Here is a 55,122-nt window from a genome sequence, read left to right as displayed (position 1 = left end):
GTGCCCTCGCCGAGGAACTCGCCGCCGCCCGTGCCGAGTGGGACCGGGAACGCAGCAGCGCGCACACCGCCCTCGAGCAGGAGATCCAGGCCGCCCGTGCCCAGCTCCGCGTCGACATCGAGCAGACGGCAGCTGAGAACGCCCGGCGTGTGCAGGAGACCGAGGACCGTGTCGCGCGCGAGACCGCCGAGCACCTCGCGCGCATCGAGCGGGAGCGCGACGCCGCCGCTGCCGAGGCCGAGCGGGCCGCCCGCGAGCACGTCGACGAGCTCGCCGCCCGCCGCGAGCGCGAGCACGCCGAGGTCGACACCGAGATCGCGGACCGCCGTGCCGCCGAGCTCGACGACCTGCTGGCCGAGCGCACCGCGCTGCGGCAGGAGATCGACACCGCACGCGCCGGTCTCACGCAGGAGCGTGACGAGGTCCGCGCCGAGATCGCCCGCGAACGCGACGACGCCCGTGCGGCCCTCGAGACCGAACTCGCCGCACGACGCGACGACGCCGAGCAGGAGTACCTCGACCGTCACCGCGCCACGGTCACCGAGACCCAGAAGTACCTCGACGAGGCGAACCTCCAGCTCGCCGAGGCGACCCGTCGGGCCGCGACGGCCCGTGAGACCGCCGACCGTCTGGAGCGCGACGCCGCCGACGTCGCCCGTGAGCAGGAGGAGTCCGCGCAGGAGCGCGCCGCCGACCTGGTCCGCGAGGCTCAGGAGCGGGCGCACCGCCTCGTCGCGGACGCCGAGGAGCGCACGGCGGTCCTCCTCGCCGAGGCCGAGGACCGACTCGGGGCGATCCGCACCGAGCGCGAAGCCGTCGCCGGGTACCTGGAGAACCTCCGCGGTGTGCTGAGCCACGCGGCCGGGGTCATCGACGAGCAGCCGAGCGTCGGGACCGACCGGGCGGATGCCGACGAGCCGGACGCCACCGTCCGCTGACGGCGGGTGCCGGTGGCCGTAGGCCGTAGGCCGTGGCCGTAGGCCGTGGCCGTAGGCCGTGGGCCGTGGCCGTAGGCCGTGGGCCGTGGGCTGGTGCCGAACTACGGTCGCTGGTCGCCGGCGGGGCGGTCCGCGGTGTCGTCCCAGTGCGTGGGCAGCGGGGCGCTGCCGGGGACGACCAGGTCGGCGATCGCGTCGAGCACGATCCGGACGTACTTCTCCCCGACCCAGAGGTGCTTGGCGCCGGCGACCGGTACCACCCGCACCGTCGGGGCCACGGCGAACCGTCGCGCTGCCTCGGCCGGCTGCAGGAAGTCGTCGTGCTCGGGGACCAGAGCGACCACGGGCACGTCGACGGACGCCCACCGCGCGAGTTCGTCGTCCGACGTCCGGTGCAGCGGCGGTGACAGGAGCACGACGCCGGCGACGTGCCCCGCCTCGACGTGTTCGAGGGCGTGCTTGAGCACGACCTCCGTGCCGAAGGACCAGCCCACCAACCACGGGGTCGGCAGACCCCGCTCGACGACGTCCCGGACCGCTGCCCGGAGGTCGAACCCCTCGGACACACCGTCGCCGAACGTCCCCTCGGACGTGCCTCGAGGCGACGTCACCGAACGGAAGTTGAAGCGCAGGACGGCGATGTCCGCGAGCTCCGGCAGGCGCGCCGCGGCCTTCTTCAGGACGTGGGAGTCCATGAACCCCTGCGCCGTCGGGAGCGGGTGCAGCGCGACGACGGTCCCCCGCGCCGGACGGTCGAGCGGCTCGGCAAGCTCCCCGACGAGCGTCAGGTGGTCGTCGGTGACGAGCTCGATGTCCGTTCGGCGTGCCGGCAGGACCGTCCCCGACCGGATCTCAGCGCCCGGGTCGGACTGCGGGCTCATGCGATGCTCCAGCAGTGGTGGTGCCAGTGGCGTCGTGCGGCCAGGTCGGCCGCATCACCGAGGACACCGTCGGCGCGCCACACGACGACGTGCGCGGTGCCCGGGTCGATCGTCAGCCCGCAGCCCGGGCAGAGGTACTCCTTCTGTGCGGACGCAGCGGAGATCGGTTGGACCGACCACTCGCGGCCACGCCGGTGCTCGGTCCGGCGCCAGCCGTTGAGCATGCGATCGAATCCGGAGTCCTCCGGCTCGACGTCATGACCGCGACCGCGCGGGTTCCGCGGCCGGTTGCTCCGCGGCACCCTGACCGCCGATCAATACCAGTTGTACGAGACGCTGTGCGCCCAGGCACCGCACGGCGTGCCGTAGACGCCGGTGATGTAGTTCAGGCCCCAGGTGATCTGCGTGGCCGGGTTGGTCTGCCAGTCGGCACCGACGGAGGCCATCTTGCTGCCCGGCAGTGACTGCGGGATGCCGTACGCACCGCTCGGGTTGTACGCGTTCACCCGCCAGCCGGACTCCTTGTTCCACAGGGAGACGAGGCAGCTGAACTGGTCGTTGCCCCAACCACGGGCGGCGACCATCTGCTGGCCGATGGCCTGTGCGCTGCCGGGGTCGGGCGTGGCGACCGGGGCGACCGGAGTGCTCGCGACGGGCGTCGCGGCCGCGGTGGATGCCGCTGCGGCGTCGGTCGTCGCGGCGTCGGTGGCCTCGGCGTCCGGAGTCGCCGTGGCGGTCGGCGTCGGGGTGGGCTTCGGCGCGGGCTTGGTGACGTCGAAGCCGTCACGGGCGGCGTCGAAGTCCCCGTAGGTGCCGTGTGCGGAGAACTGCTGCGGCACCGAGATGGGCGCCGGTGCGAGCACGGGTGCCGCCGACGCGGCGTCCGTCTGCATGGGGTTGAAGAGCGAACCCCCGACGAAGGCCGACACCGCGAAGAACGAGAGCGCCGGGATCGTCGAGCGCTGCCGCACGAACCCGGTGAAGGAGCGAGGCGCCGTGGGCTTGAGCGGGCTGACGGCGCGGGGCCGTGCCCGGCGGACGACGCGCGTCGACGCCGGCGTGACCGCCGCGTGGACTGCGTCGGCGTCCGAGACGCGGTTCGCGGCCACCGAGACCGGGGCGACGACGGGAGCGGCCGGCGCTGCCGTCGAGCGGACGACCGGGGTCGCCGCCGTGCGGGTTCGGTTCTGTGCCGCTCGTCGCTCACTGACGATCGCGTGATCGTGCAGTTCGCGGGTTGCGCGGTCGGATCGGTTGTCTGCCGTGTGCCTGCCCATGAGTCTGACCAGGATAACGGAACGATCACGGAAAGCGAAGCACCTGGCGCAGGTGAGTCGATCCGGTCGGTCGGGAGGCGCTGGCCGGGTCCTCAGCGGACGGCGAGCATGACCTCGATGACGGCGTCCAGGAGCGCGTCGACCTGGGCTTCCCGGTAGCCGCCGTGCTTCGGGCGGAACACCACGGCGCGCACCTCGGTGAGGCTGAGGGGCTTGCCGTCCTTGAAGTAGCCGTGCAGACGGCGGGAGAACGCGTCGACGTCCTTCGGGTGGTACCCCGTCGTCAGGAAGCTGACCCGGTCGAACCGCTGTCGGTCCGGGCGCCCGAGACGTTCGACGACGTCCGAGGCCTTGCCCCGCGCCTCCGCGTACCAGGCCTTCTGGCCCACCTCGGCGATCTCGCGTTCGCGCTCCCGCGCGGCGAAGGCGTCCTCGAGCCGCTCGAGTGCGGCGTCCACGTGCTGCGTGGAGTACCCGCCCTTCTTCATCGAGAAAGCGGTCGCGCGGATCTTCGCGGCCTCGATCCCCGGAGCACTGTCGTTCGCGGTGTACGCGCGACGAGCGTCCTCGAGGAAGCGCTCGACCTCGTCGGTGTCGTAGCCGAGGACCGAGCGGGGGGCAGTCGGGAACGTCGATGGCACGGCGCCATTGTGCCAGTCCTCGACCAGTGCAGGACCTGGACGCGCGGGGACCAGCCGCTCGGACCGGCGCGGAGGGGTGTCAGTGGTTGATGACGAGGTACATCAGGTAGGCGATCGCCGCCGACGGCAGGATGCTGTCGATCCGGTCGAGCAGTCCCCCGTGTCCGGGCAGGAACGAGGAGATGTCCTTGATGCCCAGGTCGCGTTTGATCATCGACTCGGTGAGGTCGCCCAGCGTGGCCGAGCCGGAGATGAGCACTCCGAGGATGATGCCGGTCCACCAGGGCAGGCCGAGCATCAGCCACGTGACGAGGATGCCGACGATGATGCTCGCGCCGACCGAGCCGCCGAAGCCCTCCCAGGTCTTCTTCGGACTGATCCGGGGTGCCATCGGGTGCTTGCCGAGGTTGATGCCGGTGGCGTACGCCCCGGTGTCGACCGCGACCACCACGAGGATGAACCCGACGACCCAGAGCTGCCCGCGGTCCTGCGCGGACAGCAGCACGACACAGGCGCCGAGCAGGGTGACGTAGGCCTGGACGAACAGCCCGTTCGTCAGGTCTCGCGCGACGCTGGACGCCGGCGGCTTCGTCCGGGACACCGCGACCTCGACGAGCCGCCAGAGCGAGATGAACACCACACCGCCGAGCAGCGTGAAGAGGGCCCAGACCTGCCCGCCGAGGAACGCCGCGGGCACCGTGGCCACCGCGACCGCCACGCTCGGGATCCGGGGGACGTCCCGACCTGCGAACCGCATGGCGCTCGCGAGCTCGTACACGCCGAGTCCGAGCAGGAACGCGGCCACCACCATGAACGACGGCGTGTAGAAGAGCAGCGAGCCGAGCATGACCACCGCGAAGGCCAGGGCGATCGCGATGGCTGCCGGCAGGTTGCGACCCGTCCGTGCGGTCAGTGCCTCGTTCCGGGCACCGAACTCCGCGCGGCGTTGACGGATCTGCGCCTCGAAGTCGTTCCGGGCCGCCCTCGCCCGCGCATCGAAGTCCTGTCGGAACCCCGACATGCGGCGGTCATCAGATGTGGGGCGGTCGTCGCCCTGGTCGGGACGGCGCATCAGACCTCGAGGAGTTCGGCTTCCTTCTTCTTCAGCGCGTCGTCGATCTGGTCGACGTGCTTCTTGGTGAGCGCGTCGAGCTCCTTGTCGCTGCGGGCGATGTCGTCGTCCGACACCTCGCCCTTCAGCGCGTCGAGGTCGTCCTTCGCCTTGCGACGGATGTTGCGGAGCACGACCTTGTGGTCTTCGCCCTTGCTCTTGACGATCTTCACGAACTCCTTGCGGCGCTCGGCCGAGAGCTCCGGGATCGTCACACGGACGATCTCACCGTCGTTGGTCGGGCTGGCACCGAGGTTCGGGAAGGTCGCGATGGCCCGCTCGATCTCCTTGAGCGCCGTCTTGTCGTACGGCGTCACGATCAGGGTGCGGGCTTCCGGCGTCTGGAGGGACGCGAGCTGCGCGAGCGGGGTCGGCGAACCGTAGTACTCGACCGGGATCTTCTGGAAGAGGGCGGCGTTGATGCGGCCGGTGCGCACGGTGCCGAAGTCGTCCTTCGCCACGTCGACGGCCTTCGCCATCTTCTCGGTCGCATCGGTCATGACGTCACTGATCACGGTGGTTCTCCTTCGGTACGGGTCGAGTCTAGTCAGTCGGCGACGGTGCGCCGGTCAGTTGCTGACGACGGTGCCGATGCGCTCGCCCTGGATCGCGGCACGGACGTTGCCCTCGCCCTCCATGCCGAAGACGTGCATCGGCATGCCGTTGTCCATGCAGAGCGAGAACGCGGTCGCGTCGACGACCTTCAGGCCCTTGAGCAGCGCGTCCTGGTAGGTCACGTGGTGCAGCTTCTCGGCGGTCGGGTCCTTCTTCGGGTCTGCGGAGTACACCCCGTCGACGCCGTTCTTGGCGACCAGGACCTCGTCGGCACCGATCTCGAGTGCACGCTGCGCCGCGACGGTGTCGGTCGAGAAGTACGGCAGGCCGGCGCCGGCGCCGAAGATGACGACGCGGCCCTTCTCCAGGTGACGCTCGGCGCGACGCGGGATGTAGGGCTCTGCGACCTGGGTCATGCTGATGGCGGACTGCACGCGGGTGGCCGCGCCGGCCTGCTCGAGGAAGTCCTGCAGGGCGAGCGCGTTCATCACGGTGCCGAGCATGCCCATGTAGTCGGCGCGTCCGCGGTCCATGCCGCGCTGCGAGAGCTCGGCGCCGCGGAAGAAGTTGCCACCGCCGACGACGATCGCGACCTCGACCTCCTGGGCCGCGACGGCGATCTGCTTGGCGATGGTGCTGATGACGTCCGGGTTGACTCCCAGGGAACCGGCGCCGAACGCCTCTCCCGAGAGCTTCAGCAGGACTCGTCGGCGGCCGGTCTTCTCGTCGGTCATGTCGGGGCACCCTTCGTCGTGGTCTCGTGGAAATGTACTCGGTGCGCGGGGGCACACGACAACGGGGCCAGGAACCGGTTGGTTCCTGGCCCCGTCACGGGTTCGTTACGCGCCGACCTTGACGCGGGCGAAGCCCTGGATCGTGATGCCGGCGTTCTCGGCGGCCTTCGCGACGGAGATCTTGTTGTCCTTCGCGTAGTCCTGGTCGAGGAGTGAGATGCCCTTGATGAAGGCGTTCACGCGACCCTCGACGATCTTCGGGAGGGCGGCCTCGGGCTTGCCCTCTTCGCGCGTGATCGCCTCGACGGTCGCACGCTCCTTCTCGATGGCCTCGGTCGGGACCTCGTCGCGCGTGAGGTACGACGGGTTCGCGAACGCGACGTGCTGTGCGATCGAACGGGCCTCGGCGGCGTTGTCACCCTCGTAGGCGACGACGACGGCGATCTGCGGCGGCAGGTCCTGGCTCGTCTTGTGCAGGTAGATCTCGAAGGCCGAGCCCTCGAGACGGCGGACCGTGCGGACCTCGAGCTTCTCGCCGAGCGCAGCAGCGTTCTCGTTGACGAGCTCGAGCACCGTCTTGCCGTCGACCGGCGCGGCGTTCGCGGAGGCGACGTCGGTGGCTCCGGCAGCGGCGACCGCACCGAGCACCTTGTCGGCGAGGGTCGTGAACTTCTCGTTCTTGGCGACGAAGTCGGTCTCGCTCGCGAGCTCGACGACGGTCGCGGCACCGTTGTCGGCGGAGGCGACGACGACACCCTCGGAGGTCGCACGGTCGTCGCGCTTGGCGACGGCCTTCGCGCCCTTGATGCGGAGCAGTTCGACGGCCTTGTCGTAGTCGCCGTCAGCCTCGACGAGCGCGTTCTTCGCGTCCATCATGCCGGCCCCGAGGTCCTCGCGGAGCTTCTTCACGTCCTGTGCGGTGAAGTTTGCCATTGACAGGCGTCCTTTCTGGACTGTGCGTGTGTGGAGAGTGGGGAGCGAGGCAGGGGCGCCGGACCGGTGTCGGTCCGGCGCCCCTGGTGATCACTCGGCGGGAGTCGTCTCCGCGGCCTTCTCGGCCTCGGCGGTCGGCTCGGCGTTCTTGTCGGCGTCGGCGATCGGCTCGCCGATCTCCTTCGCGGCGACCTGCGCGTCAGCGTCGTTCTCCTGGACGGTCGCGCCCTCCGGAGCGGCGTCGGCGGCCGGCGTTGCGCTGTCGCCACCGAGGAGCTCCTGCTCCCACTCGGCGAGCGGCTCAGCAGCTGCGTCGTCGTCGCCACCGTTGTGACGGGCCTTCAGACCCTCGGCAGCCGCGTCGGCGACGATGCGGGTGAGGAGACCGACGGAGCGGATCGCGTCGTCGTTGCCCGGGATCGGGTACGTGATCTCGTCCGGGTCGCAGTTGGTGTCGAGGATGCCGATGATCGGGATCCCGAGCTTCTGCGCCTCGTCGACGGCGAGGTGCTCCTTCTTGGTGTCGACGATCCAGAGCGCGCTCGGGGTCCGCGTGAGGTTGCGGATACCACCGAGGGTCTTGTGGAGCTTGTCGAGCTCGCGCTTCTTGATGAGGAGCTCCTTCTTGGTGAAGCCCTTCGTCGTGTCGTCGAAGTCGATCTCCTCGAGCTCCTTCATGCGCGCGAGGCGCTTGGAGACCGTCTGGAAGTTCGTGAGCAGACCGCCGAGCCAACGCTGGTTGACGTACGGCTGGCCGACGCGGGTCGCCTGCTCGGCGATGGAGCCCTGCGCCTGCTTCTTGGTGCCCACGAAGAGGATCGTGCCACCGTGCGAGACCGTCTCCTTGACGAAGTCGTACGCGCGGTCGATGAAGGCCAGCGACTGCTGCAGGTCGATGATGTGGATGCCCGAGCGCTCGGCGAGGATGAAGCGCTTCACCTTCGGGTTCCACCGACGGGTCTGGTGTCCGAAGTGGACGCCGCTGTCGAGCAGCTGGCGGATGGTGACGACGGCCATGTGCCGTCCTCCTTCTGTCTTCTCGGCGCACGGCATGACCGTGCACCTGGTGCGGTTGTGTCGACCACGGCCGGAGGACGTGGTCCCTGGTGTCCTGACGCACGACCGCCCACTCGTGAGAGCGGGACCGATGACCGTGTGTGTTGCGTGGACACGCGAAGTCAGCGCGCTCGGCGCGCTGCTGGAGAAATGCTAACAGACGGGAGGCACGGTGCGGGTCGGACCCGCACCGTGCCTCCCGTCCGTGGTGGCGTCTACGCCTTGGCGTCGACCCTGTCGCCTTCGGCGGAGATGCCCATCTCCTCGAGCGAGCGGCCCTTGGTCTCCGGGATCTTCGCGATGACGAAGAAGAGCGAGAGCAACGCGAACAGCGCGTAGATGCCGTAGGTGACCGTCAAGTTGAAGCCGGACAGCACCGGGAACGAGATCGTGACGATGAAGTTCGCGATCCAGTTGGCGGCCGAACCGACGCCGAGTGCGGTGGCGCGGATGCGGTTCGGGAACATCTCGCCGAGCAGCACCCACATGAGCGGACCCCACGTCGCGCCGAAGGACACCACGAACAGGTTCGCGAAGACCAGCGCGATGACACCCCAGGCGCCGGGGAGCTTCGGTTCACCGTTGACGATCGACGCCTGCGAGAACGCGATCGCGACCATCGTCAGCGAGATGAACATGCCCGCGGAACCGGCGATCAGCAGCGGCTTCCGACCGACCTTGTCGACCAGGAAGATCGCGATGAAGGTCACCGCGACGTTGACCACCGAGGTGATCGTCGAGATGAGGAACGACTGCTCCTCCTTGAACCCGACGGCCTGCCAGAGCGTCGTCGAGTAGTAGAAGATCACGTTGATGCCGACGAACTGCTGCAGCACGGCGAGGATGATGCCGACCCAGACGATCGGCTGGAGCCCGAAGCGGTTGCCGCGGATCGAGCCCTTCTTCTCCTTGGCTTCCTTCTCGATGCCGTCCTGGATCTCCTCCAGGCTCGTGTTCACGGTGTCCCTGGGGACGATCTTGCCCATGACCTCGCGGGCGTCGTCGCTCCGGCCCTTCGTCAGCAGGTAGCGCGGCGACTCGGGCAGCGTGATCGCGAGCACGCCGTAGACGATCGACGGCACGACGCCCACCAGGAACATCCAGCGCCATGCCGGCAGGCCGAAGACCTCGGCCGACGCGCTGCCCGCCGTCACCGCGAAGAACTGGTCGGAGAGCAGGGCGGCGAAGATACCGAGCGTGATCGCGAGCTGCTGGAACGACGCGAGGCGCCCGCGGATGGCCTTCGGGGAGACCTCGGAGATGTACGCCGGTGCGATGACCGAGGCGGTACCGATGCCGAGACCACCGACGAGACGCCACAGCACGAAGTCCCACGTGGCGAACGCGAAGCCGCTGCCGATCGACGAGACGAAGAAGAGGACGGCGGCCCAGAACATGATCTTCGTGCGCCCGAACCGGTCGGCGAGGCGACCGGCGAAGTAGGCGCCGAAGGCACAGCCGATCAGGGCCGAGGCGACCGCGAAGCCGCTGGCGGCGTCGGAGAGGTCGAACTCACCCTTGATCGCGTCGACCGCACCGTTGATCACGGATGAGTCGAAGCCGAAGAGGAAGCCACCGACCGCCGCCGCGATGGCGAACAGTGTGACCTTCCCCTTGAACGCACGGTCGTCGCCGTGTCCGGTGGTCGTGTTCGACACGATGCTCCTGGATTCCCGCCGCCGTGCCGGGTGGTGCACGGTGCCCCGGCGGTCGGCTGGATCGCCGTCCGAGCGGCGTTGCGGTGTCCGGAGCGGCCCCGACAGTACCCCTTCCTCAGCTGCTCAGCACATCAGGTGTGGTCCAGCCGGTCCTGTCCTGCACCGGACGGGAGGCCCGGGGCACCCTCCACAGACCGGCATCGCTCCGCCTCGTCGCCGCGCCGGACACAGCACCGTGGACCCAGGAGGTCGGCGATGCGACGAGGTCGGGGACGTGACGAGGACGTGTGGCGGTGGGGCGTGCGGCCGAGTGCGCTCGGGTCGCTCGGGGTGGTCCTGGTGCTCCAGGTGCTCCTGGTGGTGGCGCTGGTCGTGTCATCGGCATCGGTCACCCGCTCCGGCGCAACCTGGCCGGGAGTCGCATCGACGGTCGTCGCACCGACGGTCGCCGCGTCGCCGGACCCGGTGCCGACGGAGCCGGTGCCGACGGATCCCGTGCCGACGGACCCGGCGTCAGCGGAGGTCCTGGCGGCGGACGTCGCGACGACCGCGGCGCAGCGTGCGGCCCGTCCGACGGCACGATGGTCCTGGCCGACGACGACGAGGGTGGTCCTCCGTCCCTGGGACGCACCCGCCACCGACTTCGGAGCAGGACACCGCGGCCTCGACGTGCCCGCATCGCCCGGCAGTCCGGTGCGAGCGCCGGCAGACGGGACGGTCGCGTTCGCCGGGCAGGTCGGAGGGCGGTCCGTCGTCACGATCGACCACGGCGAGGGGCTGGTGAGCACGCTCGACCCGGTCGTGCCGTCGCTGTCGGCGGGCGCCCGGGTCCGCCGGGGCGACCACGTCGGGACGGTCGGCATCGGACACTGCCCGGCGGCGTCGCCGTGCCTGCACCTCGGGGCCCGGGTCGACGGCACGTACGTGGACCCGTTGCCGCTGTTGCCGCGGCCGGCCTGGCCGGTGCTGCTGCCGGACGGTCAGGCGCGCGGGTGAGCGGTGCGGTACACCTCGCGGAGACGCGCTGACGAGACGTGCGTGTAGATCTGCGTGGTCCCCAGGCTGGCGTGCCCGAGGAGCTCCTGCACCGCGCGGAGGTCCGCTCCCCCGTCGAGCAGGTGTGTGGCGGCGGTGTGCCGGAAGGTGTGCGGGCCGCTCGGACCCTCGCCGGGCAGGGCCTCGAGCAGGCGCGCGACGACGCGGTAGGCGCTCCGGGTCCCGAGCCGGCCGCCGCGGTCCCCGAGGAACAGGGCGGTGCCGGACGACGCAGCGCTCGATGCGGCTGCGGGTCGGGCGGTGGCTGCCGGTACGGGTACGGGTCCGGCTGCGGCTGCGGCTGCGGCTGCGGCCACCACGGGTCGGCCGCGCTCGAGCCACGCGTCGAGGGCGTCGTGCGCCGGAACGCCGAAGGGCACCACCCGCTCCTTGCCGCCCTTGCCGAGCACCCGGACCGTCAGGCGCGTTCGATCGACGTCGCCGAGGTCGAGCCCGACGAGTTCGCTCACGCGGATCCCGGCGGCGTAGAGCAGCTCGACCAGGGCTCGATCGCGGAGCGCTCCCGGGTCGTCGGTCGCGGCCCGCACGGCGAGCCCGTCGAGCATGCTGCGGACCTGGTCCTGCGCCACGACCCGCGGCAGGTGCGCCGCTCCCTTCGGCGCCCGGAGCCGCACCCCCGGGTCCACGGTCAGGACGCCGGTCTCGCTCGCCCACCGGGTGAAGGCCCGGACCGAGGCGCTCCGGCGAGCGATGGTCGATCGTGCGAGCCCGCGTTCGGTCGCTGCCCACAGCCAGTCACGCAGCACCTCGAGCGTGAGCCCGGGCGCGGTGCGGATCAGCCGGTCGGCGGCGAACGACACGAGGTCCTCGAGGTCGGCTCGGTACGCACGGACGGTCTGCTCGCTGAGGCCCCGTCCGTGTCGGCAGTGGTCGAGGAACACCCCGACGACGACCCCGAGCGTCGCGCCGTCGCGCTCCTGGTCGTGATCGGTGTCCGGCATGACGTCAGGGTAGGCGGGTCGGACCCGCTCCCCCGACGACGCGCCCGCCATCGGATCCCGAGCGCCGGCGCCACACGCTCGTGGCGATCCCGGTGGCCTGTGCCCACGTCGGTGACCGCGGTCACGGGTTCACCCATCCAGCTGGGTGCCGCCGGACCAGTCCCTGCAGTTCGGCGAGTGCCAGGGCGTCCGCGGTGTCGACGAGGGACAGCCCCGACCGCCGGGCGATCTCGTCCATCGGCACCGCGCGCCGGCGGTCGAGCGCGTCGACCACACGGAGCACGTCGGGGTCCGTCCGGGCACCGGCGATCGGCACCTCGGCGCCCGCGACGATCGGTTCTCCGGACCAGAGCCGCACAGCGGTGTCCGGTGGGTCGTGCGGCTGCACGACGATCTCCGCCCGCCGGTCCGCGATCAACCGGTGGCACCCGACCGACGCCGATGACGAGTAGGGCCCGGGCACGGCGAACACCGGGCGGCCGAGGTGGCCGGCGTGGTTCGCGGTGTTGAGCGCTCCGGAGCGGGCACCCGCCTCGACGATGACGGTCGTCGTGCTCATCGCCGCGATCAACCGGTTGCGCGCCAGGAACCGCCAGCGGGACGGCCGCGTCCCCGGTGGGCACTCGGCGATGAGCGCACCCTGGTCCGCGACGGATCGCAGCATCGCGGTGTTCGCGGCCGGGTAGAGCTGGTCGACACCACCGGCGAGCACCGCGACCGTCGGCGTCCGGGCGGCCATGGCCACCCGGTGAGCGACGGCGTCGATGCCGTGAGCGCCGCCGGACACCACGACGCAGCCGGCGTCGGCTGAGGCGGAGGTGATCTCCGCTGCCGCCTCGGCACCGAGGATCGTGTTCGCCCGGGAGCCGACGACCGCCACGGACGGCCGCCGTGCTGCGCAGGAGCCGCCCCGCCGCCAGAGCACGAGCGGAGCATGTGGACCGAGGTCGTCGACGCCCACCGGCCAGTCCGGGTCTCCGGGGACGAGCAGCGCGCAGCCGACCGCTGAGGCTGCCGAGAGCACCGCGTCGACGTCGAGCCGCAGCAGCCGCGGTCGCCACCGCTGCAGAGCCGGCACGAGCGCGGTGGCGGTCGTCTCGACGAGCCGGTCACGGATGTCGTCCTCGTCGAGTGCCCGGACGACCGGACCCGACGCCGCACCCGCACCCACACCCACACCCGCACCCACACCCGCACCCGCACCCGCACCCGCACCGACCAGCATCTCGGCCAACTCGATCGGCCCGGCGTCGAGTGCGGCGAGGGCAGCACGGATCGCCCGGCTCGCCCCGAGACGCCCGACGAGCTCCCCCGCGTCGGCGTCACCGGGCTCGACGACGGTCGACCACGCGACCCGGGCCAGGACCTCGACGTCCGCGGACGCGCTGCTCCGACCGGCGACGTCCGCTCGCAGCCGCCTGAGCACCCCGTCGCCGCCTCTTCCCCGGACCACCGCGCTGCCGTTCACAGCGCGGTCCGCAGGGCGAGCGCCCGTTCGACGTGCCGCCGCTCCGGACGGTCGTCCCCGCCGAGGTCGGCCATCGTCCACGCCAGACGCATCACCCGGTCCCACCCCCGCATGGTGAGCGTCCCCAGGTCGAGTCCCCGGTCGAGCAGGTCCGTCGCCCCGGTGGCGGCGCGCCCCTCGTCCCGCAACCAGGACCCGGTGACCTCGGCGTTCCGGGTCCATCCCGTCCCCTGCAACCGCGTCCGCATCCGTCGCCGCGCATCGAGGACGGTACGTCGCGCCGACGCGGTGCTCGGGGTCTGGCCGTCCGCGGCCCGGAGCATGCCGGTCGTCACCCTCGGGACCGCGACCCGGATGTCGATCCGGTCGAGCAGCGGTCCGGACAACCGTCCGAGGTAGCGCCGGACGGCGCTCGGCACGCAGGTACACGCCGGGCCTCCTGACGACCCGGCGTTGCCGCACGGGCAGGGGTTCGCCGCGAGCTTTTATAGGGGGTCAACGCACGTCAATGCGTTAGTCCAGAGGGCGCCCGGCTACGTCCTCAGCGTGGACGCAGGGCAGTATGCGACCTGAACTGACGTAGAGCGGCACCTCTGGCAGGCACGACAATTCCGGACTACGACAGGATCGTGATCCGTTCCAACGATGATTGCGTCACAGCCCAGCCGACCATCGAGCAGTTCTGCCCTCGCGACCGAACAAGAAGCGACAAGAACGCGCTGGGGCCGATGTTGCCCTGGCGCAGGTGAGCTCGGTAGGTCGACAGATCCACTTGGCTCGGCATCAACGAACTGGTGCGGTGGGTGTGCCACTCACCGATCCATTGAGAACGATCTCGGTACCACGCCTCGTCCGCCAGTTTGGAGGCATAGAGCGTGTCTCGATCAAACCTGCGCGCCTGGTGCACTGCCCCAGGTCCAGGCCCACCCGCGACGCTCACCAAGATCTCGGCCCCAAGGTCATGTCCGAGGAGTACTCCACCCGTCTCAAGATTGGCGTCGGCCCGGACCGCCTCGGTTTCAATGGCACGGCGTGCTGCCGCACTCAACCTGACGAGCCCGGGAGCCGGCGCGGCTAAGTCAGAGAACATGTCGCGCACGCGGCTCGATGGGGTGGCACTTCCGACCAGCGGAGCTCCCCCGGCGCCGAGACGCCAAACGGGCCCGCAAGCGCCATCACCGGCCGGAGCCCGATCACGGCGTGATCACTCGGAAGGCGCGAGCCCGGCATTCCTTGTCGCGACTCGAGGAGCGTTGCGATAGTCGCCTGTGCCGCGAGTTGCCCCACCAACTGCAAGTCGCTCGGGATCGCAGTCATTGGCTTGTGCGAACTTCCAGTGCCGTACCCGAGTTCCTGATCGGCTTCCGGGTCGATCCACCCGTTGGCTTCCAGGTAGGCGCGGTGACAGAGCAGACATCCTCGGCCGCGGCCCGGGCGCGATCGGAAGATCTCGCCGATACTCCCGCCATTGAGTACACACGCGAAGATCGCAGACGTCCGAGCGAGACGGGCCAGATGATTGACCACGCGTCGCGGGGCAATTCCATCTGCGCAACAGAGCACGACTGTCGAAGCCTGGATGATCGGACGAAAGAGCTCGGCGTGCTCGACGACATCCAGTCGGTGTGGGATGAGCGTTGTCCGAGTAGCCGGATTCGTGTCCGCGTCGCGCTCGGCTATGGACGCGGCCAAGGCGTCGACTTTGTACCGACCTACGGATTCAGGTCCAAGGCGGTGGCGGATCACGTTGTGCCACAGAAGCCGATCGGGATCCACGAGGTGAAGTTCCCCCACGCCAATTCGTGAGAGCGCGTCAGCCGCCGCGCTGCCGATCGAGCCGGTGCCGACAATGGTTATCGACTCTTTCGCCAGTTGACGGAGCGGCCAGTCACCAGTGAGTTGGGAGGCGCCAAAGTCCTCCGGCTCGGCATGAACCGGGAACGGGACGACACCGTCTCGTTCGACCAGCCACCCCGAGAATTCTGGCATGCCCGCAGCCCTGAGTTCCGGAGGAACGTCTTCGTGGCTCACGATGAGCAGTCCTGAGATGGCGCCGGGGTCGTCGGTCCCGGGGACCATTTGATGGAGGGCTTCGAAGGGAAGGGCTCCGTTCGGTCGCCGTGTGAGCAGCAGGTAGGTTGCCGCGAGATCCGGGCTGTCCGATCGTGCCCATTGCCCCCACCGAGTCAGATCACCCCACGTTAGCGATGCGAACAACCGATCGGGGCGCACGTCGACGAATGTGTTCTCGCTCGTCTCGACAGCGTCTACGACAAAGCGACCGTCTGTCTCGGAGAGCTTGAATCGGAGGTTGCCGAGACGACGCGACGAGGCATTGATCAGACGGAGGGCATCGCGCGGCACCATTACGAACGGAGAGTTCGTCATTCCTCGGCCGCCTGCTTCGCCTGCTCGACGACGAGGTAGTCAAGGTGCGTGTCTGTGACGATTCCCCGTTCGGTCATCCGAGCAATCGCGCCTCGATGCATCAGCTCGTATTCGATGCGCCAGCCAGCGCTTTTGAGGACGATGTCTCCGATGCTGGCCGAGGGGTCCCACATTCCGTCGGACTGAAAGAGGCACAGCGACCCTCCCGGCGAGACATGCCAGACAGTGTCCGAGACCTCGAGGATCGCTGGTTGTGGCTCCGTTGGGTAAACGCGAGGCGGAAGCATTGGGTACGCCGAGGGGTAGGTGATGACGACGCTCATCGGGTTCGGAAGGAGTGCGTCGAGGTTCGGGGGTGCTGGCCGATCAAACGGCCATAGAGGCAGTGTGCCGACCCAGCCACCGTTCGCGAGGAATTCACCCTCCGGGGTGCGACGAAGCAGGTCCGGCGCGATGACAGCCAGTTCGTCGACATCTCGGAGGAGCCGGCTCGGGTCCCAGTCGAACCATCGGGTTAGGGCTGCTTCGTCCGTCACCCTTGCGGACTGTCTTTCACGGTCCGTGGCCCATCCGGCACGACGGCTGCGCCAGCGGCCGCAAGAATCTCCGGGAACTCTTCACCGAAGATCTCTCGCCACAGCCGACTCGCACGCGCGTCATCGTTTGCGACTTGCGCTGCGCCGGCGTCGATGGCGATGTTCGACGCGGTCCGGAGTCGAGAGCCGAGCTCGTCCATGTCGAGATCGCTCTGGATTGGGCCGCAAAGGTGTGCCGGGTCTTCGACGACGAGCCCGGAGTCGATCCGGAACGCGGCCGCAGTGAAGAAATTTCGAATCGCGGCAGGTCGATTGAGGTCAGTGGACAGGTGTTCGAGTGCGAGCACTTCCATCACAAGCGACTTGACCTTCAGCGGCGCTTGCTCCGCGCCCCAGAACTTCAGCATTCGGACGGCGCCTGCGTACTGCGACCACTCTGAGTGCTTTCGGGCAGCCTCCGCGATGAGGTACTCAGGATCCGCGTCCACCCATCCTTCGCTAAGCGCTTCGGGGATGAGGAAGCCCCGATCGGTCCTGAGCGCTGGCATGACATCGACGGTGAACGCGTCCACGTCTTCGGGATCGTCCAAGAAGCACTTGACCGCGTGGTTTCGAGGTCGGGCGAGGCGAACCAGCTGGTCGACCGTTCCTGCCCCGACCCCGAGAAGGCGGTTGACGGCTGCGCGCGCATGATCGAGGGCATCGTGGGCGGATGCACCGGACGCACCCCACGCCTCGTGCTGAGAAGCGTCGTAAACAACGATGAGGTCGACATCGTGGATCGGATCTTTGTGAGTTCCTCGTGCCAACGAGCCGGAGGGTACGACCTCGACGACGTCGGGTTCGGACTTGAACGCACGCTCGAACAACCGCCTCCGTCGGCGGGCCTCGGCCACCTGATCGGGGTCCGCGTTCACGACGGACTGGAAGGTCGCGAACGAGTCGGTGATAGTCATGGCACTCCACAGATTCCAAGTTTTCGGTGATCCTCACGCTAGCGTCGACCACCGACATCCGCGCATAGGGTGGATGCGGGACTGAAACGAGGGGTGCATGGCCAAGCAACATCGCGTCGATATCAGAGAGGCGTTCGTCAAGCGACAGCGCCTCCTGGCTGCTCAGCTCGAGTTGCCGCTGGACTTCACCAAGCACCCCACCACCCTTGGAGATGCGTCGGAGGCGAACTGGGGCCGTATGCTCCGCTCGTTCCTTCCGGGGCGGTACGAGATCGGCCCCATCTTCGCCATGGACTCGAACGGCGATCAGAGCGAGCAGATTGATCTTGCAATTTACGACCGCCAGTACTCGCCACTATGGTTCGAGGCCGGATCCAGCCGCATCGTGCCCGTCGAGAGCGTGTACGCGGTCCTCGAGGTGAAGCCCGAGGTCGCGGCAGGGACCCTGAGGTACGCGGCCGAGAAGGTCGCGAGCGTCCGCCGCCTCGTCCGCCGGTCCGGACCGATCGTGGACATCTCGGGTACGCATGATGGGCCTCCGCCTGAATCTCGACCCATTCTTGGCGGCATCGTCGGGCTCCGGAGCGGATGGACGAACGGATTTGACTCGCCCGCGGCGAAAGCGCAACTGGCCAGCCACCACGGCGACGCTCATCTCGATATGGGGCTCGCCCTAGAGCACAACGCTTTCGATCACGTTCTCGACAGCGCGAACTTGGAACTCCTGAGTCCGGGTCTAGAAGTGTCTTCACCGGGTACTCAACTGATCTTCTTCGCGTTGCGTCTGTTCCGCAGGCTGCAGTCCGTTGGCACCGCCATGGCGGTTGATCTGCGTGCATACGATGCCCTGCTCGACGGCATCGATCCGGCCGAGTTCCCGGACAGCGGCGCAGACTAGTTCACTTGCCATCCACCGGAGGTCTATCCCACACGCAAGATCCGGCGCGGCGCGGCGCGGCGCGACTCGACGGTCCCGAATATCTGGCCGACAGGGCGGTCGTCACGCAGCGCAGAACCCCGCGTGACACTCTGTCGATGAGCGGTACCTTCATCGAGTGGAGAATGAGACTGCGCAGAATATCGCCGACGCTGTCGTGGGCGTCCTACAGCGGGAGCTCCGGGGGTTCGAGCCGGCGGATGCCGCCCCCGATGACTCGGGTCCCGTTTACACCCACCGTCTACCGGTTGCCGCGGTCGCCTACGAGGGGATGTTCGACCTCCTGTTCCGGAGCCTAGGTGCATTTTCGGAGCCAGCATTTGACAAGACACGTTGGTTGTACTCGTTCAGTCTCAACGGTAGAAGCTGCCGACTCCGCTGGACGAAGTCCGGCATACGGCTCGACTTGTTTGGCCCACAATCAAACGATCATGGGGAGCCAGCGGACTCCGCAGCCATCGCAACGCGCCTGTTGAAAGCCGCCAGATCGCTGTATAGCCGTATTGTGACGCCCCGACTCAGCCCCAGCATCCGAGCCGGTCGAGCCGTCGTCCTGAATCAGTTACCGCGTTACCGCGGGATGGTCGACTTTCACCGTCAGACGATCGAGCGCGCGAAAGTCGCAAATCCGGTGCAAGTGTCAGGTCGGGCTACGGCGAAACTTGAAACCTCGGAAGCCATCCAGCAGCTGTTCGGGAGCCTGCTCGGCGCAACCTTTCGGGAGCGGGAACAGTCCTATCGGGCAACAGCGCTCGTTGCGGGATACTTCGCCTGGGTGCAACACCTGCTCGTGATTCTCTCGTCATTCTCGCCTGCAGTCCTGGATGAGGGTTTCTCCCTCGAAGATCTACTGACTGGGCAGTGGGCTCAGCAGTTCGACATAGCTTTTCCAAAACCTCACGACGCGGAGACTGCTCGGCTGAAGATGGAACTGGGCGACCTCGCGCGCGAGTTCCGCAATCCGCTACTCCACGGCGGCGGTGGCCGCTTCGAGGATGGAGTGGTGGTGGAATGGGCGCCCGGCCACGAGGCGATCGCGATCGATACGGATGCGCTCACGGATCAGTACATGCTCCTGCGCCCCTCGTTGACGGAGGAGCAAATCGCGAATCTGCTTGGGCGGGTCGACAGTATCGATGCGGGGTTTGAGCAGCACCCGTACTTCGGCTGGGCGTCCGAAGGCCTGCACGCGGATTTCCGCCGAGAATTCGTGGAACGAGCACTACGGGAGCGGCTCAGCGGCAGCGCTTCGGCCTTCACAGACGCAGCGAGCCGTGCGTTCGATGACTCCGTCAATTGGGACCGATAACTGCTGCTGGTCAGGTCCGTCGCGACCCTGTGAGCAGCCTCGCTCTGTATCGTCGTTTTCGCTGCGATCGGCGTCGGGTCGGGTGGTGCCGATGACGAGGGTGCTGCGGGCGGCTTCGACGACGTCGTTGGTGGTGACGTCGAGCTCGTTGATCCTCAGGACGCGTTGGATCTGAAGGAGCAGGTGTTCGAGGAGGCGGAAGTTACCGCGGGTGATTCGTTCGACGGCGGCGATGGTTTGTGCATCGCTGAAGTCGTCGGGGTCGAGTGTCTTCCCGAGCTCCCCGTACGACGCCGGCCCCTCCAGCGCAAGCGTCACCATCCCGGGGTCGAGGGTGGTCACGATCGACCGCATGACGGAGTACGACCGTGACGGCAGTCCGCGTCCGCTGCAGTGGATGCCGATCTGACGGCGAATCGTGGCGATCGAGGGTCGTGGCTTGGTGAGTGCGAGCCCCCCAATCAGGCGCACCAGTTCCGGTGCCGTCCGTCGGGCGCCATGATCGGTGCGGGTGCCGTCGGCGAGAGCCGTGTATCCGCCTGTTCGGTTGCCGGCGAGCCAGCGTTGCAGGGTGCGCTCGGCGACGCCCGTGGTGCGGGCCAGGGTGGTGAGCGGGATGGCGTCCTCGACGTGCAGTCGAAGGATGCGCCACCGCTCGCTCGCGTCCATGGCCAGCTACATCGTTGGGGAAGGCTTGGTTCGTCGCGCCGCGACCGGCTCGGCGTGCTTCGCGAGTGCCCGGTAGATGGTGGTGCGGCTGACGCCGAGCACGTCGCCAATCTGCGCGACGGTCATGTCCTGCTGCTCGTAGAGCCGGCGTGCGGTGCGCACCTGGTCCGCGGAGAGGCGAGACGGTCGGCCGCCGGTGCGCCCGCGGGCGCGGGCGGCGGCGAGCCCGGCGTTGGTGCGTTCCTTGATGAGGTCCCGTTCGAACTCCGCCAACGCGGCGAAGACATGGAACACGAGCCGTCCGCCGGGTGAGGTGGTGTCGATGGTCTCTTGCAGGGAGCGGAACCCGACACCGCGCTCGGCGAGAGCGTGCAGCTGATCGATGAGGTGCCGGATGGAGCGACCGAGCCGGTCGAGTCGCCAGACGACGAGGGTGTCGCCGGGGCGGAGCTGGTCGAGGAGCTTGTCGAGTTCGGGTCGGTGTTGAAGGGACCCCGACATGGTGTCGACGAACACGCGGTAGCAGCCAGCGGCGCCCAGCGCGTCGATCTGGAGCGACGCGTCCTGGTCTGTGGTGGACACGCGCGCGTACCCGAGGAGGTGACCCATGAAGAGAACGTAGCGAAACTCGACTGGCGGGGGTAGTGGCGGGACGTAGATTCTGGGACTGGGTTCCGATACAAGACACGCCGCCTCGCACCCTGGCGCAGCGTCGGGACGGACAGTTGTAGCGGAATCGTTCGTATTTGTTACGTCTGCCGCGCTCGCGCGGCGAGCCGGAGTGCTTGCACGGAACGGAGGTGTTGTTCCGATCGGTGGCGGCCGTTGGCGGGAGACGGATGTGGTGCTGCGATGACCGGAAGGAGTCGGGGGTGCTCGTCCAGGGTGAAGTGTCGCATGACGCCGTCGAGGGCAACGGCCCCGTACGTGACGATCGCAGTGAGAGCGGGGAGGGCCGCGAGCAGTGTGGCGAGGGCATGCCGCCCCTCGTCGATGTCCTCGAGTCGCACGCGGTCGGGCAGTTCCCATGGGACAAGGTTCCAGCGGACGTACTCGCCGCGTGCGAGTCCGGACTCGATACGGGCTGCTCGGAACGCGGCCGCGGTCGGGCCCGGGTTGTCCTCGCTGCAGATCGCTGCGTGCGCTGCGGCGATGGTCTGGGGGCCAGGCGACTGCATCAGGACCAGGACACGGCTGAATCTGCCGCCGGATCGTGGGTCGAAGCTCGGGACGAACCGTCGGCTGCCGTCGGGCGCGGTCCGCCACGTCTCCGCGAGACCGTTCAGCGATCGAACGTCAGCGAGTTCCTCGGGGGTACTCATGCCGGCTGTGGCGGTGCCAGCAGGGTGCCACGGATGACGGATCCGTGAAAGGTGCGAAGGGCAACGGTGATCCATGCGGCGACGAGGCCGGCGTAGTAGATGACGGCGAGGACGGCAACGACGGTCAGGCCTGAGTGCAGGGCGAGCCCGTTCAGGCCGGTGACGCAGGTCCCGACGGGGAACGTGAAGGACCACCAAGTCAGGCTGAACGGCAAGTGTTCGCGGGCAGTGCGGATGGTGATCGCGAGGGCGATGACGGTCCACAGCAGCGCGAAGCCGAGCATCGCGAACCCGTACACCAGCGCCACGACCAGCAGGGCATGCGCGGTACTCGCATCGACAACGGTGGGGGCGTTCGATGCGAGGAGGTTCACCGCGGTGATCGACTGTCCGACCGGCCCGAGGACGATCCACAGAGTCGGGACCATGCCGGCGGCCCCGACCTTGTGCTGCGCGAGACGGTTCCAGATCAGCGTGATCACGACCAGCGACGTGATGAGGCTGAGGCCGAAGAAGCCGTAGCAGGACCACAGCAGCGTCTCCCGCGCCTGCCCGGCGGGGGCGTACGGCAGCAGGAGCGCACCGGTGGAGGCGGACACCATCGGCGGGACGATCGGCATCAGCCAGCCGCCGAACGCGGAGTCGGGCTTGTTCTCGTGGCGGGTGAACGCCAGGTACGGCACGAGCACTGCCGTGAGCAGTCCTCCGATGGTGCCGATGGTCCACAGGACCCAGTCGATGGTGACGGCGGCGGGCAGGCCGACCCAGTCCTTGCCGAGCAGGAGTGTCCCGGCGCCGACGGTGAGGAACGCCATCGGTGGTGCGCCGTAGAAGTGCGAGATCACCGGGTTGAGCTGGTGCCCGGCTGCAGTGCTCCGGTAGCGGATCCAGTGCAGCACCGTCGCGGTCGTGAGGGCGACGAGGAGCACCGCGGCGATCGCCCACACGACCGTCGCCGCGAGGCGCAGCCCGGGGAACTGCAGCGGCAGTGACGCAGCTGCGACAGCGACGATCCCCGTGCCCATGATCGACGCGAACCAGTTCGGTGTGAGATTCGACACGATCAGGCCTGGCCGCTCCAGGTCACGGAACAACGCCGTCTGCGGCCGTTGGGGCAGCTGGCTACCGTTCGCGGGTGCAGGGTCCGTGCGGAGCGTTGTCATGGGCCAAGCCTGCGCGAATCCTGCCTCTGGCGGTACCCGGAACCTCTTGGCAGGGCACAATCAATGATTGTGGCACTACGGCGACTCACGGACCGAACCCTCGACCTCGACACACTCGACGTGCTCGCACGCGTCGCCGAGACCGGCTCCCTCTCCGCTGCCGCTGGAGCGCTCGGCGTCACGCAACAGGCAGTGTCTGCTCGGATCCGGGTCGCCGAGCGCATGGTCGGTCACTTGTTGGTGCACCGCTCGACCACGGGGTCGGTGCTGACCGAGACCGGCAGGCTCGTCGTCGGGCTGGCCGGACCGGTCCTCGACGCGTCTCGCCACCTCGAAGCAGGAGTGGCTGCGCTGCGGACTCCCACGGGTTCGCTCGTCGTCGCAGCGTCACAGACGATCGCGGAGCTGCTGCTGCCGGGCTGGCTGCTCGAATTCCGCCGCCGCGAACCCGACGTGCGGGTGCGCCTGATCGCGGGCAACTCCGCCGCGGTGACGGACCTCGTGCAGTCGGGTGGCGCGAACCTCGGGTTCACGGAGACCCCGGTGACGGCGGCAGGTGTGTCCGCGCAGGTGATCGCGGACGATGAGCTCGCGGTCGTCGTTGCGCCGGAACATCCCTGGGCTCGGTCGACCGGGATCACTGCGGAGGTCCTGGCGGCGACGGCTCTGCTCCTGCGGGAAGAAGGTTCCGGAACTCGCGCGACCCTCGCCGCATGGCTCAGGGAGGCCGGTTTGAGCATGTCGGTTCCGGCCGCGGTGCTGGAGACCACGAGCATCATCCGGGCGAACGCGCAGGCTGGAATTGCACCGGCGGTGATGAGCCTTCGCACGGTCGCCGCCGACATCAACGACGGGTCGCTGGTGCGGGTCCCGCTCGCTGGGCCGCCACTTGCCCGGCCGTTGCGGGCGATCTGGTCGGGAGAGCCTCAGCCAGCTGGTTCTGCTTTCCTGCGCGTCGCCCACGAGGTGACCGGTCGGGGTCAGCGCAGCCCGTAGGGCAGCTCCGGATTGTTCTCCGCGATCTCGGTGAGCCGGTTGTACTTGGCGACGCGTTCTCCGCGGGCGGGTGCGCCGGACTTGATCTGTCCGGTTCCGGTGCCGACGACGAGGTCCGCGATGAACGTGTCGGTGGTCTCGCCGGACCGGTGCGACACCATGCTCCGCATCCCGAGCGAGCGTGCGACGCCGATCGCGTCGAGGGTCTGGGAGACGGTGCCGATCTGGTTCGGCTTGATGAGCGCCGCGTTCGAGAGCCCGTCCTTCCCACCGTCGCGGATGCGCTGCGGATCGGTGACGTAGAGATCATCGCCGACGATCTGGAGCATGTCGCCGAGCGCGAACGACATCGCCTTCCAGCCGCCGTGGTCATCTTCGGAGAAGCCGTCTTCGATGCTCCGGATCGGATACCGGCTGATGAGGTCGCGGTAGTAGTCGACCATGCCTGCGCGGTCGAGCCGGCGGTCCACGACCCGGTAGCTACCGTCACCGAGCGCGAACTCGTTCGCCGCCGGGTCGAGTGCGATCGCGACGGTGTCCACGCCGGGCTCGTAACCGGCGGCACTGATCGCGGCGACGAGGAGGTCGAGGGCCTCCTCGGGCGCGGCGATCGACGGGGCGAAGCCGCCTTCGTCCACGAGACCGAGACTGCCGAACCGTTCCCGGACCAGTGCCGCCAGCGCGCGGTAGACGTCCGATCCGATCCGAACCGCGTCGGTCATGGTCTCGGCGTTCACCGGGGCGATCATGAACTCCTGGAAGTCGAGCGCGTTCGCTGCGTGCGCTCCGCCGTTGAGCACGTTGAAGTGCGGGACGGGCAGGCGGGGCGTGCTGCCGGTGACGTCTGCGATCCAACGCCAGAGCGGCAGCTCCGCTGCGGCGGCGAGAGCGCGTGCCATCGCGATCGAGGTCGCGACGACACTGTTCGCGCCGAGCCGGCGGTGGTTCGGGGTGCCGTCGAGGGCAGCGAGGGCGGCGTCGGCCTGCCCGATCGAGGTCCACGACTGGCCGGTGATCATCGGTGCGACGTCCGTCGTGATGAGGTGCAGTGCCTGGCTCACGTCGCGGCCGCCGTAGCTGCTGCCGCCGTCGCGAAGCTCGACAGCCTCATGCGCGCCAGTGGATGCGCCTGCGGGGGCGTCACCGGTGACGACGGTGCCGTCCTCGAGCTCGAGACGCACCTGGATCGTCGGGTAGCCGCGGGAGTCGAGGATCCGGGAGCCGTGCAGGCTGCTGATGGTGACGGGGCGGCTGGTGTGGGTCACGTACTCGCCCTGATGGTGGGTGGTGTGGTGGACGTTGCTGATGTAGTCGTTCACGGCGGTTGTCGCCTTTCGGGTTGGTCGTGCGGGTGTGGGCCGCGGGGAGGCGGAGGGACGACCTCCTGGCGATCACTGGGCGCCAGTTGCCTCCCCACGGCGGTTCAGGGCGCGCACTGGATGGTGTCGGGTGCGCGGGTGCCGGTCAGGGGTGCGGGGTGAACCGTTCCTGTGCGGCGCGGATGATGGCTTCGGCGTCGACACGGTTCGCCCACCCGTTGGTGGTGACGTGCTTGCCGTGCTCGATCTCCTTGTAGTGGGCGAAGAAGTGCTCGATCTCCGCCAGGACCGGCTCGGCGACGTCGGAGATGTCCTGGACGTGGTCGAAGCGGACGTCTCCGGCGGGGACGGTGAGGATCTTGTCATCGCCGCCGTTCTCGTCGACCATGCGGAGCATCCCGACCGGGCGGACGTCGATGACGACGCCGGGGAACGTGGGCCGGGGCAGCAGCACGAGCGCGTCGAGGGGGTCGCCGTCATCGCCGAGAGTGTCGTCGATCGAGCCGTAGTCCTGCGGGAACACCATGCTGGTGAACACCGCCCGGTCCAGGCGGATCCGTCCGGTGGCGTGGTCGACCTCGTACTTGTTGCCGCTGCCGCGGGGGATCTCGATCGTGATGTCGAAGTGCATGAGCTGTTCGTCTCCCAGTCGGATGGTCAAGTGAGGGTGCCGAGGGTGACGCCCCCGGCGGCTGCGGCGACGGAGACGACGAGCATCCCGAGCCCGTTCACGGCAGCCGCGGTGGTGCGGCCAGTGCGTGCGAGGCGGACGGTCTCGAAGCTGGCGGTGCTGAACGTGGTGTAGCCACCCATGAGCCCTGTTCCGAGCACCGCGACGGGGGTGGCGCCGAGGTGACCGGCGGCGCCGGTGATCAAGCCCAGCAGGAACGAGCCGGTGATGTTGATCGTCAGCGTCCCGACCGGGAGCCGGAACTGCCGACCCCGGTTGATCGCACCATCCACGAAGAACCGTGCGGCCGCGCCGACACCGCCAGCGACCGCGACGCTGAGGAAGGCCAGGGCGCTCATGATGTGGCCCCGTTCGGTCGGACCAAACCCGCGATCGCGAGGCCGCTACCGGTGGCGATCGCGCCGGCGAGGACCGTCAGGAGCGCGTACCCGGTGCCGGCCAACCCGCGGCCAGCGAGGAACAACACCGCGGTGCTGGTCGCGAGGGTGCTGTAGGTGGTGAACCCGCCGAGGACACCGGTTCCCAGAAGCAGGCGCAGTGTCCGGCGGCGACCCTCGTCAGGTCCGCGATGCGCGAGGTGTTCCAGCAGCACACCCAGTAGGAGCGCGCCGGCGATGTTGATCCAGAAGATCGCCCAGGACACCTCCTGCTGAGCGGGGAAGGCGGTGCTGAGTCCGTCGCGTGCGGCGGTACCGATGGCGCCGCCGAGTGCGACGACACCGAGGTACCGCCACCGCAGATGCACTGGCCGGTCGATACGTTCCGGGTCGTTGGCGTCGATGTCTGGGTCGGGCGGGAGCTGCCCATCGGGCAGGTGCGTGTCCGTTCGGGAGGTCATGTTCCACCTTCCGCAGCGACCGCTGCCGCTGCTGCTCGTGCTGCCGGATGCAGGTACTCCCCACCCCGCGGACAGAACCCACCGTCGCCGTCGAACCGGTAGATCAGGGGTTCGCCCGTGGGGAGGTTCAGGTCCGCGAGCTCACCGTCAGTTAGGCCGTCCATGCAGGCACACAGTGCCTGCAGTGAGTTGCCGTGCGCGACGACGAGCACTGTCTGCCCGTCGCGGAGTGCCGGGGTGATGCTGTGCGACAGGACGGGTTGGACCCGGCGGATGACGTCGGAGAGTGTTTCGGTTCGACGAAGTGCCGCCCACGGCAGTCCACGAAGCGCCGGCGTCCGCCGGAGCGCCAGCCACGCGCGGATCGACATGCGTGGTGGCCGTCCCGTGCGGGTCCGACGAACAGCGAAGAACTGCTCCGCCCCCAACGCCGCTTGCGCATTCTGCTTGGACATGCCGGTGAGGGCGCCGTAGTTCCGCTCGTTCAACCGCCACGTCGACTCGATCGGCGCATCACGTCCGAGGACGTCGGTGACGAGCTCCGCCGTGTGGAGCGCCCGCTCGAGCGTCGACGTGAGCACGAGGTCCGGTCGGATGCCGGCATGCAGAAGTAGCAACCCAGCCCGATTCGCTTCGGCGCTGCCCTGTTCGGTCAGCGCGACGTCTCGCAAGCCGGTGAAGGTACCGGCAGCGTTCGCAGTGCTCTGTCCGTGGCGGAGCAGAACAAGCTGGCGGGTCACGGGGTGTCCAACGGCAGTGGGGCATCGAACCCGACCGGATCAACGGGCACTACGAGCACTGAACGGTGCTGCTGATGGGTCAGCCGTACCGCGACCGACCCCGTGAAGAACTCCGCGATTCGACCCGCTCCCGTCCTGGCCCCGACGACCAGCATCGCCGCGTCGCGGTCTTCGGCCACCTGCGACAGTGCCCGGCTCGGATCCCCGACACCCGGGACGAACGTGACGTCGACGCCGTAGGTCGTTGCGGCAGCACGTACTGCCGCCTTGTCACTGTCCGACAAGCCCTGCGGTGTCGTGTCAGCGGTGTCAGGGTCGATCGGTTCCACCATCACCGACCCGTCCGAGCGCGTACCGGCATCGAAGAGCGATGCATCCACGCTGACGCACACCAGCGTCGTACCGAAGCGCCGCGCGATAGACGACGCAACCTCGATGACCCCCGGAGCGAGGCCGGGCAGGACGCCGACGACGACCGGTCCGGAACCGATTGGTGCTGTCATGACACTCCCTACCTCAGGCGCGCAGAAGCGCGACCAGCTGAGATAGGGACTGTTGTCGACAACTGTCGAGGTTGGGTCCGGCAAGCCCCACTACCGGGTCCGAAGACACCACCATTATGCACCCGAACCCCAAGTCACGCGGGCCGTCTCGCGCACCCGCGACGTCCCGACACCGAAGGAAGCGATTCCGACGACACGGAGCGAAGCTGCCCACAAACATGGAGACAGAGCTCTCCTTGCAGACTCGGCAGGCGCGACTTTTTAGTTCCGGCGGTTGAAGATCCGCGCGATGGCGTTGAGGATCTTCACGACCCGCTTGGTGCGCTTGTCGCTGGAGACGGTCCAGACGAACAGGGCGCACACGATCAGTGCGGGTGTGTTGGTGCCGGAGTTCGCGGCCATCTCGATGACGTGGTCCGTCGTGAGCATGGCTGTCCTCCTTGAGGGGGTGGCCGAGTCCGGCCAGACCCGCGCGAGGTGCGCGGGAGTTCTGGGCGTCGGTGAGGACCGACAATGCGGCGGATGCCTCTGAAGGGCTCGGTGGATCACACGGCGTCTTCGCGTAAGAGCGAAGAAGCGGCGCCCGAGCGAGGGCGATGCGCCGAGCATTTCTGGGCATGAAAAAGCCGGCCCCGAGTGGGTCCGGCTGATTGCGCAGTTCTGCTGCGTGGTAGCGAGCGTATCGCGGGTGACCGCGACTCGGGAAGGAGACGCACTTCACCCGAGCGTCTCGATGGTACGGCCAGAAGCCGGCATGAAAAAGCCGACCCGGTGGGATCGGCTTTTGGGCACACACGCTCGACGCGAGTTAAGCGTACTGCCGAAACGGACAGACCTGCAACTACGGGGAGGCTGGCGGCTGGTCGTCGTCGGCATCTTCGGGTGGGTGGCTCTTGAAGCGCGAGTCTCGGCGGGCGATGAGGCGTCGGCGATACTCGGCCAAGAACGGACCTCTCTGCACGAACACGGTTCCATTTACCTTGACGGCGAGCACCCCTGCGTCGATGTAGCGGTTGAACGTGCGCGCGGTGATGCCGAGGTGCCTGCAAGCGCGTTCCTTGGTCCACCACTCATCGTCGTCTGGGAGCACCGAGTTCCAGTCCTACGCGTCGGCATCGGCGCACCTCGCGCCGATCCGGCTTTCGAAGTCCGACAAATCCGTCTGCGACGAGGCACGTTCCGACTGTAGGACAGGTCTCGGTAGCCGATCGCGGGCCGCGGCGGCGAGGGGGCTACCGCTGCGGCCCGCACCGGGGTCACATCGACTCGAGCATGTCCTTCATCTGGTCAATTTGCTCGGTCTGGCTCGACACGATCGACTTCGCTAGTGCGATCGCGTCGGTGTTCCTGCCGTTGTCGACCTCGGTCTTCGCCATGTCGACGGCACTGGTGTGATGCTGGACCATCTGCTCGAGGTAGAGCTTCCCCGCGTCCGCGGCGGACGCCTTGTCGAGGGCGTCCATATCGGCGTCGGACATCATCCCTCCGGACATAGAGGAGTGATCCATCCCGGACATGCTCGACATCTCGGTGGGCTCGCCCCAGGCCTTCAACCAGCCGGTCATCGTCGTGATCTCCGGTGCCTGCTCGGCCTTGATCTGCTTGGCGAGAGCGACCACATCGTCGTCGACGTCGGAGCCCTTGTCGAGGAGCATGTCGCTCATCTCGATGGCTTGCTGGTGATGCGGCAGCATCCCCTGCGTAAACGTGACGTCCTGGTTGTTGTGCGCCGACGCAGCCGGCGTCGATGACGACGAGGAGCTGCCCTCCGAGCTGGTGGTGTTCGTGGAGCAGCTCGCGAGGGTGAGGCCGATGGTGAGAGCCGCGGCGGCCGCGAGGGCGCGTGTAGTGGTGGTGTGCATGAGGTGTTCCGTTCCCGTGGATGCGTCAGGTGATCCGAGCAGGCGTGTGCCGGTCCGGTTTCCGGGCATGCGGGAACCTCCCGAGGTGGGTGGATCCCGCGGGAACGAAATCAGACGCGGATGATCTGCAACGCCGTCAGTGACGGCGGTTTGGGCGCGGCGATACCGCGCGCGACCCGGTCGGCCAACGCGAGCAGCCGCGCGAGGACGTAGAGGACCCCGCCGTTCCGGGCCCGCAGCAGCGCCCATGCGAACAGGGCGATCGTCAGCGCGCACGCCATCCCCATCAGGGAGCACATCAGCGCACACAGCCCGCCGTCGCAGCCGGCAGCGCTGAGCACCGTCATCACCGCGCCGGCCGGTGCGGCAACGTGCTCCGCATGGCCATCGCCTGCGCCGTGGGGCTGGTCCGCAGCGACGCTGCTCGACATGGTCATGGCGTGCTCATGACCGGTGGTGTGGCCGAGCATGCTGTGCATCAGGACCGTGAACCCGACCAACAGCAGCAACGCCACCGTCGCCGTGGCCTGCAGCAGCAGGCGGCGGTGCGGAGCGTTGGTGGTGAGGAGCATGCGGCTTTCGTCGGGTCTGAGAGTTCAGGGGGCGTGGTCCATGGTGCGACAGCAGCTTCGCTCTCAGCAACCGGTGCAGCGGATTCACGGCCGCATCGGTCGGTTGGGAACACATTGCGGCGATCGGCGTTGCATCCCTAAGGTACCCCCGGGGGGTACCTTAGGGGAACGTTGACTGTGACCGATGAGGAGCACCATGGATGCGCACGAGCACCACACCATGACCGACCAGGGTCGCGGCGGTCACGGCACGACCACGTGGTCGATGGCTGCGCAAGCAACGCTGCATTGCCTGACCGGCTGCGCGATCGGTGAAGTCCTCGGCATGGTCATCGGCACCGCCACCGGGCTGCACAACACCGGCACCATCATCTTGTCGATCGTGCTGGCGTTCATCTTCGGCTACGCACTCACCATGCGCGGTGTGATCCGGTCCGGACTGACCTTCTCTGCCGCGTTCAAGGTCGCTCTCGCCGCGGACACGGTGTCGATCTCGGTCATGGAGATCATCGATAACACCGTCATCGTCGCAGTCCCCGGCGCCATGGACGCGCAGCTGAACGACTGGCTGTTCTGGGGCTCGCTGGTGTTCTCGCTCGTCGTTGCGTTCATCGTCACGACGCCGGTTAACCGCTGGATGATCAGCCGCGGGCTCGGCCACGCCGTCGTCCACGGCCACCACTAGTCTCGGCTCACAGTAATGGCGTTGATCTTGTCGACCGAGATAGGCGCTCCTCCCGTTGCAGTAGGTCAGCTATCTACTGAAGTAGGTCAACTTCTTACCGGGTGGGACGCTGCAGAGTGAGGCGCGACGCGAGGGCGCGGGGATGCGGTGACGGTGAACTCGTCGAGGTTGCGTAGTTCCTCGCGCACGTGGCTGGCAGCGTGATCCGCAGTCTCGGTCGCGGCGTGGAGGTCGTTGCCGGGGACTTCGATGGTCGCGGATCCGGTGAGGCGGTGTCCGACCCACCGCAGCCTGACGTCCCGGACTGCTGCGACGCCATCGACGTGTTCCATGGCGTGTTCGGCGCGGTGCACGAGGTCCGGGTCGACGGCGTCCATGAGCCGGGCGCCGATGGACTTCACTGTGCCCCAGAGCAGGAACACGATCGACACGGCGATGAGCAGGCCGATGATCGGGTCCGCAAGCGAGAACCCGAAAAGTACCCCGACGGCGCCGAGGACCACCGACAGGGACGTGAAGCCGTCGAGGCGGGCGTGCACGCCATCGGCAACGAGAGCCGCTGAGCCGATCTTCTGCCCGACACGGATCCGGTAGATCGCGACGGCCTCGTTCCCAGCGAACCCGATGAGCCCGGCCGCAACGAGGAGCCACGGGTTCTCGATCGGGCGCGGGTGCATGAACCGGTCGATCGCCTCCCACCCGGCGACGACCGCGGAGAGGGCGACGACGAAAACGATGAACATGCCGGCGAGGTCCTCCGCGCGGCCGTACCCGTACGTGTAGCGGCGGGTTGCGGCGCGTCGGCCAAGGACGAACGCGATCCACAACGGGACCGCGGTCAACGCGTCCGCGAAGTTGTGGATCGTGTCCGCCAGGAGCGCCACGGAACTGGTGAACACCACCAGCACGAGCTGCAGCACCGTAGTGCCGAGCAGTACAAACATGCTGATCTTCAATGCCCGGACCCCGGCCGTGGAGGCCTCCATCGCGTCGTCGATCGAGTCGGCAGAGTCGTGCGTGTGCGGGACGAACAGGTCGTAGAGGAACCCCTTCACGCCGCCATGTGGGTGCGAGTGACCATGCTCATCGTGATCGTGATCGTGATCGTGATCGTGATCGTGATCGTGATCGTGATCGTGGTCGTGGTCGTGGGGATGCGTGTGCGGTGCAGCGCTCATGCGGTCGTCCGGCTCTCGTGGTGGTGCGGTGCATTGCCGATGACGTGTTCGGCTTGCCGGACGGCGTCGCTGACCAGCTCGGATGCGTGCTCGTCGGTCAGGCGATAGAACACAGTCGTGCCCTCCCTGCGGGTCTGCACCATCCGTGCGAGCCGGAGCTTCGCGAGGTGCTGTGACACCGCGGCGGGACTCTTGTCGACGACGTCCGCGAGGTGGTTCACGGACATCTCCTCCGCGTTCCGCAACGCGAGGATGATCCGCACCCGCGTCGCGTCGGCGAGCATCGCGAACACCTCGACCGCGAGCTCGACGTACTCCGAATCCGGGCTCAGCCCGCACACCTGCTTATCTACGTGCACACGCAGATTATGCGCGCCGTCAACAGGGCAGCGCAACCGACGGTGCTATTTCGTCGGTGCGGTGATGAGGCCGGCGAGGGTGTCGAGCGCACCGGGGACGAGCGAGAAGTACGCCCAGGTGCCGCGCTTCTCGCGGTGCAGGATCCCGGCGTCGACGAGGACCTTCAAGTGGTGCGAGACGGTCGGCTGGGACAGGCCGAGCGGTTCCTGCAGGTCGCAGACGCAGGCCTCGGCGCCATCGTGCGCAGCGACCATCGAGATCAGCCGGAGCCGTGCCGGGTCCGCGATCGCCTTCAGCGACTTCGCGAGGACCTCTGCGGACGCCTGATCCATCGCCGCTGTGGTGACGGGCGAGCAGCACGCGGTGACGTCCTGGATGGGAAGCAGCTCGATCGTCGTCATCGTCCCATCATCCCACGGACTTCGACCGTCGTCTATATTTGCGTTCATCGATATCGACGTGCTTCGATGTACTCGCCGGTTTCGGCTCCCGCTCGATCCGTGAAGGACCAGCCTGATGACTCACCTCCTCGCCGTCGGCGGCAGCGACGCCGGCATCGCCGCAGCGCTCCGCGCCCGTGAACTCGACTCGACCACCGACGCGACCGTGGTCCTCGCGGACGAGTTCCCGAACTTCTCCATCTGCGGCACCCCGTACTGGGTCTCCGGCGATGTCGCCACGGAAGCGTCCCTCGCGCACCGCACCCGCGCCGACCTCGAAGCCGTCGGCATGACCGTGCGTTCTTCGACGTGGGCCTCGGCCGTCGACGTCGACCGTCGCCTGCTGACCGTCACCGGTCCCGCCGGCGAGGAGGAGATCTCCTATGACGAGCTGCTGATCGGGACTGGCGCTGAGCCGGTCCGTCCGGCTGGGGTTCCGTTCGGTGAGCCTGGGATCCACCTGCTGCACTCGATGACTGATGCCGAGCAGGTCGTCGCCGCCCTCGAGCTCCTGCCCGCGGGCAGCCGTGTCGCGGTCGTCGGCGCAGGCTACATCGGCCTGGAGATGACCGAAGGGCTCATTGCCCGCGGGTTCGACACGACCCTGATCCAGCGCGGCCCGGAAGTGCTCTCCACCCTCGACCCTGAGCTCGGGTCCCTCGTCACCGCCGAGGTCCGCCGGCACGGCGCGACGGTCCTCACCGGTGCCACCGTCACGGGCATCACCCCGGGCGGCAACGGGCAGTGGCGCGTCGCCACCAGCTCCGCCTCCGGCGACGCCGAGGGCACGTTCGCGCTCGTCGTCGTCTGTGTCGGCGTCCGTCCGGTCACGGACCTCGCGGTCGCCACCGGCGCGCAGCTCGGGCAGGGCGGCGCGATCGTCGTCGACGAGAGCATGCGCACCGGCGTGCCGCACGTGTGGGCGGCCGGCGACTGCGTCGTGACGCACCACCGGCTCCTCGGCACGACCTGGCTGCCGCTCGGGACGACGGCGCACAAGCAGGGCCGCGTCGCCGGGGAGAACATGCTCGGCGGCGAGAAGGTCTTCGCCGGTTCGGTGGGCACGCAGGTGGTGAAGGTGTTCGACCTCGTCGCCGCCCGCACCGGCCTCCGCCACCACGAAACCGCCCCACTGGACGTGTCCCCGCTGACGCGGGTGACGGTGGCGGATGACCACAAGCGGTACTACCCGGGAGCGGTGCCGCTGACGATCAGCGTCACCGGCGACCAGACCACCGGCCGGCTCCTCGGGGCGCAGATCGTCGGGGAACGGTCTGCGGAGATCAGCAAGCGGATCGACACGTTCGCCACCGCCCTCCACGCAGAGCTCACGGTCGATGACGTGATCGATCTCGACCTCAGCTACACGCCGCCGCTCGGGTCGCCGTGGGACGCCGTCCAGGTCGCCGCGCAGGGCTGGGAACGCGCCGCCGCAGCATCGAACCAGACTCCGGTGACTGCCTGATGGTGCTGGCCGTGATTGCGGCGGCGATCTTCGTCGCGACGCTCGTGGTGGTGATCTGGCAGCCCAAGGGCTTCCCGATCGGCTACACCGCGCTCATCGGCGCCGTCATCGCTCTCGCCACCACCGTCGTCGGCCTCTCCGACATCCCGACCGTCGTCGGGATCGTCTGGAACGCCACCCTGACCTTCGTTGCGGTGGTGCTGATCTCGTTGATCCTCGACGAGGCCGGGTTCTTCGAGTGGGCAGCCCTCCACGTCGCCCGTTGGGGTCGTGGGAACGGCCGGCTGCTGTTCGTCCTGATCGTCGGCCTCGGCGCCGTCATCGCCGCCGTGTTCGCCAACGACGGGGCCGCGCTGATCCTCACCCCGATCGTCGTCGGCATGCTCCGGGCACTGAAGATGCCGCAGAAGGCGGCGCTCGGGTTCATCCTCGCCACGGGGTTCATCGCCGACACCGGCAGCCTGCCGTTGGTGGTGTCGAACCTGGTCAATATCGTCTCCGCCGACTACTTCCACCTTGGCTTCGCGGAGTACGCCGCCGTCATGATCCCCGTCGGCATCGTCTCCGTCCTGGCATCCCTTGGCATGCTGCTGGCCTACTTCGGCCGGTCCATCCCGAAGCGGTACGACGTCCTCGCCCTCACCCGCCCCGCCGACGCCGTGAAGGACCGGGCGACGTTCCGCGCCGGGTGGGTCGTCCTCGCGCTGCTGCTCGTCGGCTACTTCGCCGCCGACCCCATCGGCGCCCCGCTCGCGGCCGTCGCCGGCGTCGGCGCGGTCGTGATCGTGCTCGTCGCCGCCCGGCAGCCCGCGTTCCTCTTCGCCCGCGCCCAGGCAGCGCCGGTCCTGGTCACGACCGGCGGCACCGCCACCGTCAGTGCCGCCGGCTGCGGAGCAGGGGCGCCGTCGGGGCGGGTGATCCCGGTGTGGAAGACGATCCGGGAGGCGCCGTGGCAGATCGTGCTGTTCTCCATCGGCATGTACCTCGTCGTCTACGGCCTGCAGAACCAGGGCCTCACCGACCACCTCGCCAGCCTGTTCGACGTGTTCGGTGACCACGGGGTCCTCGTCACCGCGCTCGGCGTCGGGTTCACCATCGCGATCCTCGCGTCGCTGATGAACAACATGCCTACCGTCCTCATCGCCGCCCTCGCGATCGGCGGCGCCGGTGCAACAGGCCTCACGCACGAGGTGATGGTCTACGCGAACGTCATCGGCTCCGACCTCGGCCCGAAGATCACCCCCATCGGGTCCTTGGCGACCCTGCTGTGGCTGCACGTGCTCGAGAAGAAGGGCATCCACATCGGGTGGGGGCAGTACTTCCGCACCGGCATCGTCCTCACCGTCCCCGTCCTCGCCGTCACCCTCGCCGCCCTCGCCGGCTGGCTCACCCTCATCCACTGAACCCGGAAAGACACACACCATGAGTGACAAGCCCACGATCCTGTTCGTCTGCGTCCACAACGCCGGACGCTCCCAGATAGCCGCCGGCTACGCCCAGGCCCTCGGCGGCGACCGCGTCGAGGTCCTCTCCGCCGGCAGTGAGCCGAAGGACCAGATCAACCCGATCGCGATCCAGGCGATGGCTGAAGACGGCATCGACATCGCCGGCAACCAGCCGAAGATCCTCACCACCGACGCCGTCCGCGACTCCGACGCCGTCATCACCATGGGCTGCGGGGATGCGTGCCCGATCTTCCCCGGGAAGCGGTACGAGGACTGGGAGCTGACCGACCCCGCCGGCCGCGGCATCGACGACGTCCGACCCATCCGCGACGACATCAAGGCCCGCGTCCAGACGCTCCTCGCGGAGCTGCTGCCCACCGAAGCAACCGCGTAACCGACAAGGACCTGGATCATGACGCTCACCCTCACCGTCCCACCCCGCGCCGACGCGGACCGCCTCACCGGACTGCCCGTCGCGGTCATCGGCGCCGGCCCCGTCGGCCTCGCCGCCGCCGCGCACCTGCTCGAGCGCGGCCTGCCCGTTGTCGTCTACGAAGCCGGGCCCACCGTGGGGACCAGCGTCCGCGCCTGGGGACACACCCGCCTGTTCTCCCCGTGGCAGTACGTCATCGACCCCGCCGCGCAACGGCTCCTCGAACACACCGGGTGGGAAGCACCCCGTGCCTCATCACTGCCCACCGGCCACGACCTCGTCGACACCTACCTGGCGCCCCTCGCGGCGACACCGCAGCTCGCCGCAGTGATCCGCTACGGCACCCGTGTGGAGGCAGTGTCCCGGCAGGGCATGGACCGCACCCGCTCCACCGGCCGCGCCGACACCCCGTTCCTCCTCCGCCTCCACACCGACACCGGCGTCACTGACGTGACCGCCCGCGCCGTCATCGACACCTCCGGCACCTACACGACCCCGAACCCCCTCACCGCCGCCGGCCTCGCACCCGCCGCGAACCTCGGCGACCACGTCGTGCACGCCCTGCCCGATGTCCTCGGCGCCGACCGGGCCCGGCTCGCTGGGAAACGGGTCCTCGTGGTCGGTGCCGGGCACTCCGCCGCGAACACGGTCATCAAGCTCGCCGCCCTGGCGAAGGACGCTCCCGGTACGGAGGTGCTGTGGGCTGTCCGGAACGCCGGCACAGCACGGCTCGGCGCTGACGCCGCGGACGGGCTCGCCGCTCGCGGGCAGCTCGGCTCCACCGTGCACGGGCTCGTCGAATCCGGTCGCGTGCAGCAGATCGCCTCGTTCGAGATCGACGACGTCCGCCCCGACGGCGACCAGGTCACCGTCACCGGCCGGCGCGCTGGGGAGCCGTTCGCGGTCACCGTCGACGTCATCGTCAACGCAACCGGGTTCCGACCCGACCTCGACATGCTCCGCGAGATCCGGTTCGGCCTCGACGACATCGTCGAAGCACCCCGAGCCCTCGCACCACTGATCGACCCGAACCTGCACTCCTGCGGCTCCGTTCCGCCGCACGGCGTCGCAGAGCTGGCACACCCGGAGCCGAACTTCTTCATCGCCGGCATGAAGTCCTACGGCCGCGCCCCCACCTTCCTGCTCCTCACCGGGTACGAGCAGGTCCGCTCGATCGCCGCGGACCTCGCCGGCGACCACGCCGCCGCGCGCCTGGTCGAGCTGGTTCTTCCCGAGACCGGGGTGTGTTCCACCGACCTCGGCGGATCCTCCTGCTGCACCACCCCAAGCAGCGCCGGGAGCCCCACCACCGCTGCCCCGAGCACAGACGGGACAGCCCCGGAAGCGGCGTCGTGCTGCGCAGCCCCCGAGGCCACCCCAACCGCTGACAGCAGCTCGTGCTGCGCCAACTGACAGGAACGCCAGCATGACGACCAAGCCCACCGTCCTGTTCATCTGCAAGCACAACGCCGGCCGCTCACAGCTCGGCGCAGCCCTCCTCGAACTCGCCGCACCCGACCGGTTCACCGCCACGTCCGCCGGCATCACGCCGGCGGAGGAAGTGAACCCCTCGATCGCCGCGACCGTCGGTGAACTTGGCCTCGACATCACCCACCGCACACCCCGGAAAGTCACCGCGCAACTCCTCGACGCAGCCGACATCGTCGTGCTGATGAAGCCCGGCCTGGAACTGCCCGGCACGCCCCGCGGCACGGTCCTGGAATGGTCCTTCCCCGACCCGACGTCGTGGTCGCCTGAGGACGTTCGGCCCATGCGCGACGCCGTCGCGGACCGCATCCAGCACGAGCTCCTCCAGCAGTGACGACGGCACGGACAGGAGCCAAACCACACAGCGCACTTCGTGGCTAAGCAGCCCCGACACCTGGCCCTGCTAATCGGGCTGTGCGCCTCGCAGGTCATCTCCTGGGGAACGCTCTACTACGCCCTCCCCGCCACCAGCACCGCGATCGCCCGTGACACCGAATGGTCCGTCGTCCTCATCACCACGGCGTTCTCGGCCGGGCTGATCCTCTCCGCCGCCGCCGGGATTCCCGTCGGACGCCTCATGGACCGGGCCGGACCGCGCATGGCGATGACAGTCGGGACCGCTGTCGGGGCCGCTGGCCTCGTCGCGGTCGCCGTCGCACCGTCGTTTCCGCTCTTCATTGCAGCCTGGTGCGTCGCTGGTCTCGGCCAATCCGCGACCCTCTACCAGGCGGCGTTCACCGTCATCAACATCACCTTCGGCGCCCGACGTGGCACTGCTCTGACGGTCGTGACCCTCGCCGCCGGGCTCGCATCGACGATCTTCGCGCCCGTCGCCGTCGCCCTCACCCACAGCCTCGGATGGCGCGGAAGCTTCCTGATCCTCGCCGGAATCCTGCTCGTCACCGTGGCCCCGATCCACGCCTCCGTCATTCCATGTCGATGGCTACGCGCCGACGGAGCACCTGAGACGCCTGCGCGCGCTGATCCGCAGAGGGTCCGCCGGATCGCACGATCAAGGCCATTCCTGCTCCTGCAGGTCGGCGTTACCGGCCTCGCGCTCGCGCTGTATGCCCTGACCATCAATCTCGTACCCCTCCTGACCGGTTCAGGACTCACCGCCGCCGCAGCTGCGACCGCGTTCGGTCTCGTCGGAGTCGGACAGGTCGCCGGCCGGGCGTTCTTCGCGTTCGGCCGCGGCACGACGACCGCCTCAGCGATCACCGCCGTCGCGGTGATCGCGGTAATCGCCCTCGCCGGCTTCGCCGTAGGGGCAGACCTGCTACCAGTAGCCATCGGGCTGGCACTCCTCGTCGGGGCAGCCCGCGGCTCCCTCACCCTGATCCAGGCCTCGGTCGTGGTCGACCGATGGGGCACAGCCGACACTGGACACCTCACCGGAATCTTCGCCGCCCCCGTGACGATCGCGACCGCAATCGCACCCGCGGTCGGCGCCACCCTCCTCCACGCAACAGACGGCGCGGCCACCGCGCTGCTGTGCGCAGCAGCGGCCGCGCTCGGAGGTGCCGCGCTGCTCCTTGGAGCCACTCGCCGCCGACATCCGGAGGACTCAACCCGACATCAAAACCAGCGGTGACGACGACAGGCATCGGCGCCGGTCGTAGAGCCGTTCAGAGGTCCGACCAGTACCGGTGACCGATCGGCTACGGGACGTATGGCGGAACACCGGGCGCCGGCGGCCTCGGAGTTGGACGGAGTCGAAAAGACGCCCGCGAGCCGAGGGGCGTCTGGGTCTAGTTGCGTTGCCGCCGGAGACCGGGAGACAGCCTCGGGTGCACGTCGACCTTGAGCGCGTCGACGTGGAGGATGCCGACGCTGTGGGCGGTGCGGTTCCGATCGAGGATCACACTTCGGACCGGGGTCGTTACGCCCCCGCTTAGTTGAAGCAACAAAGTGGTGTCGAGGTAGCGGTGGTAGTGCCCCGACAGGACGAGCCTCGGCCGTACCTGGAGGACACCGCGGTGGAACATCGCCTGGCCGACCGCAGCGTACGCGATGCCGTCGGGCGTCCAGAACCTCCGCTGCCGCGCCACATGTCGCTGGAGGGCTCTGCTGTTCGGTGCGTCGTGGCCGAGGAGAACATCGGCCGGCTCTGAGCCGAGCGCGTCGAGATCACCTTCGGTGATCTGTTCTTCCGGGTGCCATGCCGCGACGTGACCAGAAACGGACGGGCCTCGGCGGCCGCGGCTGATGCTGTTCGCGCCGCCGAGGCTCGCAACTACGAGCCCGGCCGCGGTGGTTCCTCGCCACCCGCGTGGGAGCCAGATGATCCGACGTGAGAGCCGTCGGTACCCCCACTCGTCGAGCGGGTATCGACGGTGCAATGTCGGGTAGCCCTCGTGGTTCCCGCCGGTGACATACATGAACGCGTTGTGGGAAGTGAGCTGCTCCGTGAGGAGCCCGAGCCGCTTGCGTTCAAGGGGGCTGTCGTTCGAGAGGAACCCGAAGTCACCGAGGACGTGGATCTGTTGGATGCCGGCGCGGGCGAGGTTCCGGATCGCGAGCTTGATCCATTGCAAATCGGCGTGCGGGTCGCCAAGCACGCCGATGCGCTCATCAACAAGCCGGTGCCGGTCAGTCATCAGACACTCGGGCCTCACGGATGCGGTGCCAACCACGAGAGGTGTTGTGACCGATCGTCGACGTCGTGATCCCGGAGCCAGGCGAGTGTGCGGTGGAAGCGGTCGTCGTCGACGAGGAACGCGTCGCGCTGCATCTGAATATTCGTCGAGCAGGGCGGACTACAACAGCGCACTGCCGTCCAGCGGGCCTCATCCAGATCGGAACGATCCCGCTTGAAAAGCGAGACGGATCACATCGTCAGCTCGCTCAGTTCGGAGAGCCGCGGCGGGGGCGAGGCCGTCGAGGTCATCGCTTGGAGCGTTCAGCCAAACGGCGTCGCCCCATGGGTCGACATGGGCCGGATCGAGCCCCGCGAGCACTTCCGACAGTCGAGGTAGGGGTTGGCCGCCGCCGTCAATCTGGAACGTGGGAAACAGGCGGAAGCCGTCCGCAGTCACAACGGCGAGCAGCTCTCCGCTTCGAACCTGAGCGTCAACGGTCTCGCTGCTGATCTGAAACCAGTCGCGCAGGCCAGCGGTGTCATAGAACGGCCCGATCCGGTCAGAAAGCGTGTCCGGGCGGGAGTGGGAGGGAACCGGCGCGGCGCCCGGGTGGCCGAGCGCCGCAGTGATGTGGTCCGCTTGGTCCCCTGCCGCCGATTGAGGATCCCGAGAAGATCGACCTGAGGGCGCGGGCTTTCCGACGTCGCCGCGTTGCACCGCTCTCGGCGGATCGACCCCGGGTGGTGCAGTCGCGACCTGATAGCCGGGGTCTGGCGGCCGATCCGGATCCAAGAGGTATTCGCCGGCGTCGATGAGTACGGCGATGAAGGCTACCGCTTCGTCACCGCTCATTCGTCCTTCGGCGACCCACCGCCCGAGCTCCCGGGCATACGGGTCGATGACAGCGATTCCCTCAGCCCCATGGGCGGCATCCGCCAGCGCCATCGCACGCGTGGCAGTTGCGTCATCGGCTCTGTTTGGGCGGTTGCTCTTCATGTGGTCCGAGATCAAGGCCATCGCTTCGGACGGACGCAGCGACCCAGACCTGATCGCCTCCAGCAGAGCGACCAACACCGAGTCCGTGACCTGCGCCCTTGCCTCTCGAGGAATCTCGCCCTCCCGCGCCTCAGGCTTCTGTGCGCTGTCCGATGGCACGCCCGTCACGTCCAGAGCCAAGTCTCGAGCAGATCAAGCAGAGGCTGCGCATCCCGGCGCGCGATGAGCCATTCGACGGGCGTCCCCGGCTGGCCGCTGATCAGCGTGCCTGAGTGGGGCGTGGTCATGAAGCCGAGGATCGATGCAGTCTGCAAGGCATCGCCGACGGCTACCGCCAACCACGACACGTGGTCGGCTGGTCCATAGTCGGAGCCGTGAGCGGCTACGCCATCGAGTGAAGAGAAGTCCAGAACGATGTCGCTCATGCGTTAACATCCACTGTCCAGCCGGAGGCTGCACTGAAGCACGGTTGACGACGCAGCTGCCCCGTCAGGTGCCAGGAGCGAGATGACCTCCACACTTGCTTGCCTTCCGCTCGTCTCACGACGTGCCCGTTGCTACAGAACGGCGGATCCAGCTCGACCGCCTAGGAGAAGGTCGCCAAGCCCCTGCGCGGATCCCTCTAAAACGAGTAGGAGGGTCCGCACGACGGGCCATGGGCCTCCCCCGGCGATGAGATGCTCGCGGGGTGAGTACCTCATTGCGCCACGGCTGAGGTTTGGGTCCTCGCTCGTCATGACTCGGGACACCATCGACGGTACCGCGTCTATCGGGATTGACATGAGCACCGTCGGTAGAAACTCGGACACCACTACGAGACTTTCCGCACGTGGATCAACGAACTGCCAGCTGGGGAGGAAAAGTGCTCCTCGGAGATGGAAGCCGTAGAGCGCTCGCTCCCGCACGAGTTCGACAATCGTGTCGACGGAGTTTCCAGTCCTCGCTGCCACATCGTGCGCAGGAAGGAGCCGTACCTGTTCCATAGCGACACGCCGAGCGAGGACGGACCGCAGATGGCGGTCGGACAGGGTCGCTTCCCACGTACATTCGTCGCCCACTGCGCCGATCCATTCGAGCGCGAGCATCCGCTGGGCCGCCCGTCGTGACTCATCGGGGACGAGCTCGGCCAACGCTTCAGCGATCAGTCCGATCATGACCGTGACGTCTAGGCCGAGACCTTGGAGCGATTCCTCGAGCGCGGCGGTGGCGCGCTGCCGCCCATCGGGGCCCTGGTATCGAGGCAGGGCCGCGCCAGCCACATCATCCAACACGGTCCCGCCTCTCCATGATTCACTCGCCTCGCCGCCATGGTGATTATAATCACCGCATGGGTCGATCTGATATCGAGGACACGCCGGTGCGGGCGCGTGTGACTATCGAGGCGGAGTCGGCTGGGGAACTGAACGTTGGATGGCTCGACCGAGTGCGGCTGCCCCAGGCAGCTCGAGTTGACTACCGTGATGTCGGGTCTCGTGGTGACTTCGTCGTGACGCACGGGGGGAACGACATCGCAGCTGTGTGCGATCTGATCTCGGGCGAGTTCGCGGCGAGCGAACCGTTGGGCGTTGAAGACCCGTCAGCAGAGCTCTTGCTTCGCCTCCTCGGCAGTCGGCTCCGGCATGTGGATCGAGCATCCGAAGCGCGACTCGGGCGCGAAGGTGCGCTCAGGCCGCTTGCACGGCTCACTGGTGGCGCGTGGTATCCCTACGAAAGACTGCTTGGCTACTGAGTCTCGTCGCGCTGCGGCCCATGCCACAGCTTTGCGTCGAGCGCGATCTCGAGTCGCGCGAGGGTTGCGATGTCTGGCCAGGAGTCGCCGGCCAGGACTCGTAGCAGTGTGACGTGGTGGATTCCCGCCGCAGCGGCCACCGAGCGGGTGCTCCGCTCTCCGACCTGTGCTCGAAGCGTTGCAGCAAACACGCGTGCAGCTTCAGCAACCGGATCGGGCGACTTCACCTCCGGCCAGGGTTCGGGTGCGAGTTCACGCGGCGTCTTGCGGGGACTCCTGCTCACGGATTAACAGTAGAGTGCCGACGGGGACACCGGGAACATTCCATGCAACGACACGTCGCAGCAACCAGACGGTGACGGCGCTGGCTTCGGAGCCCGAGTCCGTCTCCTAACGTTCGCAGACAGAGGCCCGGGTAGTCGGTTCGGCTCCACTCAGGGCGGCTGTGATGAACCGAATGATCCCCGCCGCGCCTGCCGTCAGCGTTCGTCGGCAGTCTCGGCGCGGTTGAATCGACCCCGGGCGTCGCTGAGATTTCGGTGGAGGAGCCGGAGCTCGTGATTGTCGAGCGCGAGCTGACGAATCACTTGCGCGTACTGCTCGGAGCGTTCCGACTCACCACGAAGCTGGGTCCTCAACTCCGATATTGTCTGCTGCAACTCGCGGACCTGTTCCTCGATCGCGCGGCGCTGTGGTGCCTCGGGACCGGGCTGCTCCTTCAGTGCAAGGTTGTGTGCCTTTCTTCGCTCGTTGATGTGTGGGTAGGTAACGTTGATGCTCGTCCGCTTGAGTCCTATCGTGCGCATCACCTCAGTGGCGGTCAGCGTTCGTCCCTCTTGCGCAGCCGACGCGAACAGGGCATCTAAAGCGGCCTGAGTCGCCCCCTCCGATCGCTCAACACTCATGATGACCCTTCGAGGGCATCGAAGAAGGCGATGAGCCGGGAGGAGTGGTCCGCAGCGCTGGCGCGAACTCGGGGAGCTCTGGCCTCATCGGCGGCGACTTCGGCGAGCCCACTCGCGCGGTCTCGCCATGCAGCGATGTCCTCGGGAGTGAATACTGCGTTGGCGCAGCGAAGCGGTTCGCAGGAGAGTAGGTCGGGTGCGCTCGGCTCTTTCCGCATGCAGAGTGCCTTGGTCCGGTCGAAGACGCAGGTCACGGCCGCACCTCGATAGATGTAGGGGTCGTGGCGTTTGAGGAAACGGGTTAGCTGGGCCGGATTCTCCGGTAGCTGCCCGGCGAACCCCAGCGCAGCTCCCATGCTGTCGAGTCGGCGAACGACCTCGTCTTTGGCCCGACCGACGACGCTGTGCGCGTCTTGCGCGAACTCCCCGAGCCATTCGCCGCGGGCGAGGGCCTGCTCTCCAGCCACCTCATCGGCGAAGCCAGATCGGGACTCCCCCGCATAGCCCCGGAACATCTGCAGGGACAGGTGCTTGTATTGCAACGCGCCGGCTGCGACACCGCCGGGTCGCCGCGCGATGAACCACGCTAGCGTGCGTCTGAACTGCCGAGTCGATAGGTGCCATCGCGTTCCGTCCGCTCGCGCGATCTTCGGGCTTCCAGGTATTCCGGCAGCGCGACCGTTCGCCCAGTCGACGAGCTTGTCGAGGTTCGTGTTGGTTTCCGAGCCGGACACGAGCGACTTGGTGTCCGACCGGTCGTGTGATGTGCCGAAGCGTAAGGGACGGAAGAGGTACTCCTCCCCCGGCTCGGCTAATCGTTCCAGGACCTCGACAGCCCGTTTGACGACGGGGGACACGATCCAGTGCGCGGCTTCGCCGTGCGGGTTGTCGTTGCCCTTGAACGTCGTGCCGTGAAGGCGATGCACCTGCAGACGACCGGTCGAGTCGCTGTCCGTGCGGATGCATCCGCGCTTGATGTGCTTCACCTCACTGTCGCGCATACCGCTGAAGAATGCGATCAACACATACGCTGCGGTCTGCAGCGTCCGGCAGAGGCTGGGTACTTCTCGGTAGGTGATCCGGCCCGACCAAGGGACGCCGAGAAGCGTCGCGGAAGGATTCGACCGAAGGAAGGTGTCGGAGTCGACACCGTTGTCCGCCGCGAGGGCACGCACCTGGTAGTCGGCGATGCGGATGGTCAGACCTGTTGGCACGCCGGCTTCTCGATCGAGTGCCCGGTAGTTCGGTCGCCCCTGCCATGCCTTCTCATAGTGACCCGGCAATGGTTCGCCGCTGGCGCGGTAGTGGGCCAGGAGGGCAGTCACTCTGCTGCTTGCGTCACCCCGGCGGCGCGAGATACCCGGCCGACGGGCTTGTTCCGTGATCAAGTTGCGGTGTTCTTCCGCAGAGCCCAGGATGTCGCCGGACAGCTCGTCGACGAGGCGGGTGCTCCACCAGATCAAGGGGTTCAGTATTTCTTCAGGTATGCGCTGGGTCTTGTTCTCTCCACGCGGCGCCTCAGGCGCGGCACGCCAGAACACCATGGCCTCAGGATCGGTTGGGAGTGGGTCCGTCAACCGGTCACGATATGCCCAGAAGAGGCGCGCACTTCGAAGATGGGAATCGCGGAGCTTGCCGAGGGCGCCGAGGTAACCGACGTACTCGCCGTAGTGCCGGGGAGTGACTTCCGAGAGCCGGGTGAGCCGCTTCGAGGTCAAGAACTGAAGGAACAAGAGGACGCCCGTGAAGTGGACGCGAATGGATGACGTCGCGTACGGTTTGCCGCGCGGCATCAGGTCGTCATCGAGCAACTGCGCGAAGAGTTCCTTTGCGGCCGGGCGAAATGGTGCGGGCACGCGCAGGAACTTGAGTGAGTAGACATGGGCGTGGCCGAGGCGTTCCGCTGGAGAGAGCACCCACGTGTCGTCTTCGAATCGCGACGTTCCCGTCAGGCGCTCTGCATCGATGCGGGCGGCCAGGACGTGTCGGCGCGGGCTCCATGTCCGACGGTGAGATCCCGCCTCCGCGGCCAGGTTGGTCAAAACATCTCCGGTTCTAGGAGAATCTGCAGGGCCGTGTGGGGAGGCATCAGAGTCGCAAAATGTGCGATCTCCTCGGTTGTTCGGGAAGGGAGGATGTCGTTGTGTATGGCAAGCCACGCTTGACCGAACCGTGCTACCCATCGGTCGAGCGGCAGCCGTTCGAATTGTTCGATCAGCTCGGCGGATAGGCGGAGGATGGTTGGAATGTGTTCGTCGCTCACGACTGCACACGGGCATCCGAAGCAGGCAAGCATGCTCGCGTCGCATTCGACTCCAGGTTGCTCCGGGTTGCCGAGGACGTCGCGGCAGCGCATGAACGCTGTAGTGACCGCGTCTGGTACGTCGGGCGCCTCCAGTCGTTGAGATATGGGTGCCGTCTTTTCCGGGCTGCGTTCCGCAGTGAGGCGGGCGTCGAGGTCGAGGAGAGCGCCGTTCGTAATCGACTCCAATGCGCTGCGGGCCGTCGGGTCCGGGGCGATGTAGGACCGGTAGAGGACCTCGGGCGTGTTGGTGACGGCCGCGCGATCGAGCTGAAAGTTGTTCGCCTGAGCTCGTTCCCGATCGACGGTCGTCTTAATCCTGTTGAAGGTCAGGCGAATCGCCGCGCCACCCTCGGTCAGGTTGTGTGATCGCGCCCAAGCGCCTAGGTCCGGACCGGCGACGTTGTTCAGGCGATTCTCCCAGACGAATCGGTGGCTGCCTCCGTTGCGCTGCAGGAAGAGGCAAAGCAACTTGTCGGAGTGCGCTAGATCTCGGCTTCGGCGGCCGAGTCTGTGGAGGAGCAGGTACATGCCGCCAGCCGTCTTCAGCTGTCTTTTTGCGCTCCCGATGTCCCAGAGCACCGTTTCGGACTCGTAGCCGCGTCGCCGTTTGATCGTCTGCGTTTCGAGGACACTCGACTCCCGTACGCGGTGTTCACCCGTCAGCTCCTTCAACGTCTCGATGTTTCGACCCGTTCGTATAGCGAGCAGCACTAGAAGTGGCTCGAGGTCGCGGACGGTGAGGAAGAGCATTCGCGCGAGATCGATCATCGGGACGACGACCCTCATGTGCGCCGTTCGAAGGCGCGGGGGACGCCCGGTGTCTGCCATCTCCTCGAGCATCCGTCCGACGACGCGCTCGTGTTCCGAGAGGCCCTGGCTCCGCTCCCTGAACCGTCGGAGCAGCTCCTCTCCATCGGCGATTCGCCGGACGATAGCTTCGACATCACGCGTGGCAGCAGCGGTGATCAAGGCGAACGTTTCGGGGTCGTAGCCCGGCTGGGGCGAGTGTGGGCGCGCCGGGATCGCGTCGCTCGCAGCCTCAAAGAGGTCACGGTCACACAGACCGAGATCGTGCAACGCTTTGGTGAGAACTCGGAGGTCGGTCATCCGCATGCCCAGCGTGGGCGAGTCCCTGAGATGCACTCTGTACGCCCTGACGTGCTCGGGACCAATGTCGTCGAGCGACACATCGTCCCCGAGCTCGGTCGAGAAGAATTGGAGGAAACCTCGGTAGGACAGTTGGCACTGGCGTGCGATGAGGCTCGAGCGCCGCCGCGTTCCAGTCCCCGTCGTAGCGACGAACGCCCGAAGGAACGGTAGATGGAGTTTAGGCGCCACCCAACCGCGGGTCGTCAGCCAGCCGGTCCTGCCATCGGCGCCATCCAGTCGCGCGCGTAGTCCGCCATCGTCCGCGATGATCCTCACCGGCAGCTCGTACAAAGTCGCTGCGTTCACCTGTTCCGGCCTATCCAAGTCGGGTCCCAAGGCTGTCAAAGCTGATCTCGCGCCCGGGCGGCGTCGCGACGAGATCCTCGGTGTCGGGGATCAGCCGCAGTATCGTCTCGGCTTCGAGCTCGGCAAGGTTGTGGATGTACACCATGGTGGTTTCAATCCTTCGATGCCCCAGTCGTCTGCTCACCCAGTTCAGGGGGTCCCCGATCATGGCCGCAGGAGCAGCTTCGCCCCGCAAGCTGTTGTAACGCCGCTGGAGCTGAGCGAGGGTAATCGTCGCCCATGAGTGCCGGAGCTTGTGAGGGTTGCACTCGATGTCGAGGCCGAGCCGTTTCACCCTTGTGTTTGCGGCGATGAAGACGCCTTGCCAGGTTCGCGGGCGCATCGGCAACCCGTCGGCACGCAGCCAGAGCGCTGCGGGTTCGAGTCCACGCGGAGTGACCCGGTACAGCCGCAAACGCTCGCCAGGACTCGCGTCCGTTGAGCGAACTCGCCGACCCGAAGCGCTGCGGAAGGTTCCGTCGTCGTCCAGCATGAGCTTGTCGCGAACGGTGGTGTACGACGACGTCTCTTGGGCCGACTGCACGGCGTCCGATCGATCGCTTCGGACGTACAGGTCCACGACCCGCAGCGCGCGCTCCGCAACGAGAACTTCGCGCCCGGAGCGGTTCTTCGTTACCGAGTCCGGCACTGCGAGCCTCGAATACATGCTGGAGGCGTCCGAACGGGGGATCTCCGATAGGAGAAGGGACGCCTGTTCAGTGAGCCGAAACCCGACACCGAACATGAGGTCCGCGAAGGCGGCGTTACGAGCGGTCTGCCGGCTGCGAGACGAGGGGTCACGATGGCCGTTCGATCCATAGCCTCTTACGCCGACGTCCCGCCAGGATCGATACTCCGCGGGCGTCAGCCATGGCGCCGTTGGAAGTTTGGTCCTGCGGAGTTCCGCTGGCCGATCCGCGGTACGCAGATGCTGACCGATTCGAGGGCGCTTTGCTGGTGGGATCAGGCGTATGGGCGTCTCAGCAAGGTTCCCGATCGAATGTTGGAACGCGTAGAACTGTGCGACGGCGGTCACTTCGTTGTTCCAGGTGCTCGCCGCGATCCGCGGACCATCAGGGTCTTCGTTGCGCCAGTAGTTGTATGCCAGTCGATCTTCGTGTCGGACCGCTCGCCAGTTGCGCCGATCGTGCGGGAGCGATCGAGCGTGCCACACGAAGTCGAGGAACCGCGCGAGATGGTGTGCGTACAACGTCAACGTGGTGGATGCAAGCAGGGTCGAACCTGAAGTCCAGAACGCGTTGAGGTCGGGGTCAAACGCTCCGCACGGATCCAGGACGAACGGCACATCCGCGCGCTCGTACAGAGAGCGACCGTCCGCCGGCTGCCTGAAAGGGACGGGCCACACACCATCGTCTCTTCCACCCACGACTCGGTATCGCTCCCACGTCGGCCAGACTCGCACGACGCGATCGTAGCCCCTCACACGTCAGGTGCGACAAAAGGCACGACGAGTTGGCACCGGGCGGGGAACTCCGCCGACCCGCCAGCACGGTGCACCGTGATGCGTCCGGCTTCGAGCGGCTGACGGAGCGCGTCGAGGACGGCGCGGGGGAACTCGGTGGCCTCGTCGAGGAACAGCACCCCGCGGGTCGCCCGGGACACCGCCCCGGGTCGGAGCTGCCCGGTGCCGCCGCCGATCAGTGCGGCGGCCGAGGCGGAGTGGTGCGGCGCTTCCCACGGCGGCCGGAGGGTCCACGACCGTTCTCCGTGCCCCGCCACCGAACGGACGGCGGCGACCTCGAGGGCCGCGTCGGCGTCGAGGTCGGGCAGGAGCGCCGGGAGCCGTTCGGCGAGCATCGTCTTGCCGGCGCCCGGCGGCCCGAGCAACAGGACGTGGTGCCCGCCCGCTGCCGCGGCGACGACGGCACGCACGCCGATGGCGTTCCCGACCACGTCCGCGAGCTCGAGTGTCGGCAGGGCGTCGTCCGGTACCGGCGGCGGCAGGACGGGGTCGACGAAGCCCGCCGGCAGGTCGGCACCGGCGTCGATCGCCGCCGCGCGCAGCGAGTCGACGGCGGTCAGCGCGATGTCCGGGACCGCCCGCGCCTCGGCGAGGTTGCCGACGGGCAAGACCACGCGGTCGATGCCGGCAGCGCGGGCAGCCAGGACCACCGGGATGATGCCGGGCACGGGTCGCACCCGTCCGTCGAGGCCGAGTTCCCCGACGTAGACGACGCGGCGATCGGCACCCGGAGCGGTGCCGGCTGCGGCGAGGACGGCCATCGCGATTGCGAGGTCGAACCCGGAGCCGCGCTTCGGGACGCTCGCCGGGGTGAGGTTCACCGTGATCCGGCGGGCGGGCAGCGGGCAGTCCGCCATGGCCGCCGCGGATCGGACTCGTTCGCGGGCTTCACCGAGCGAGGTGTCCGGCAGCCCGATGATGCTGAACGCGGGCAGTTGACTGGTGAGGTGCGCCTCGACCTCGACGAGGCTGCCCTGCACGCCGACCAACGCGACCGCCGAGGTCCGGCCGATGTCGCTCATCCGAGTGCCTCGACGTGTTCGATCGCGACCTGGTCCTCGATCATGGTGACGGCGACGCAGTCGATGCGGATCGCTCGCGCACTCTGGTCGCGGTGGGCGGAGAACCACGCGGGTACGAGCTGTCGGATGCGCGCGAGCTTCCGCGCGGTCACCGCCTCGAACGGGTGCCCGGCTCGTTGGCCGGTCCGGGTCTTCACTTCGACGAAGACGATCGTGTCGCCGTCACGCGCGACGATGTCGAGTTCACCGCGTGCACAGCGCCAGTTCCGGTCGATGATCGAGAAACCGTGGCGCTCGAGCCATTCCGCGGCGTGGTCTTCCCCGGCGATGCCCGTGGCCCGCCGTGGATCAGGAGCGGAACGGGCTTCGACGCGGTCGGGTGCGTCTGGGCGATTCTTCATGGGGCAACGATGCAGCGCGCCAGCAATGACCCGAATGGTCATCAGGTTTCTGTGGACAGTTGAACGGAACGACCGTCCTGTGCAGGAGAACCGTGGGATTGTTGCCGCACATGACAAAAGCCGGACAATTCCTCACGGAATGTCCGGCTCGTGCCGTGACCAGCGACGGAACGCCGGTCGGATGCTCAGTGTGCGGCTGCGTACGCTTCCTGCACCTGTGTCGAGATACGACCACGAGAAGAGACCTCGTACCCGTTCTCCTTCGCCCATTCGCGGATCTTCCCGAGTTCCTCGGAGTTGCCGCGCTTCGGGGCCGACGGGCTCTTCGCCGTCGAACCGGTGCGACGACCGGCGGTCTTGCGTGCTGCGGCGATGTAGTCCGAGATCGCGTCCCGGAACTTGTCGACGTTGTCGTTCGACAGGTCGATCTCGTACGACGAACCGTCGAACGCGAACTCGACCGTTCGGCCATCGCCAGCGGCGATCGGCGAATCGTCGAGATCGTCGACGAGCTGGACAGTGACCTTCTGCGCCATTTTGCACTCCTTCAGGATCGAATCAGACCCAGAGTATCGCAGCACAATGCCGAACGGTCACATTCCGCGGCGAGCCCTACTCGTCGAGTGCGAGTTCCTTCGGCAGTTCGAGTTCCCGCGCGGTGAGTTCTTCGACGTTCACGTCCTTGAACGTCAACACCCGGACCGACTTCACGAAGCGGTCGGAACGGTAGACGTCCCAGACCCAGACATCGTTCATCGTCAATTCGAAGTAGAAGTCGTGCTCGGTGTCGCGACGGACGAGTTCGACCTCGTTCGCCAGGTAGAAGCGCCGCTCGGTCTCGACCACGTACCGGAACTGCCCCACGACGTCGCGGTACTCGCGGTACAGGGCCAGTTCGACCTCGCGGTCGTAGTCGTCGAATTCTTCGTCATCCATGGCCCGCTCAGTCTAGAGCGACCACGGCCTCCTGACCGCCCGTCCGGGCAGAACCGCGCCTGGGCAGGGCGGTGGCTCGGGTCAGCCGCCGACGGAGTCCAGTTCCTCGAACCCGTCGAGTGCGACGCTCGACGCCGCGTGCAGCCACGTCTTCCGGTGCAGTTCGTGCGGTCCGACCGCACGGATGGCGTCGTAGTGCGCGCTCGACCCGTAACCCTTGTTGGACGCCCAGGCGTAGTGCGGCGCATCGTCGTGCGCCGCGGTCATCAGGTCGTCGCGCGCGACCTTGGCGACGACGGACGCCGCCGCGACGGACGCACAGTCGCGGTCCGCCTTCACCCGCACCTGCACGTCGAGTGGCCGGTGCTCGGCGGCCAGCGCCCGGGTGAGCCAGTCGAACGACCCGTCGAGGACCACCACGGCGCCCTCGAGCGAGACACCCTCGTGCACCAGGGTCCCGAGGGCGCGAGCGCCGGCCAGTCCGAGCGCGGCGACGATCCCCTGCTCGTCGACGACCTGCGCCGATGCCATCCCGACCGCGGTGCGCGCCCAGCGGGTCACCACGGGGACCAGGGCTTCACGACGGGCCGGGGAGAGCAGCTTCGAGTCGGCCAGCCCCTGCGGCACCCGGCGGACGTCGAGCGTCACCGCGGCGACACCGACCCCAACCGGCCCGGCGATGGCTCCCCTGCCCACCTCGTCGACCCCGATCACGGTGACCCGACCGGCGGCGAACAGCGACTTCTCGAGCCGCAGGGATGGTCGGACGGGCGTCACTTGTCCCGCTGCTCCACACCGGCGAAGACCTCGGGGTGGTCGTCGAGCCACGTCCAGCGGTTCGTCGGCCACGAGATCACGAACGCGCGGCCGGTGACGTCAGACAGCGGCACGAACCCCTTCGACGGGGTGTCGCCGTTGTAGCGGGAGTCACGCGAGTTGTTGCGGTTGTCGCCCATCACCCAGATGGTGCCCTTCGGCACGGTGACGGAGAAGTCGGTCTGCGACGCACGGGTGTCCCCCGCGGGCAGCTTCAGGTACGGCTCGGTGAGCGGGACCCCGTTCACGGACATCTGTCCGAGGTCGTTGCAGCACGTGACCTCGTCCCCCGGCAGGCCGATGACGCGCTTGATCAGGTGGTCGTCACTGTCACCGGTGCCGAGTCCGACCTGCGTGAGGAGCCAGTCGGCTGCCTTGCCGACCGATGAGGTCGGCTGCACGTTCGGCAGGGTCTCGCCGGTGAGCCACCCGCCCGGGTCCTTGAAGACGACCACGTCGCCGCGCTTGAGCTTGACGGCGCCGGGCACCAGTTCGTTGACGATCACGCGGTCGTTGACCTGCAGGGTGTTCTGCATCGACTCGGACGGGATGTAGAAGGACCGGATCAGGAACGTCTTCACCAGGAAGGAGACGAGGAGGGCTGCGATGAAGATGATGACGAGGTCGCGCAGGAAGGTCAGGACCCCGTTGCGCGGCTTCTTCGCCGTTCGTGGCCGACGGGCTTCACCCTCTGTCGTGTCCGTCATTTCCGCTCTCGTCGACCTGTTCCCGGCACCGCTCCCGAGATGCTTCTGCCCCGGCGGCGAACGGGCTCCAGGAACGGACGAGCCCCCCGCCGATGCACAACCGTACATGGACGAGGGGCTCGCACAGGAACCGGCTTCCCGGTGCTCCCTGTGAAGGCGATCAGTTGTCGCGCTTCTCCTTGATCTTGCGGCGTGCTGCCTTGCCGCGCAGTTCACGGAGGTAGTAGAGCTTCGCGCGACGGACGTCACCGCGGGTGACGATCTCGACGTGGTCGATGATCGGGGAGTGCACGGGGAACATGCGCTCGACGCCGACCTGGAAGCTCACCTTGCGGACCGTGAAGGTCTCGCCGATGCCGTGGCCCTGGCGGCCGATGACGACACCCTGGAAGACCTGGATACGCGAGCGCGTGCCTTCGACGATGTTGACGTGGACCTTGACGGTGTCGCCGGGGCGGAAGTCAGGGTGGTCGGTGCGCAGGGCACCGGCGGTCACGTGGTCGAGGAGCTGCATGATGGTGTCACTTCCTGCGGACGCACACGGGTCGCCGCGGATCGAATTCGGAAAGAACGAGACGTGCCCGGTGTCGGCGACTCCCCCGTGGCAGAGTCCAGCCAGGGCACGATCGATCATCATGCCACAACAAGTGCACTGCGGCCAACCGGCAGGATGGTCCCATGATCGAACTCCGCACCCCGGCCGAACTCGACGGTCTCCGTGTCGCCGGCCGTTTCGTCGCTGACGTCCTCGACGCCCTGCTCGAGACCGTCGACGTCGGCGTCGATCTGCTCGACCTCGACCGTCTCGCTGCACGCATGATCGCCGAACGCGGCGCGGAGAGCTGCTACGTCGACTACCACCCGTCGTTCGGCAAGTCCCCCTTCGGCAAGAACCTCTGCACCTCGGTCAACGACGCCGCCCTCCACGGCCTGCCGCACGACCTCGTGCTGCAGGACGGAGACCTGGTCAGCATGGACTTCGCGGCGAGCGTCGACGGCTGGGTCGCCGACTCCGCCGTCACCGTGCAGGTCGGGACCCAGCGCGACGAGGACCAGCGACTCATCGCCACCGTCGAACGGTGCCTGGCGGCGGGGATCGCCCAGGCGGCACCGGGCAACAAGCTCGGTGACGTGTCGGCCGCGATCGGCTCGGTCGCCCGCGGCGCCGGGTACGACGTGAACCTGCAGTTCGGCGGACACGGTGTCGGGCGCACGATGCACGGCGACCCGCACGTGCCGAACGACGGGCGCCCCGGTCGCGGCATGAAGCTGCGCCCGGGCCTCGTCGTGGCCATCGAACCGTGGCTGATGCAGGGCACGGACGAGCTCTACCAGGACGAGGACGGCTGGACCCTCCGCAGTGTGGACGGCTCGCGCGCCGCCCACGTCGAGCACACGGTCGCGGTCACCGAGCAGGGCCCCGAGGTCCTGACGCTCCGTCGCGCCCAGCGCGACGCCTGACTCGGCGCCACGGACAGCACGGGAGGCCCGTCACCAGCTGGTGACGGGCCTCCCGTTGTGTCCGTGGTCGGTGCGCGACCTGCTCAGTCCGGCAGCAGGTCCGGCCGGACGCGTCGCGTCCGTTCCACCTGCTGGTCGTGCCGCCAGGCGGCGACCCGTCCGTGGTGTCCGCTGAGCAGGACGTCCGGCACGTCGAGGCCTCGCCACGACGCGGGCTTCGTGTACGAGGGGTACTCGAGCAGGCCGTCCTCGTGGGACTCCTCGACGAGTGACTCGGGGTTGCCGACCACACCGGGGACCAGACGGCCGACGGCTTCGATCATGGCCATCGCCGCGACCTCGCCGCCGTTCAGGACGTAGTCGCCGAGGGACAGCTCGACGACGGTGCTGCGGGTCGCGGCCCACTCGAAGACCCGGGCGTCGATGCCCTCGTACCGCCCGCAGGCGAAGACGAGGTGCTCGTGCTCGGCGAGTGAGCGCGCGATGGTCTGGCGGAACGGTGTCCCTGCGGGCGTCGGGACGACGAGGGTCGAGGAGCCGTCGGAGCGCAGGATGGAGGACAGCGCCTCGGCCCACGGCTCCGGCTTCATGACCATGCCCGCACCACCGCCGTACGGGGTGTCGTCCACCGTGCGGTGGCGATCCGTCGTCCAGGACCGCAGGTCGTGGACGTGGAGGTCGAGCAGACCGCCCTGCCGCGCCCTGCCCAGCAGGGAGACGTCGAGCACCCCGAAGAACTCC

General features: G+C 67.9%; 64 protein-coding genes and 2 pseudogenes (2 of these 66 running past the window's edge). 14 read left to right on the top strand and 52 right to left on the bottom strand.

What is annotated here, in order from left to right:
• Positions 1 to 938, top strand: the 3' portion of a protein-coding gene (locus E9228_RS00615; RefSeq protein WP_166778710.1) for a coiled-coil domain-containing protein. Its footprint begins 904 nt before the window's first position; 938 of the gene's 1,842 nt are visible here — the last part of the coding sequence; its start codon lies off the left edge, out of view; the stop codon is at positions 936 to 938.
• A gap of 101 nt (positions 939 to 1,039) precedes the next feature.
• Here E9228_RS00615 and E9228_RS00610 read toward each other — a convergent pair whose 3' ends face one another.
• The 10 genes from E9228_RS00610 to E9228_RS00565 all read right to left on the bottom strand — a co-directional run bounded on the left by E9228_RS00610 (position 1,040) and on the right by E9228_RS00565 (position 9,784).
• Positions 1,040 to 1,819: an alpha/beta hydrolase gene (locus tag E9228_RS00610; protein ID WP_166778709.1), complete on the bottom strand. Its 780-nt coding sequence runs from the start codon at positions 1,817 to 1,819 to the stop codon at positions 1,040 to 1,042.
• The gene (locus E9228_RS00605) at positions 1,816 to 2,121 is read right to left on the bottom strand and encodes a hypothetical protein (protein ID WP_425248356.1); all 306 of its coding nucleotides are present in this window, start codon (positions 2,119 to 2,121) and stop codon (positions 1,816 to 1,818) included. Before E9228_RS00605 ends, E9228_RS00610 begins: the two co-directional genes overlap by 4 nt.
• 12 nt (positions 2,122 to 2,133) lie before the next feature.
• Positions 2,134 to 3,096: an aggregation-promoting factor C-terminal-like domain-containing protein gene (locus tag E9228_RS16860; protein WP_252727485.1), complete on the bottom strand. Its 963-nt coding sequence runs from the start codon at positions 3,094 to 3,096 to the stop codon at positions 2,134 to 2,136.
• A gap of 92 nt (positions 3,097 to 3,188) precedes the next feature.
• Positions 3,189 to 3,737 (bottom strand): DivIVA domain-containing protein, encoded by a 549-nt coding sequence (locus E9228_RS00595; protein ID WP_166778707.1) that lies wholly within the window; start codon positions 3,735 to 3,737, stop codon positions 3,189 to 3,191.
• A 79-nt stretch (positions 3,738 to 3,816) separates the two neighbouring features.
• Entirely contained in the window at positions 3,817 to 4,758 is a 942-nt protein-coding gene (locus E9228_RS00590; RefSeq protein WP_166778706.1) for a phosphatidate cytidylyltransferase, read from the bottom strand.
• A gap of 50 nt (positions 4,759 to 4,808) precedes the next feature.
• Positions 4,809 to 5,363: a ribosome recycling factor gene (gene frr / locus E9228_RS00585; RefSeq protein ID WP_166778705.1), complete on the bottom strand. Its 555-nt coding sequence runs from the start codon at positions 5,361 to 5,363 to the stop codon at positions 4,809 to 4,811.
• Positions 5,364 to 5,417: 54 nt separating this feature from the next.
• Complete coding sequence (gene pyrH, locus E9228_RS00580) at positions 5,418 to 6,137, bottom strand: UMP kinase (protein WP_166778704.1); 720 nt, start codon at positions 6,135 to 6,137, stop codon at positions 5,418 to 5,420.
• 105 nt (positions 6,138 to 6,242) lie between these two features.
• Complete coding sequence (tsf, locus tag E9228_RS00575) at positions 6,243 to 7,070, bottom strand: translation elongation factor Ts (protein WP_166778703.1); 828 nt, start codon at positions 7,068 to 7,070, stop codon at positions 6,243 to 6,245.
• A 90-nt stretch (positions 7,071 to 7,160) separates the two neighbouring features.
• The gene (gene rpsB / locus E9228_RS00570; protein ID WP_166778702.1) at positions 7,161 to 8,087 is read right to left on the bottom strand and encodes a 30S ribosomal protein S2; all 927 of its coding nucleotides are present in this window, start codon (positions 8,085 to 8,087) and stop codon (positions 7,161 to 7,163) included.
• A gap of 254 nt (positions 8,088 to 8,341) precedes the next feature.
• Positions 8,342 to 9,784 (bottom strand): sugar porter family MFS transporter, encoded by a 1,443-nt coding sequence (locus E9228_RS00565; RefSeq protein WP_341849713.1) that lies wholly within the window; start codon positions 9,782 to 9,784, stop codon positions 8,342 to 8,344.
• Positions 9,785 to 10,039: 255 nt separating this feature from the next.
• Here E9228_RS00565 and E9228_RS00560 point away from each other — a divergent pair, with 255 nt between their 5' ends.
• Positions 10,040 to 10,780, top strand: coding sequence for a murein hydrolase activator EnvC family protein (locus tag E9228_RS00560; protein ID WP_166778700.1), 741 nt, complete (start codon positions 10,040 to 10,042; stop codon positions 10,778 to 10,780).
• Here the strand turns inward: E9228_RS00560 and E9228_RS00555 are convergent.
• The 8 genes and pseudogenes from E9228_RS00555 to E9228_RS00525 form a co-directional block, all read right to left on the bottom strand.
• Complete coding sequence (locus E9228_RS00555) at positions 10,765 to 11,781, bottom strand: tyrosine recombinase XerC (RefSeq protein ID WP_166778699.1); 1,017 nt, start codon at positions 11,779 to 11,781, stop codon at positions 10,765 to 10,767. The two genes, E9228_RS00560 and E9228_RS00555, sit on opposite strands and share 16 nt — an antisense overlap.
• A gap of 121 nt (positions 11,782 to 11,902) precedes the next feature.
• Complete coding sequence (gene dprA, locus E9228_RS00550; protein WP_166778698.1) at positions 11,903 to 13,207, bottom strand: DNA-processing protein DprA; 1,305 nt, start codon at positions 13,205 to 13,207, stop codon at positions 11,903 to 11,905.
• Between the two features lie 38 nt (positions 13,208 to 13,245).
• Positions 13,246 to 13,572: a magnesium chelatase subunit ChlI family protein gene (locus E9228_RS16855; protein WP_289845917.1), complete on the bottom strand. Its 327-nt coding sequence runs from the start codon at positions 13,570 to 13,572 to the stop codon at positions 13,246 to 13,248.
• 15 nt (positions 13,573 to 13,587) lie between these two features.
• Positions 13,588 to 13,716 (bottom strand): annotated as a pseudogene (locus E9228_RS17245) (ATP-binding protein); the annotation flags it as partial.
• A gap of 149 nt (positions 13,717 to 13,865) precedes the next feature.
• Entirely contained in the window at positions 13,866 to 14,339 is a 474-nt protein-coding gene (locus E9228_RS00540) for a Mov34/MPN/PAD-1 family protein (RefSeq protein WP_252727598.1), read from the bottom strand.
• The gene (locus E9228_RS00535; RefSeq protein WP_252727595.1) at positions 14,324 to 15,238 is read right to left on the bottom strand and encodes a HesA/MoeB/ThiF family protein; all 915 of its coding nucleotides are present in this window, start codon (positions 15,236 to 15,238) and stop codon (positions 14,324 to 14,326) included. The genes E9228_RS00540 and E9228_RS00535 overlap by 16 nt, the downstream gene beginning before the upstream one ends.
• 395 nt (positions 15,239 to 15,633) lie before the next feature.
• Positions 15,634 to 16,173 (bottom strand): ubiquitin-conjugating enzyme family protein, encoded by a 540-nt coding sequence (locus E9228_RS00530; protein WP_341849712.1) that lies wholly within the window; start codon positions 16,171 to 16,173, stop codon positions 15,634 to 15,636.
• Positions 16,170 to 17,129, bottom strand: a complete 960-nt coding sequence (locus E9228_RS00525; RefSeq protein ID WP_166778696.1) for a nucleotidyltransferase domain-containing protein — start codon at positions 17,127 to 17,129, stop codon at positions 16,170 to 16,172. Before E9228_RS00525 ends, E9228_RS00530 begins: the two co-directional genes overlap by 4 nt.
• A 97-nt stretch (positions 17,130 to 17,226) precedes the next feature.
• Between E9228_RS00525 and E9228_RS00520 the strand changes: the two genes are divergently transcribed.
• The gene (locus tag E9228_RS00520; RefSeq protein ID WP_166778695.1) at positions 17,227 to 18,027 is read left to right on the top strand and encodes a DUF6602 domain-containing protein; all 801 of its coding nucleotides are present in this window, start codon (positions 17,227 to 17,229) and stop codon (positions 18,025 to 18,027) included.
• Between the two features lie 157 nt (positions 18,028 to 18,184).
• Positions 18,185 to 19,375: a hypothetical protein gene (locus E9228_RS00515; protein WP_166778694.1), complete on the top strand. Its 1,191-nt coding sequence runs from the start codon at positions 18,185 to 18,187 to the stop codon at positions 19,373 to 19,375.
• Here E9228_RS00515 and E9228_RS16850 read toward each other — a convergent pair.
• From E9228_RS16850 to E9228_RS00490, 4 genes are all read right to left on the bottom strand, one after another.
• Positions 19,289 to 20,044 carry a helix-turn-helix domain-containing protein gene (locus E9228_RS16850; protein ID WP_252727483.1) on the bottom strand — a complete coding sequence of 252 codons (756 nt, stop codon included), beginning with the start codon at positions 20,042 to 20,044 and terminating at the stop codon, positions 19,289 to 19,291. The genes E9228_RS00515 and E9228_RS16850 overlap by 87 nt on opposite strands.
• A 6-nt stretch (positions 20,045 to 20,050) precedes the next feature.
• Positions 20,051 to 20,653 (bottom strand): recombinase family protein, encoded by a 603-nt coding sequence (locus E9228_RS00500; RefSeq protein ID WP_166778693.1) that lies wholly within the window; start codon positions 20,651 to 20,653, stop codon positions 20,051 to 20,053.
• Positions 20,654 to 20,793: 140 nt separating this feature from the next.
• Entirely contained in the window at positions 20,794 to 21,366 is a 573-nt protein-coding gene (locus E9228_RS00495; RefSeq protein WP_055960816.1) for a uracil-DNA glycosylase family protein, read from the bottom strand.
• On the bottom strand, positions 21,363 to 22,427 hold the full coding sequence (locus tag E9228_RS00490; protein WP_240614499.1) for a TDT family transporter: 1,065 nt from the start codon (positions 22,425 to 22,427) through the stop codon (positions 21,363 to 21,365). The genes E9228_RS00495 and E9228_RS00490 overlap by 4 nt, the downstream gene beginning before the upstream one ends.
• 165 nt (positions 22,428 to 22,592) lie before the next feature.
• Between E9228_RS00490 and E9228_RS16845 the strand changes: the two are divergent.
• Positions 22,593 to 22,802 (top strand): annotated as a pseudogene (locus E9228_RS16845) (helix-turn-helix domain-containing protein); the annotation flags it as partial.
• 69 nt (positions 22,803 to 22,871) lie between these two features.
• A complete protein-coding gene (locus E9228_RS00485; RefSeq protein ID WP_263090508.1) occupies positions 22,872 to 23,525 on the top strand; it encodes a LysR substrate-binding domain-containing protein in 654 nt (217 codons plus the stop codon).
• Here E9228_RS00485 and eno read toward each other — a convergent pair.
• The 10 genes from eno to E9228_RS00435 form a co-directional block, all read right to left on the bottom strand.
• On the bottom strand, positions 23,510 to 24,844 hold the full coding sequence (eno, locus tag E9228_RS00480; protein WP_341849711.1) for a phosphopyruvate hydratase: 1,335 nt from the start codon (positions 24,842 to 24,844) through the stop codon (positions 23,510 to 23,512). The genes E9228_RS00485 and eno overlap by 16 nt on opposite strands.
• A gap of 145 nt (positions 24,845 to 24,989) precedes the next feature.
• Positions 24,990 to 25,475: an inorganic diphosphatase gene (locus E9228_RS00475; protein WP_055960822.1), complete on the bottom strand. Its 486-nt coding sequence runs from the start codon at positions 25,473 to 25,475 to the stop codon at positions 24,990 to 24,992.
• A gap of 26 nt (positions 25,476 to 25,501) precedes the next feature.
• A complete protein-coding gene (locus E9228_RS00470) occupies positions 25,502 to 25,873 on the bottom strand; it encodes a fluoride efflux transporter FluC (protein ID WP_055960823.1) in 372 nt (123 codons plus the stop codon).
• Positions 25,870 to 26,373 (bottom strand): fluoride efflux transporter FluC, encoded by a 504-nt coding sequence (locus E9228_RS00465; RefSeq protein ID WP_228506157.1) that lies wholly within the window; start codon positions 26,371 to 26,373, stop codon positions 25,870 to 25,872. Before E9228_RS00465 ends, E9228_RS00470 begins: the two co-directional genes overlap by 4 nt.
• Positions 26,370 to 27,113 carry a 2,3-bisphosphoglycerate-dependent phosphoglycerate mutase gene (locus E9228_RS00460; protein WP_166778692.1) on the bottom strand — a complete coding sequence of 248 codons (744 nt, stop codon included), beginning with the start codon at positions 27,111 to 27,113 and terminating at the stop codon, positions 26,370 to 26,372. The genes E9228_RS00465 and E9228_RS00460 overlap by 4 nt, the downstream gene beginning before the upstream one ends.
• Entirely contained in the window at positions 27,110 to 27,616 is a 507-nt protein-coding gene (locus E9228_RS00455) for a universal stress protein (RefSeq protein WP_055960828.1), read from the bottom strand. The genes E9228_RS00460 and E9228_RS00455 overlap by 4 nt, the downstream gene beginning before the upstream one ends.
• A gap of 261 nt (positions 27,617 to 27,877) precedes the next feature.
• Positions 27,878 to 28,045: a hypothetical protein gene (locus tag E9228_RS00450; protein ID WP_166778691.1), complete on the bottom strand. Its 168-nt coding sequence runs from the start codon at positions 28,043 to 28,045 to the stop codon at positions 27,878 to 27,880.
• Positions 28,046 to 28,457: 412 nt separating this feature from the next.
• Entirely contained in the window at positions 28,458 to 28,706 is a 249-nt protein-coding gene (locus E9228_RS00445; protein ID WP_166778690.1) for a hypothetical protein, read from the bottom strand.
• A gap of 166 nt (positions 28,707 to 28,872) precedes the next feature.
• On the bottom strand, positions 28,873 to 29,478 hold the full coding sequence (locus tag E9228_RS00440) for a DUF305 domain-containing protein (protein ID WP_166778689.1): 606 nt from the start codon (positions 29,476 to 29,478) through the stop codon (positions 28,873 to 28,875).
• Positions 29,479 to 29,588: 110 nt separating this feature from the next.
• On the bottom strand, positions 29,589 to 30,050 hold the full coding sequence (locus tag E9228_RS00435) for a hypothetical protein (protein ID WP_166778688.1): 462 nt from the start codon (positions 30,048 to 30,050) through the stop codon (positions 29,589 to 29,591).
• A gap of 196 nt (positions 30,051 to 30,246) precedes the next feature.
• On the opposite strand from E9228_RS00435, the gene E9228_RS00430 reads away from it, so the two are divergent.
• Positions 30,247 to 30,735 (top strand): DUF4396 domain-containing protein, encoded by a 489-nt coding sequence (locus tag E9228_RS00430; RefSeq protein ID WP_208385429.1) that lies wholly within the window; start codon positions 30,247 to 30,249, stop codon positions 30,733 to 30,735.
• 86 nt (positions 30,736 to 30,821) lie between these two features.
• On the opposite strand, the gene E9228_RS00425 is transcribed toward E9228_RS00430, so the two are convergent.
• From E9228_RS00425 to E9228_RS00415, 3 genes are all read right to left on the bottom strand, one after another.
• Entirely contained in the window at positions 30,822 to 31,790 is a 969-nt protein-coding gene (locus tag E9228_RS00425; RefSeq protein WP_425248355.1) for a cation diffusion facilitator family transporter, read from the bottom strand.
• A 119-nt stretch (positions 31,791 to 31,909) separates the two neighbouring features.
• Positions 31,910 to 32,272: an ArsR/SmtB family transcription factor gene (locus E9228_RS00420; protein ID WP_341849710.1), complete on the bottom strand. Its 363-nt coding sequence runs from the start codon at positions 32,270 to 32,272 to the stop codon at positions 31,910 to 31,912.
• A 45-nt stretch (positions 32,273 to 32,317) separates the two neighbouring features.
• The gene (locus E9228_RS00415; RefSeq protein ID WP_166778687.1) at positions 32,318 to 32,674 is read right to left on the bottom strand and encodes an ArsR/SmtB family transcription factor; all 357 of its coding nucleotides are present in this window, start codon (positions 32,672 to 32,674) and stop codon (positions 32,318 to 32,320) included.
• 115 nt (positions 32,675 to 32,789) lie between these two features.
• Between E9228_RS00415 and E9228_RS00410 the strand changes: the two genes are divergently transcribed.
• The 6 genes from E9228_RS00410 to E9228_RS00385 are packed head-to-tail and all read left to right on the top strand — an operon-like array spanning position 32,790 to position 39,138.
• Positions 32,790 to 34,178 (top strand): FAD-dependent oxidoreductase, encoded by a 1,389-nt coding sequence (locus E9228_RS00410; RefSeq protein WP_166778686.1) that lies wholly within the window; start codon positions 32,790 to 32,792, stop codon positions 34,176 to 34,178.
• Positions 34,178 to 35,581, top strand: a complete 1,404-nt coding sequence (locus E9228_RS00405) for an arsenic transporter (RefSeq protein WP_166778685.1) — start codon at positions 34,178 to 34,180, stop codon at positions 35,579 to 35,581. Before E9228_RS00410 ends, E9228_RS00405 begins: the two co-directional genes overlap by 1 nt.
• 19 nt (positions 35,582 to 35,600) lie before the next feature.
• Positions 35,601 to 36,017, top strand: a complete 417-nt coding sequence (locus E9228_RS00400; protein ID WP_166778684.1) for an arsenate reductase ArsC — start codon at positions 35,601 to 35,603, stop codon at positions 36,015 to 36,017.
• An 18-nt stretch (positions 36,018 to 36,035) separates the two neighbouring features.
• Positions 36,036 to 37,469, top strand: a complete 1,434-nt coding sequence (locus E9228_RS00395; protein ID WP_166778683.1) for an FAD-dependent oxidoreductase — start codon at positions 36,036 to 36,038, stop codon at positions 37,467 to 37,469.
• Positions 37,470 to 37,482: 13 nt separating this feature from the next.
• The gene (locus E9228_RS00390) at positions 37,483 to 37,878 is read left to right on the top strand and encodes an arsenate-mycothiol transferase ArsC (protein WP_166778682.1); all 396 of its coding nucleotides are present in this window, start codon (positions 37,483 to 37,485) and stop codon (positions 37,876 to 37,878) included.
• A 39-nt stretch (positions 37,879 to 37,917) separates the two neighbouring features.
• Positions 37,918 to 39,138, top strand: coding sequence for an MFS transporter (locus tag E9228_RS00385; protein WP_166778681.1), 1,221 nt, complete (start codon positions 37,918 to 37,920; stop codon positions 39,136 to 39,138).
• Positions 39,139 to 39,295: 157 nt separating this feature from the next.
• On the opposite strand, the gene E9228_RS00380 is transcribed toward E9228_RS00385, so the two are convergent.
• The 16 genes from E9228_RS00380 to rplS all read right to left on the bottom strand — a co-directional run bounded on the left by E9228_RS00380 (position 39,296) and on the right by rplS (position 53,434).
• On the bottom strand, positions 39,296 to 40,144 hold the full coding sequence (locus E9228_RS00380; RefSeq protein WP_166778680.1) for a metallophosphoesterase family protein: 849 nt from the start codon (positions 40,142 to 40,144) through the stop codon (positions 39,296 to 39,298).
• Between the two features lie 189 nt (positions 40,145 to 40,333).
• A complete protein-coding gene (locus tag E9228_RS00375) occupies positions 40,334 to 41,302 on the bottom strand; it encodes a hypothetical protein (protein WP_166778679.1) in 969 nt (322 codons plus the stop codon).
• Positions 41,287 to 41,547, bottom strand: a complete 261-nt coding sequence (locus E9228_RS00370) for a hypothetical protein (RefSeq protein WP_166778678.1) — start codon at positions 41,545 to 41,547, stop codon at positions 41,287 to 41,289. Before E9228_RS00370 ends, E9228_RS00375 begins: the two co-directional genes overlap by 16 nt.
• Positions 41,548 to 41,679: 132 nt before the next feature.
• Positions 41,680 to 42,276, bottom strand: a complete 597-nt coding sequence (locus E9228_RS00365; protein WP_166778677.1) for a hypothetical protein — start codon at positions 42,274 to 42,276, stop codon at positions 41,680 to 41,682.
• A gap of 568 nt (positions 42,277 to 42,844) precedes the next feature.
• On the bottom strand, positions 42,845 to 43,135 hold the full coding sequence (locus tag E9228_RS00360) for a helix-turn-helix domain-containing protein (protein ID WP_166778676.1): 291 nt from the start codon (positions 43,133 to 43,135) through the stop codon (positions 42,845 to 42,847).
• A 195-nt stretch (positions 43,136 to 43,330) separates the two neighbouring features.
• Positions 43,331 to 43,756, bottom strand: a complete 426-nt coding sequence (locus tag E9228_RS00355; protein WP_166778675.1) for a hypothetical protein — start codon at positions 43,754 to 43,756, stop codon at positions 43,331 to 43,333.
• On the bottom strand, positions 43,753 to 45,798 hold the full coding sequence (locus E9228_RS00350) for a hypothetical protein (RefSeq protein WP_166778674.1): 2,046 nt from the start codon (positions 45,796 to 45,798) through the stop codon (positions 43,753 to 43,755). The genes E9228_RS00355 and E9228_RS00350 overlap by 4 nt, the downstream gene beginning before the upstream one ends.
• The gene (locus E9228_RS00345) at positions 45,795 to 47,486 is read right to left on the bottom strand and encodes a hypothetical protein (RefSeq protein ID WP_166778673.1); all 1,692 of its coding nucleotides are present in this window, start codon (positions 47,484 to 47,486) and stop codon (positions 45,795 to 45,797) included. The genes E9228_RS00350 and E9228_RS00345 overlap by 4 nt, the downstream gene beginning before the upstream one ends.
• Before the next feature lie 40 nt (positions 47,487 to 47,526).
• Positions 47,527 to 48,861: a tyrosine-type recombinase/integrase gene (locus E9228_RS00340; RefSeq protein WP_166778672.1), complete on the bottom strand. Its 1,335-nt coding sequence runs from the start codon at positions 48,859 to 48,861 to the stop codon at positions 47,527 to 47,529.
• Between the two features lie 134 nt (positions 48,862 to 48,995).
• Positions 48,996 to 50,060, bottom strand: coding sequence for an ATP-binding protein (locus tag E9228_RS00335; RefSeq protein WP_166778671.1), 1,065 nt, complete (start codon positions 50,058 to 50,060; stop codon positions 48,996 to 48,998).
• On the bottom strand, positions 50,057 to 50,461 hold the full coding sequence (locus E9228_RS00330; RefSeq protein ID WP_166778670.1) for a YraN family protein: 405 nt from the start codon (positions 50,459 to 50,461) through the stop codon (positions 50,057 to 50,059). The genes E9228_RS00335 and E9228_RS00330 overlap by 4 nt, the downstream gene beginning before the upstream one ends.
• A 185-nt stretch (positions 50,462 to 50,646) precedes the next feature.
• The gene (locus tag E9228_RS00325) at positions 50,647 to 50,997 is read right to left on the bottom strand and encodes a histone-like nucleoid-structuring protein Lsr2 (protein ID WP_166778669.1); all 351 of its coding nucleotides are present in this window, start codon (positions 50,995 to 50,997) and stop codon (positions 50,647 to 50,649) included.
• 76 nt (positions 50,998 to 51,073) lie between these two features.
• Positions 51,074 to 51,397, bottom strand: coding sequence for a DUF2469 family protein (locus E9228_RS00320; protein WP_110826150.1), 324 nt, complete (start codon positions 51,395 to 51,397; stop codon positions 51,074 to 51,076).
• Positions 51,398 to 51,478: 81 nt separating this feature from the next.
• Positions 51,479 to 52,174, bottom strand: coding sequence for a ribonuclease HII (locus E9228_RS00315; RefSeq protein WP_166778668.1), 696 nt, complete (start codon positions 52,172 to 52,174; stop codon positions 51,479 to 51,481).
• Positions 52,171 to 52,920, bottom strand: a complete 750-nt coding sequence (lepB, locus tag E9228_RS00310) for a signal peptidase I (RefSeq protein WP_166778667.1) — start codon at positions 52,918 to 52,920, stop codon at positions 52,171 to 52,173. The genes E9228_RS00315 and lepB overlap by 4 nt, the downstream gene beginning before the upstream one ends.
• Before the next feature lie 160 nt (positions 52,921 to 53,080).
• A complete protein-coding gene (rplS, locus tag E9228_RS00305; RefSeq protein ID WP_110826147.1) occupies positions 53,081 to 53,434 on the bottom strand; it encodes a 50S ribosomal protein L19 in 354 nt (117 codons plus the stop codon).
• Between the two features lie 164 nt (positions 53,435 to 53,598).
• Here rplS and map point away from each other — a divergent pair, with 164 nt between their 5' ends.
• Positions 53,599 to 54,381, top strand: a complete 783-nt coding sequence (gene map, locus E9228_RS00300; protein WP_166778666.1) for a type I methionyl aminopeptidase — start codon at positions 53,599 to 53,601, stop codon at positions 54,379 to 54,381.
• A gap of 83 nt (positions 54,382 to 54,464) precedes the next feature.
• Here the strand turns inward: map and trmD are convergent, their stop codons facing one another.
• Positions 54,465 to 55,122: the 3' portion of a tRNA (guanosine(37)-N1)-methyltransferase TrmD gene (trmD, locus tag E9228_RS00295; RefSeq protein ID WP_166778665.1), read on the bottom strand. Its footprint extends 29 nt past the window's final position; 658 of the gene's 687 nt are visible here — the last part of the coding sequence; the start codon falls outside the window, past its right edge; it ends in the stop codon at positions 54,465 to 54,467.

The sequence above is a fragment of the Curtobacterium salicis genome (assembly GCF_011759505.1).
Lineage (GTDB): Bacteria > Actinomycetota > Actinomycetes > Actinomycetales > Microbacteriaceae > Curtobacterium > Curtobacterium salicis.
Note: the sequence above shows the minus strand (reverse complement) of the source record. Positions and strands in the feature narration are given on the sequence as shown.

Coding starts and splice junctions, on each gene's coding strand:
- E9228_RS00325 (WP_166778669.1), bottom strand. CDS start 50,997: ATGGCGCAGAAGGTCACTGTCCAGCTCGTCGACGATCTCGACGATTCG.
- E9228_RS00555 (WP_166778699.1), bottom strand. CDS start 11,781: ATGCCGGACACCGATCACGACCAGGAGCGCGACGGCGCGACGCTCGGG.
- pyrH (WP_166778704.1), bottom strand. CDS start 6,137: ATGACCGACGAGAAGACCGGCCGCCGACGAGTCCTGCTGAAGCTCTCG.
- E9228_RS00355 (WP_166778675.1), bottom strand. CDS start 43,756: ATGAGTGTTGAGCGATCGGAGGGGGCGACTCAGGCCGCTTTAGATGCC.
- E9228_RS00410 (WP_166778686.1), top strand. CDS start 32,790: ATGACTCACCTCCTCGCCGTCGGCGGCAGCGACGCCGGCATCGCCGCA.
- E9228_RS00450 (WP_166778691.1), bottom strand. CDS start 28,045: ATGCTCACGACGGACCACGTCATCGAGATGGCCGCGAACTCCGGCACC.
- E9228_RS00320 (WP_110826150.1), bottom strand. CDS start 51,397: ATGGATGACGAAGAATTCGACGACTACGACCGCGAGGTCGAACTGGCC.
- E9228_RS00405 (WP_166778685.1), top strand. CDS start 34,178: ATGGTGCTGGCCGTGATTGCGGCGGCGATCTTCGTCGCGACGCTCGTG.
- E9228_RS00470 (WP_055960823.1), bottom strand. CDS start 25,873: ATGAGCGCCCTGGCCTTCCTCAGCGTCGCGGTCGCTGGCGGTGTCGGC.
- E9228_RS00435 (WP_166778688.1), bottom strand. CDS start 30,050: ATGCTCCTCACCACCAACGCTCCGCACCGCCGCCTGCTGCTGCAGGCC.
- E9228_RS16855 (WP_289845917.1), bottom strand. CDS start 13,572: ATGCTCCGGGCCGCGGACGGCCAGACCCCGAGCACCGCGTCGGCGCGA.
- rplS (WP_110826147.1), bottom strand. CDS start 53,434: ATGCAGCTCCTCGACCACGTGACCGCCGGTGCCCTGCGCACCGACCAC.
- E9228_RS00395 (WP_166778683.1), top strand. CDS start 36,036: ATGACGCTCACCCTCACCGTCCCACCCCGCGCCGACGCGGACCGCCTC.
- tsf (WP_166778703.1), bottom strand. CDS start 7,070: ATGGCAAACTTCACCGCACAGGACGTGAAGAAGCTCCGCGAGGACCTC.
- E9228_RS00535 (WP_252727595.1), bottom strand. CDS start 15,238: ATGCCAGAATTCTCGGGGTGGCTGGTCGAACGAGACGGTGTCGTCCCG.
- rpsB (WP_166778702.1), bottom strand. CDS start 8,087: ATGGCCGTCGTCACCATCCGCCAGCTGCTCGACAGCGGCGTCCACTTC.
- E9228_RS00610 (WP_166778709.1), bottom strand. CDS start 1,819: ATGAGCCCGCAGTCCGACCCGGGCGCTGAGATCCGGTCGGGGACGGTC.
- E9228_RS16850 (WP_252727483.1), bottom strand. CDS start 20,044: ATGGACGCGAGCGAGCGGTGGCGCATCCTTCGACTGCACGTCGAGGAC.
- E9228_RS00415 (WP_166778687.1), bottom strand. CDS start 32,674: ATGACGACGATCGAGCTGCTTCCCATCCAGGACGTCACCGCGTGCTGC.
- E9228_RS00440 (WP_166778689.1), bottom strand. CDS start 29,478: ATGCACACCACCACTACACGCGCCCTCGCGGCCGCCGCGGCTCTCACC.
- E9228_RS00495 (WP_055960816.1), bottom strand. CDS start 21,366: ATGAGTACCCCCGAGGAACTCGCTGACGTTCGATCGCTGAACGGTCTC.
- E9228_RS00540 (WP_252727598.1), bottom strand. CDS start 14,339: ATGTTCTCTGACTTAGCCGCGCCGGCTCCCGGGCTCGTCAGGTTGAGT.
- E9228_RS00335 (WP_166778671.1), bottom strand. CDS start 50,060: ATGAGCGACATCGGCCGGACCTCGGCGGTCGCGTTGGTCGGCGTGCAG.
- E9228_RS00500 (WP_166778693.1), bottom strand. CDS start 20,653: ATGGGTCACCTCCTCGGGTACGCGCGCGTGTCCACCACAGACCAGGAC.
- E9228_RS00370 (WP_166778678.1), bottom strand. CDS start 41,547: ATGAGCGACATCGTTCTGGACTTCTCTTCACTCGATGGCGTAGCCGCT.
- E9228_RS16860 (WP_252727485.1), bottom strand. CDS start 3,096: ATGGGCAGGCACACGGCAGACAACCGATCCGACCGCGCAACCCGCGAA.
- E9228_RS00390 (WP_166778682.1), top strand. CDS start 37,483: ATGACGACCAAGCCCACCGTCCTGTTCATCTGCAAGCACAACGCCGGC.
- E9228_RS00465 (WP_228506157.1), bottom strand. CDS start 26,373: ATGACCTCCCGAACGGACACGCACCTGCCCGATGGGCAGCTCCCGCCC.
- E9228_RS00560 (WP_166778700.1), top strand. CDS start 10,040: ATGCGACGAGGTCGGGGACGTGACGAGGACGTGTGGCGGTGGGGCGTG.
- E9228_RS00475 (WP_055960822.1), bottom strand. CDS start 25,475: ATGCACTTCGACATCACGATCGAGATCCCCCGCGGCAGCGGCAACAAG.
- E9228_RS00365 (WP_166778677.1), bottom strand. CDS start 42,276: ATGATCGGACTGATCGCTGAAGCGTTGGCCGAGCTCGTCCCCGATGAG.
- E9228_RS00590 (WP_166778706.1), bottom strand. CDS start 4,758: ATGTCGGGGTTCCGACAGGACTTCGATGCGCGGGCGAGGGCGGCCCGG.
- E9228_RS00455 (WP_055960828.1), bottom strand. CDS start 27,616: ATGACAGCACCAATCGGTTCCGGACCGGTCGTCGTCGGCGTCCTGCCC.
- E9228_RS00330 (WP_166778670.1), bottom strand. CDS start 50,461: ATGAAGAATCGCCCAGACGCACCCGACCGCGTCGAAGCCCGTTCCGCT.
- E9228_RS00400 (WP_166778684.1), top strand. CDS start 35,601: ATGAGTGACAAGCCCACGATCCTGTTCGTCTGCGTCCACAACGCCGGA.
- E9228_RS00430 (WP_208385429.1), top strand. CDS start 30,247: ATGGATGCGCACGAGCACCACACCATGACCGACCAGGGTCGCGGCGGT.
- E9228_RS00525 (WP_166778696.1), bottom strand. CDS start 17,129: ATGACTATCACCGACTCGTTCGCGACCTTCCAGTCCGTCGTGAACGCG.
- map (WP_166778666.1), top strand. CDS start 53,599: ATGATCGAACTCCGCACCCCGGCCGAACTCGACGGTCTCCGTGTCGCC.
- E9228_RS00380 (WP_166778680.1), bottom strand. CDS start 40,144: ATGACTGACCGGCACCGGCTTGTTGATGAGCGCATCGGCGTGCTTGGC.
- E9228_RS00520 (WP_166778695.1), top strand. CDS start 17,227: ATGGCCAAGCAACATCGCGTCGATATCAGAGAGGCGTTCGTCAAGCGA.
- lepB (WP_166778667.1), bottom strand. CDS start 52,920: ATGACGGACACGACAGAGGGTGAAGCCCGTCGGCCACGAACGGCGAAG.